Below are 55,338 nucleotides of genomic sequence, written 5' to 3' on the forward strand. Positions count from 1 at the left end.
TCTGAACCGCACCTTGCTCGACCTTCTGGCACTACACGGCGCGCCCCTCTTGGCCACCACCTTGATTCCGCCCGACGAGACGGAGCCCTTGAACGACGCCGAAGAAATTCGCGACCGCTTTGAACACGAACTGGCCGCCGTCATCGACGCGGGTGCCTGTGCGCTGGCGCCCACCACCGTGGTTGATTTAACGCCGATGTCCAGCGGAGGCGACCCTGAAGTGATTCGCCAAGGACGTGGCCCGCTCGACATTTTGGGATTTTGAGCGTTAAATGGTTGGCTGATATTCCAGAGGAACCCAGCCATGACGATCTGCCAAGGCTTACGCCTCTTTCTACTTTCACTGAGTTTTGCGGCCAGCTCAACTTGGGCGCAAACCACAACCCACCTGTGGCCCACCGTGCTCTTCATCAAAGGCCAAGACCTGTGCCAATACGAGGATGCCTACGCCAGCAGTCGTAGCGCACAAGTCAGCGAAATCACCTCTCAGCTCAAAGACCTCATGCGCATGGGCGCCTCGACGCCCGAGGGCTTAGACGCTTTGCTCGCCATTGACAGCCTGGTAGACAAAAACCGCAGCTTGGCCACGACCGGCACGCGCATGGACATCACCTTGGAAGCCAGCTTGAAGGCTTACTTGGACCGCATGTACCTGGGCTTCAGCCCCAAAGACATTCGCTTGCAATTCTTCAATCCAGCGCCACTGAACGAGGTGCTCAAAACACTGCGAGAAAACCCGCGCAATGGCGTCATCAGCAACCAGCAGTTGGCAGCGTTGTCGGGCTTTGTGTGGGGCACCTACGCTTACGGCCCGGGCTGCAAAGGCGATTTGGTGGTGACCGTGCACGTGGAGATTCATGGCGGCAACTCGGTGAGCTTTCAGGCCCAAGGCAAGCCCGAGAACGTGATGTCCTTGATCGCAGCTGAGATGGTTCGGCACTTTCAGCGCACCACCTTTCCAACGGCTGTGGTCATGGGTGAAAAAACCTTGGTCTTGATCGGCACGGCGGGCTCGCCCATCAACAAGGCGCCCACACCACAGATCGCAGAACGCTCTTGTACCTTGATCAAAGCGCGGCTACCCACCCAAGATGAGTATGAATTCTTGTCCATCATGGGCGATTGGAACAACGGCGTTTCGCTGGACCACAAGGTGTGGGCCATGTCCAGCAACCGTGTACTGGCACCCGACATGCGCAACCCAAGCCCTGTGCGGGGTCACGTCGACGTGAATTACGAAGAGGTGTATTTCTACTGCGTGCGCTAGGCCCCGTCCAGAGGGGGCTAAGGGCTTTCAATGCGACAATTGTTGGGTGAATTTTCCTGACCTGATTCAAACCATTTTGATTTATGCCTTGCCCGTGGTGTTTGCCATCACGTTGCACGAGGCGGCGCATGGTTACGTGGCGCACCGCTTAGGTGACAACACCGCGTGGATGATGGGCCGTGTCACCCTCAACCCCTTGCCGCACATCGACCCCATGGGCACCTTGGTGATGCCTGTGGTTCTGTTTTTAGCCACGGGCGGTAACTTTTTGTTTGGCTATGCCCGCCCCGTGCCCGTGCGCTTTGGCAACTTGAACCACCCCAAACGCGACATGATTTGGGTCGCGTTGGCTGGCCCTGTGTCCAATTTATTGCAAGCGCTGATGTGGGGTGTAGTGATTTACGCCTTGGCAGGCGCAGGGGTGCAAGAGCGCTTCTTTTTAGAAGTCGCCAAAGCGGGCATCAAAGTCAATGCCGTCATGTTCGCCTTCAACCTGTTTCCTTTGCCCCCGCTCGATGGCGGGCGCATCTTGGTCGGCCTGCTGCCTTGGAAACAGGCCGTGTGGCTGTCCAAAGTAGAGCCTTGGGGCTTTTACATCGTCATGGCCTTGGTGGTGATGGGCTTCATCAACACCTTTTGGATGGCGCCCCTGATGGCGGTGACCTTTGAACTGTTGCGCTTGCTGCTCAGCCCCCTTGAATTTTTACTGAAGTCCTGACATATGAAAGAACGCGTTCTCTCCGGCATGCGCCCTACTGGCGCGCTGCACTTGGGCCATTACCACGGCGCTCTGAAAAACTGGGTACGCCTGCAGTCCGAGATGGATTGCTACTACTTTGTCGCTGACTGGCACGCCCTGACCACGCATTATGAAAGCCGCGAGGTGATCGAGAAAAACGTGTACGAGATGGTCATCGACTGGCTAGCCGTGGGCCTAGACCCCAACCAATGCACCATCTTTTTACAAAGCCGCTTGCCCGAGCATGCCGAGTTGTTCACCCTCTTGGCCATGGGCACACCGCTGGGCTGGTTGGAGCGCGTGCCCACCTACAAAGACCAGCAAGAAAAGCTCAAGGACAAAGACTTGTCCACTTACGGCTTTTTGGGCTACCCCCTGCTGCAAGCCGCCGACATTCTGATGTACAAGGCCAAGTACGTGCCGGTAGGTGAAGACCAGTCCAGCCACGTAGAGTTGACCCGCGAAGCCGCGCGCCGTTTCAACCACCTCTACGGCCGTGAAACCAACGCCGAAGCCAAAGTGCAGACCAGCTTGGCCAAACTGCCCAAAGACAGCGTCAAACGCTTCGAAAAAGCACGCAAAACTTACCAAGAAACGGGTGACGCCAAGGCCGCAGAAGGCGCTTTGGGCTATTTGGCAAGCGCCGTCGAACTCGACAGCCAAGACCGCGAGCGCTTAGAAGGCTATTTCAAAGGCACCGGCAAAGTCATCTTGCCCGAGCCACAAGCCTTGTTGACCGAAGCCAGTAAGTTACCAGGCTTGGACGGCGCCAAGATGAGCAAAAGCTACAACAACGCGATTGCCATCCGCGAAGACCGCGCCACGCTGGAGCACAAAGTCAAGCGCATGCCCACCGACCCCGCTCGCGTCAAACGCACCGACGTGGGCAACCCTGACAAATGCCCCGTGTGGCAATTTCACATGGTTTATTCGGACGAGAACCAGCGCCAATGGGTGACCCAAGGCTGCAAAACAGCGGGTATTGGTTGCTTAGAATGTAAGCAACCCATCATTGACGCCATGCTGCGCGAGCAACAGCCCATGCTGGAACGTGCCGAACCCTTCATCGCTAATCCTAAAATCGTTCGTGATATCGTCGACGCAGGTACAGAAAAAGCACGCATCACTGCGCGCGAGACCATGCGCGATGTACGCGACGCCATGGGGCTAAACTACTAAGATATTTGTTGGAGTAATAAAAAATGAGTTTGTACATCATCGATGACCATCCTTTGGTACGCCAAGCGATCGCCATGTTGCTGCGTCGCATGCGCCCTGCGGCCAAGGTCGTTGAACTAGAAAAATTCAGTGAACTGCAGGCAGCCATCATTAAGAATGGTGACCCAGAGTTGTTTGTGCTCGATTTGTTATTGCCTGGCGTCAAAGGCACAAGCGCCGTGCGCGAAGTCAAAACCATGTATGGCGAAGTTCCGCTGGTCGTGATCTCCTCCATGCCCGCTGGCGAAGCCGAAGAAACGTGCATCGAAGCCGGTGCCGATCTGTACCTCGAAAAATCAACACCTGCCCCCGAAATTTCGTCGGCTATTCAAGGTTTGTTTGCGGCTGAAGGCGGCGACGAAGAAACCGTGGTGGTGGGTGAAACCAAGTTGTCCAAGCGTCAAAAGCAACTCATCGTCATGCTTGACCGTGGGTTGAGCAACCGCGACATTGCCGCCGAACTCGACATCAGCGAGCACACGGTCAAGGTTCACCTGTGGCGGCTGTTCCGTCGTTTGGATGTGAAAAGCCGCACCCAAACCTTGCACTTTGCGCGTCAACACGGTCTGCTGTAAGGCCCTGTTCGTCAGGACTGAGGGAACTTACCTCAGGTCAAAAAAATCCCCGCTACGGCTTTCGCCTAGCGGGGATTTTTTATGGGCAGCGCGATCTAAACCTGGGGCTCAGATTCGATCCTGATCAGACCCGGGCCGCATGGCAGCGTGTGCCATCAAGGCTGTACGTCTTTGACGATCAAACTCAGGTTGCTGCTGCCGAGCTTGACGGGGCTCACACTGCCTGTCAGATCGCCCGGTTGCGGCACAGCTTGGCCGCTCTTGGACACACGCACCCGCACGGTCACCTCACCCATGCTGGAAAGCTTGGCGCTGGGGTTCATCGCCGTGCTGTCGTCCAACACAAAATCAAATGGCAATGCTGCGGCCGTGGTGCGCACAATCGCCACAGGCATGCGGGAGCCGCTGACCGCGGTGGCATACACAAACACGGTGTCTTGAGGCCCCACCTTGCCCACCCACTCAGGACCCAAACTCACGCGACCACGAATTTGAGCTTCAGGGGCAGCCTTCACAGCGGGACTGGAAACGCTTGGCGTGCTGGGCGAGAGTCCTAACTTAGAGCGAGCCTCCGAGATCGCACGTTCCAGTTCAGGTGCATCGGGCGAATCGGCGTTCACCCCCTCGCGGGCGCGCTCCCAAAAACTCAAAGCGTCCCCGTAGTTGGATTCGCTGTACGACGCACTGCCAGCCAAAAACAAACCATTGAGATGACGCGGGTCGGCCTTGAGCACGCGCCGAATGATGGCCCATGGCTCGCCGGCAAAGTCACCCCCGTTTTGCTGCGCCAGCGCTTCAGCCAGATCAATGGCCAAGTTGTCGTCTTGACTCAAGGCCAGCGCTTTGCGCAACGATTGGCTGGTGAGCGCGTATTGCCCCAGCGCGCGCTGAACGCGCGCCAGCATGACCCAGCCATCCACGTTGTTGGGTTCGTCTTCCAAACGACGCGACAAAGAAGCAGCCATGGTGGCGAGTTTTTCGGGTGTCACCTGTTCCTCATTGCCGAGGCCCTGCTTCAAGGCCAACGGGTCTAAGGCTTCTGGTTGGCCGATGAGGCTGTACATCGCCAACGACAGCACCGGCACCAAAACAATGATCGAAGTCAACAAGACCCAAGGTTGACGCGGCGCTGCCACGACCAACTTGCGATGCGGCTGCTCAAGCTCAGCGGGACCCAAGTCGTCGAGCAAACGTTGGCTCAACTCGTCGCGGGCGATTTGCAGTTCTTGGTCATTCAAATTGCCTAAGGCGTGCTCGCGCTCTAAATCGACCAACTGGTCACGGTACACAGCGGCGTTGGCGAGTGCGGGGTTGTCGCGGGCAGCATCACGCGCTTGGGCGGCTAGCGCACCGGCTTGTGCGCCACGCCACAGCGCCACACACAGCACCCCCAGCACGATGGCAATCAGGCCAACGGCCAAGACAATAAAGGTCAAAGCAGGGTTCACATCAAGCCTTCAAAATTTTCTGCGCACGGGCGCGATCTGCCTCACTCAAGGGCGCAGGCTGCACCTGCTGGCGACGCTGGCGTAAATAAACACCCATCAGCACAGCGGCCACCAACAGCAATACAAACGGGCCAAACCACAGCACCCAAGTCAAGGGTTTGACTTCGGGCCGATACAACACAAAGTCGCCGTAGCGGGCCACCAAAAAGTCTTTCACTTCTTGGTCGGTATTGCCTTGGCGAATCAAGTCGCGCACTTCGCGGCGCAAATCTTGGGCGAGTTCCGCATTCGATGCTGCCAAGGACTCGTTTTGGCACACCAAACAACGCAGTTCTTGGGAAATATCGACCAAGCGGGCTTCCAATTTGGGGTCATCGGCCATCGGTGCGGCTTCACGGACTTGACCCGTCGCTGGCACAGCCATTGGCATTTGAGGCGAAGCCACCTGAGCCGACACTGTGAAAGCACACATCGCAAGAACAGCCAAAACCCACCCACGCCTCAAAGAATAAACGTAGCTCATGATTTGTTCAGCACCTCGATCAAGGGCAAGATTTTGTCAGCCAACAGTTGCGGCGTGACCACGCCCACGCGCTTGTAGCGAATCACGCCTTGTTTGTCGATGATGTAAGTCTCAGGCACGCCGTAAACACCGTAGTTGATGCCCACACGACCGTCCAAATCCATCACAGAGGTGACGTAGGGGTTGCCATGACGCTTGAGCCAAACCACGCTGCGTTCACGCGCCAGTTGCAGCTTCACATCGTCAGAGGCTTTGGCGGCCGCGTCTTGGGGCTGGATTTCTTTGTAGCTCAGGCCCACAATGGGCAGGCTGTTTTTCTGCGCAAAAGCGACCAGCACTGGGTGCTCTTCACGACACGCCACACACCAAGTGGCCCACACGTTGAACATCCACACCTGACCCAGCATGTCTTTGGGCGAGAACGTGGCGTCCCCCGACAACGTGGGCAAGCTGAATTCAGGTGCGGGTTTGTTGACCAATGGGGAGGGGATTTCGCGGGGGTCTAATTTCAAACCGACCGCCAAAAACACCACCAAACCCAAGAACAATCCCAAAGGAATCAGAAATTTTTTCATAACAATACGATGTGAAATCTGCGACTTATTTGCGGTACCGACGGTCCACCGCCGCCAACACGCCGCCCAACACCATCAGCAACACCCCTGCCCATAGCCAGGGCACAAACGGCTTGAAGTACACGCGCACACTCCACTCGGTGCGGGCCTCGTTCAAAGGTTCACCCAAGGACACATACAAGTCGCGCATGAAGCCTGAATCAATGGCTGCCTCAGTCATGGGCATGGCCGACGAAAAGTAGCGGCGCTTTTCAGGTTGCAACACTTCCAACAACTGACCATCGCGCAACACTTCCACGTCAGCACGGGTGGCTTTGTAGTTCGGGCCCATGACGTCATCGAGCGACTTCAAACGGAAGGTGTAAGGCGCGATGGTGACCACGTCGTCCACATGCATGCGCACATCGCGTTCGACTTCGTAAGACTTCACGCCGGTCACGCCCACCACCAGCACAGCCATGCCAAAGTGCGCAATTTGCTGACCCCAGAACGACGCGCCAATGCGCCCTGGCTTGCGCAGTCGTTCAAGTACTTGTTGCATGGTGCCCAAGGCCACCCACGCGCCGAGGGACAAGCCCAAAGCGGATCCCCAAGACCATGTGCCCAGCAAGAAGGGTAAGCCAATGCCCAGCGACAAGGCACCCAAGGCGGTCCAGCGCAATTTGTGGGCGATCTCAGCCACCTTGGCATCACGCCAACGCGCCACCGAGCCCGGAATCATCAAAAAGATGGCCGGCACCAGCAGCGGTGCAAACACCGCGTTGAAATAAGGGGGTCCCACGGACAATTTACCCAGATTCAAGGCATCAATGATGAGCGGGTAAATCGTGCCCAACAACACGGCCCCTGTGGCCACCACCATCAACACGCTGTTGGCCAACAAAAACGACTCACGCGACACCAACTCCAAGCGGCCACCCAAGGTGACGCGCGGTGCACGCCAAGCAAACAGCGTGAGCGACGTGCCCACCACCACGGCTAAAAACAGCAACACAAACACACCCCGTTTGGGGTCGGTCGCAAAAGCATGCACTGAGGTCAACACACCCGAGCGAACCAAGAACGTGCCCAGCAAGGACAGCGAAAACGCCGCAATCGCCAATAACACCGTCCACGCTTTGAAGCTGCCGCGCTTTTCAGTGGCCATCAAAGAATGGATCAAGGCTGTGGACACGAGCCAAGGCATGAGCGAGGCGTTTTCAACCGGGTCCCAAAACCACCAACCGCCCCAGCCAAGTTCGTAATAGGCCCACCATGAGCCCAAACCAATGCCAAAGGTCAAAAAGGCCCAAGCAATCACCGTCCAAGGACGTGACCAGCGGGCCCAAGCGGCGTCCAAACGTCCGCTCAACAAAGCGGCTACCGCGAAGGCAAACGCCACCGACATGCCCACATAGCCCATGTAGAGCATGGGCGGGTGGATCACCAAACCAGGGTCTTGCAGCAAGGGGTTCAAGTCGCGCCCATCGGGTGCCGCAGGCAGCAAACGCTCAAAGGGGTTAGAGGTGGCCAAGATGAACAGCAAAAAGCCCACTGAAATCAGGCCCAACACGCCCAACACACGGGCCACCATGTCCAGTGGCAAGCTGCGCGAGAACAAGGCCACCGCCACCGACCACAGCGCGAGCATGAAGACCCACAGCAAGAGCGAGCCTTCATGACCGCCCCACACAGCCGCAAACTGATAGGGTTTGGGCAGCAGCGAATTGGAATGCTGAGAGACGTAAAGTACTGAAAAATCGTTGCTCAAAAATGACGTCGCCAGAGCGCCAAACGCAAAGGCCACCAGCGCAAATTGCAAGGCCGCCGCAGGGCGGGCCAAGGATTGCAAGGTGATTTGGGTTTGTGGGTTGGCGACCAAGGTGCCAGTGAGCGGCAAAATGCCCTGCCCCAAGGCCATCACCGTGGCCAACATCAATGCGAAATTACCTAGCTCTGGAATCATGGTGGGCTCACGGGTTGGTTTTGAGCGACTGGGCGGCTTTGGCAGCAGCCGCTTGGTCGAGGGCGTGCTTGGCCTCTGGAGGCATGTAATTTTCATCGTGCTTGGCCAGCACTTCGCTGGCCACAAATACACCGTCATCGCCCAGTTTGCCTTGTGACACCACGCCACGGCCTTCTTTGAACAAATCGGGTAACAGGCCCACAAACGTGACTGGCATTTCTTTTTCGGTGTCGGTGATGACAAAACGGACCGTGTTGCCCTCACGCACCAAGCTGCCTTCCTTCACCATGCCGCCCGCACGGAAAGTGCGGCCCTTGGGCGCCTCACCGTTGCTGACTTGTGTCGGGGTGAAGAAAAAAACCAAATTGCTTTGGAAGGCATTCAGCACAAAAAACGCTGCAGCGCAGAGCACCACAATGCCGCCCGCAATCCACGCCAAGCGTTTGGTTCTGGGTTTCATCACATCAACTCCTCAACAGGCAACTGGGCCACCGCTTGCTCATCACGCAATTGCGCCAACACGGCACGGCGCGCCGCGCCTGCTTGCCAAACTTCAAACGCCATCAGCAAGGCGGTCACGCCCACGCTGCCCCACACATAAACGGCATAGCCGCCCATGGCCCAAAACTGCGACCAACTTTCCCACCTCATGCTGCGGCTCCGGTTGTTGGCTTGACTTCGGACAAGGCCTGCACCCAAGCCGTGTGGCCCTCACGCTGCAAGATCAGCGTGCGCACGCGGTACAGCACCAAGGCCACGGTGTAAGCCCAAAACGCCAAGGCCATCAGCAGCATGCCCCACAACATGGTTTGGGCCATGCTGGGCGCTTGCGTGAGCGACACCGACGCACCTTGGTGCAAGGTGTTCCACCACTTCACCGAGAAGTAAATGATGGGCACGTTGATGGCACCCACAATGGCGATCAATGCGCCAGCACGGTCGCTACGACGGGTGTCATCAATGGCGGAGGTCAAGGCGATGTAGCCCAAATACAAGAAGAAAAGGATCAACTCCGAGGTGAGTCGGGCATCCCACACCCACCAAGCGCCCCACATGGGCTTGCCCCACAAGGCCCCTGTCCAGAGCGATAAAAAGGCGAACAAAGCGCCCGTGGGTGCCAAAGCGCGGGTCATCATGCCAGCCAAACGGGTGTTGAAGGTGAGCCCCAAGATGCTCCAAAACGCCATGGCCAAGTAAACGACCATCGACATCCAAGAAACAGGCACATGCACAAAGATGATGCGGTAGCCCTCGCCTTGCTGAAAGTCGGTAGGGGCCACAGCAAAGCCCAGCCACAAGCCCGCCAACCCCAACAACGACCCCAAGGCCGCGCACCAAGGCCAAAGCTTGGCAGCCAGGCCGTAAAAGTTTTGCGGTGCTGCGTAATAAAACCAGTTGATGCTGGTGCGGGAGGTCGTCATGTCAAAAATTATTCCAGCGCAATGCGCAAAGCTGCCGAGCACGCCCAAGGACTGAAAAACACGGCGGGTAACAACATGGCCATCAAAATCGAAAAATGCGCTTGTGAACCCAAGCCACTGGTTTGCGCCTCAACAGCCCCAGCCCCAAAGACCAACACGGGCACAAACAGAGGCAAAACCAGCAACGACAACAACACGCCACCACCGCGCACGCCCAAGGTCAAAGCGGCACCGATGCCACCCACCAACGACAAAATAGGCGTACCGATCAACAGCGCCACCGTCAAGGTGAACAAGGCGTCTGACGACAAATCAAATTGCAAGCCCAACACGGGTGCCAATAATACCAACGGCACCCCTGCCACCAGCCAATGGGCCAGCATTTTTGCCCCAACCAGTAAGGGCATTGAAGCAGGGGACAGAGCCATTTGCTCCAAGGTGCCGTCTCGGTAATCGGCTTCAAACAAGCGCTGCAGCGCCAGCATGCTTGACAACAAAGCGCCCACCCACAACACACCCGGCGCAACCAAGCGCAAGGTATTCAATTCAGGGCCAATGCCCAGTGGGAACAAAGCGGCCACCACCACAAAGAAAAACACGGCCGTCAACACCTCGCTCTTGCGGCGCAGGGCCAACAACAAGTCGCGGCGCAACACAGCTAAAAAGGCTTGGCGGTTCATGGCTGCACTTTCTGGGGAACGGATGGCGCCATCGGCTGCAATCGGTAATGCTGCACATCCAAAACGGAGCCATCCAAGCGCTGTAAAGTGACGGCCTGGTGGCTGGTGAAAAGGACCATGCCACCCTGTGCCACATGGTCGGCCAACACACGGCGCAAACCATCCACAGCCTTCGCATCGAGCGCCACAAAGGGCTCGTCCAACACCCACAACGGCGCTTGGCTGGCCAACAAACGGGCCAAAGCCGTCCGACGTTTTTGACCTTGCGACATCACACGCAACTGCAGGTGCTCACGCCCTCTCAAGCCCATGCGGGCCAAAGCCGTCAAGGCTTGTGCATGCGTCAAGGTGCGTCCCGCCACGGTGGCATCGGCCTGCAAATTTTCAAGCGCGCTGAGTTCTTCTTTGAGCGACAGGTTATGGCCCAAATAAAACAAGGCCGAACGAAAGGCGCTCGGGTCGGTTTGCACCAATTGACCCTGCCAAAACACCTCGCCCGAATCAGCTGGCGACAAACCACACACGATGCGCAACAGGCTGGTTTTACCCACGCCGTTGTCGCCTTCTAGATGTAAGGCTTGACCGGGTTTCACGGAGAAGCTGACGTTCTCAAACAACGGTTGATTGCCACGGCTACACGCCAAATTTTTCACCTCAAACATGGGGTTGTTGCGTGCGTCCATCAGATAAAGGTACCCGCGCAGGTCAACACCTGTCCACCTGTGCTCATCTTGAAGCGCGCAATACCGGCGCTGCGGGTGGTGTTGACGCCACCCAAATCAAGTCGGCGTACGCCGCGCTCGCGCAGGGCTTCGATGCCACGCCACAAAATCAAGTTGTGGGCATGCAAATCACGACCCGCGTCGCTGTTCCAGCCCACTTGGTAGGTGGCAGCTTCACCGTGGATCAAAAACATCATGCCGGCCACGCGATCACGGCCCACATCGGCACGCAGCGTCAAAATGGTTTGTGATGGCTGCTTACGCGATGGGACATACAAATCAAAAAATTGCAGGGGCAACCCGTGTAAACCGCGCTGCTCACGCTGCTGCATCTCAGCCTCTAGCAACCACCTGTATTGGCCCGCATTGGTGCCCACCCGATGCACCGTCAACTCAGACGCTTCAGCCCCACCCAAACGGTGACGCCAACGCTTGTCGAGTTGAGCCCGTAAATCGGCCATCGAGGGCGTGATGTCCAGCATGACCGTGCTGTGCCCCGTCATGACACGGCGCAGCCGAGACAAGCCCAGTTCGGGGCCTTGCGGCTCCTCAGGCGTGACGGCAACAAAGCGCAAATTTTTGAGGGGAATGCTGCGCTTCAAGGCTTTGTAAACAGACGCCTTGTCAGAGCCGGACAGGGGCTGTAACCACACGGGGCCCAAGGAACACAAGGCCACACAGGCCAGTTCACCTAAAAAACGTCGAAGGATGAATTGGGCCAAAGCCACGGGAGCGCCGTCTTGTTCCACGTAGGCACGCAGCACGCCCACGCCCATGGCTTTCATGCAAGCGCCATAGGCCCAGTCTTGCTGCAACGCGGCGGCAGCACGGGCGTGGTGTGCGTCCCACGTTGCAACGTCTAGCGTGTCCCAAGTGACCTTCATCATGCCCCTAAAATCCTCTGATCTTTGTGAACCACATTCCCATGCTCAACAAACTCCGACTGCGTCGAAAAAACGAAACCGTCATGGGCTACCGTTTGAAAGAACCGAGATTCACCGCCATGGCCGTCATTTGGTTGCTGGTCTATGGCGTTCTGCCGGTCGTGGCTGTTGGCAGTTTGCTGGACTTGTTGGTGCAGCAAATCACAGGTCAATGCATGGGTTTTTGGTGTTGGTTCTGATTTAAAAACAGTCCAATGATCGCACACACACCCTCTCAAGGCGTGAACGTGCAAGGCCCATCCACATGCACACGCGTGATTTTTCCGTAATAGCTCACATCATGAAAAGCGTGAAGCATGATGGGCTCGCGCTGCAAGCGGATTTCTGACTCCAAGCCCGTTTTACGGTGCTTTTTATAAGCGCCCATTTCTTTGGCGGTGGTGAGGTTTTTGCCATCGAACTCTTCGGTGGTCAAACTGGTGACTTGCACTTGGTACAGCTTAGGGCCATTGATTTTTAAAAACACGTTTTTGCCCAAGGACTGAATCTCGACCACCACTTTTGCTGCGTCTAATTTGCGGTCGTCTAAGGAAGGAATGGTGCCCTCCACGTCGCAAGGCATTTTGAACGTTTGCGCCCACGCAGAGCCGCTCAGCCCAGGGACCAAACAGACGTATGCCAAAACGCAAACCTTGGCGAGCCAACGGATCACACCAACAACTGGGTTCATAAACACCTCAACTTCAGTACACGTATTCTAGGAAGGACGACGCCGAAGCCTTCCGACCGCGCGCGTCACATGAAGGGCGGATGTGCTCTAAATTTTGGGCCACTTCACATGACCCGCACGCTGTGCGCGGTAAATACCTGAATGGCCAGAGCACCCATAACTGGTCGTGCAAGCGAGCGCCGCAAACACCCCCACTTCAACCCCAAACAACTCCATCGCCATCAGCGTCGACGCCAAAGGCGCGTTGGCCGCACCTGCAAACACGGCCACAAAACCCACCGCGGCCAACAACGCAAAAGGCGCTTGCAGCAGCGGAGCCAAGGCATTGCCCAAGGTGGCCCCGATATAGAACAAAGGCGTCACCTCACCGCCTTTGAAGCCCGTTCCTAATGACGCGATGGTGAAGGCCATCTTGCCCAAAAAGTCTGTCGCAGGCAGGGGCTGCGTGAAGGCATCCAGCATCACCGGAATGCCCAAACCGATGTACCGGTCTGCGCCAAAGGTCAGCACAGCACAGGCCACCACCGCACCGCCCAGCATGGGGCGCAATGGCGCGTAGGCCACCCGCTGTTTCATCCACGAACTGAGTGCATGGGTACTGGCAGCAAACGTGCGGCCTGCTAAACCAAAAACCACCCCTGCCAACACCATGGCCAGCAGCAGCCATGGCGTGATGTGGGGCACGGACCCCAACACGTAGGCGGTGTGCTGCACGCCCCACCACAAGCCCACTTGATCAGCCACCACGGCAGCGATGACACACGGCAACAAAGCTTCATAGCGGATTCGCCCCGTGGCTAATACTTCTAAGGCAAACACCGCGCCCGCTAAGGGCGTGCCAAACACCGAGGCAAAGCCTGCGCTGATGCCCGCCATCAACAACAAGCGGCGGTCTTCGTGTTTGAGTTTGAACAGGGGGGTGAGCTGGTCAGCCAAAGCGCCGCCCATTTGCACGGCCGTCCCTTCTCGCCCCACGGAGGCGCCAAACAGGTGCGAAATCACCGTGCCAGCCAACACCAAAGGTGCCATCCGCAGAGGCACTATTTTTTTCGGATCGTGAATCTCGTCAATCAGCAGGTTGTTACCCGCCTCCACCTGACGGCCCAGCTTGAGGTAGATCCAACCCACCGCAAAACCCGCGAATGGCAAGCCCCACAGCAGCCAGCGGTTGGCCTCGCGGGTGCTTGTCGCCCAGTCGAGCGCAAACAAAAACAGGGCAGACGCCGAGCCTGCCAACACCGCCACCACGATCACCAACAACGTCCACTTCAACCCGTTGGCCAACAGGGCTGCATTGACAAAAAGTGAACGTAAATTCATCAGCCGTTTTAGCTCAAAGATCGAGCCTGAGAACCGCCGTTTTACTGCGCGAACAACACGGCGTGAACTGGTCATTCGCATCTTGCTCTTCGCCACTCAAATACATGTCGCGATGATCTGGTACCCCGCCCAGCACACGCGTCAAACACGTGCCGCAGATGCCTTGGCCACACGACATGGGCACATCGTGCCCAGCGGCCTCCAAGACTTGCAAGGCCGTTTGATCAGCAGCCACTTCCAGGCGTTGGCCTGACTTCACCAGCTCCAAGGTGAACACCCCGTCGCTGCCCACGGGCGTGTCGATGCCCCCATTCATGTTGTCGCTCATGCTGTTGTTCCTGTGTTTTCTTTGGCTAAAAGGCGCTCAATCACGCGGCGCGATTGCACGCCGCCTGCATCGATGTTGAGCATCAGCAAATTGCGCTCGGGGTACTTGCTCAAGTTGCGTTGCTGAGATTCCAACATCTCCAAATCTTCAGAAAAAATCTTGCCTTGACCTTCGCGAATCTGCGCAGTCAAGGCAGCGTTTTCAGGCTGAAATTGACGGGCCATGCCCCAAAAATAAAGAATCGACGTTTCGGTTTCGGGGGTGATGAAGTCCACCACCACGCTCGACACTTTGTCGTCTTGAGGCGCGTCGTAACCGCCCTTGCCCGCATGCGCCACTCCCACTTCAATCATCACATGGCTGGGTGGCGTGAAGTGGCAAATCTGCCAGCGGTCCACAGGCACATCATCGGCCAAGTTGTTGCCGCGCAAAGCCATCTTCCAAAACGGCGGTGCTTCAATGTTTTCCATGAAGCGGCTGGTGATGACGTGGTCGCCCTCCACCTTGGTGGTGCACGGCACTTCGTCGATTTCTTTCTGGCCGATGCTGGTCGAGTGCACATAGGTTTCGTGCGTCAGGTCCATCAAGTTGTCCACCATCAACTGGTAGTTGCATTGGATGTGATACAGCCCGCCACCATAGGCCCACGCTGGGTTGTCGAAGAACTCAAACACAGGCATGGCAGCTTCGTCAGCCAACGCCACGTCGCCCGGCCACACCCAAATGAAACCGTAGCGCTCCACCACCGCAAAGCTGCGGATGGCCGGAAAGCCGCGCACACGCTGACCCGGCATGGCCACCGTTTTGCCATCACAACCCATTTCTAAGCCGTGGTAGCCACACACCAAGTTGCCATTGCACACCTTACCCAGCGACAAAGGTGCGCCACGGTGAGGGCAAAAATCTTCCAGCGCCGACACCTTACCGCCATCGCCTCGGTAGAACACCATGGACTCGCCGCAAATTTTGCGACCCAAGGGCTTGTCTTGCACATCGGCTGAGGTGGCAGCCACATACCAAGTGTTTTTCAAAAACATACGTGCTTCTTTCTCGCTGTTCAATCGACGCGGGCCACGCCCAAAAGCTGGTCCAGCCGTTCGGGTTGGTCCAACAAATCTTGTGCGCTGCCGCTGTGCACCACCGTGCCGTGGTCGAGCACCACGGCTTGGTGGCTGATTTTCAAAATCGCTTGCGGGTGCTGCTCAACGATGATGGCGCTCAAGCCCTCTTCGCGGGTGATGCGTGCAATCGCACGCAGCAGCTCTTCCACAATGATGGGCGCCAAACCTTCCAAAGGCTCGTCCAACAACAACAAACGCGGGTTGAGCACCAAGGCACGGCCCACCGCCAACATTTGCTGCTCACCGCCCGAGAGTTGGGTACCCAAGTTGTCTTGGCGCTCGGCAAGGCGGGGGAACATCTCGTACACACGCTCGGGCGTCCAAGCACGGTGGTTAACGTCGCGCGCACCACGCGCCACGGCCGTGAGATTTTCATGCACGGTGAGCGACTTGAAAATGTTGCGCTCTTGTGGCACCCAGCCAATGCCCGCTGCAGCGCGGTCGTGCGGGGCCATGCGATGCAGTGCAACACCACCCAATTGAATCGTGCCGCCGTGCTGCGTGGTCACGCCCACCAAGGTGTCCATCAGCGTGGTTTTACCGGTGCCGTTGCGGCCGAGCAAAGCCAAGGTTTCGCCCTCGTTCACGCTGAGTGAAATGTCGTGCAACACCACAGCTTCGCCATAGCCTGCGCTCAAGCCGTCGATGCGCAAAAGTTCGGTGGCCTTAGTCATGGCTGGTCCCCAAGTACACGGCTTTGACTTGCGGGTCATGCGCAATCTCTTGCGGCGTGCCCTCGGTCAACACCGCGCCGTTGACCAGCACCGTGATGCAGTCGGCAAAGTTAAACACCAAGTCCATGTCGTGCTCAATCAACACAATGGACACATCGCTGGGCAACGCCGCCACGGTTTGCAGCAACTCGTCGCGTTCGCCGGCGGGCACACCCGCCGCAGGCTCGTCGAGCAACAACACGCGTGGCTCGCAGGCCAAAGCAACCGCCATTTCTAACAAGCGACGCTTGCCGTAGGCCATGTGCTCGGTGCGCTGATGCATCACATCGGTGAGGTGAAACTGCTCTAGCAATTGTTCAGCCCGCTCGGTGATGGCCGCGCTGTGGCCCAACGGTTGCCACCAACGGGCACCCTCACCGCGGTGCTGCGTGACCACCATGGCCAGCGTCTCCAAAGGCGTGAGCGAGTTGAAAAGCTGGTTGATTTGAAACGTACGCACCATGCCGCGTGCCACACGCTGATGCGGAGGCAAACTGGAAATGTCTTCGCCCTGCAACACAATGCGGCCTTCGGTCGCGGGCAGCACGCCGGTCATCAAGTTGATGAGCGTGGTTTTGCCTGCGCCGTTGGGACCAATCAAGGCGTGGCGTGCGCCGCGTGCGATGTTGAGGTTGACGTGGTCGGTGGCGGTGATGCCGCCGAAACGCTTGACCAGCCCTTGCGTTTGCAAGGCGTAACCATGGAGGTTGGCGCTGTCACTGTCAATGGGTTTGATCGATGGCACCGCACTCATGGCTTCCCCTCTTTGCGTGGCGCAGAAAACCAAGTCCAGGGGCGAATCAACCGTTCACGCCCGACCAACACCAACACCACCAAAAACAACCCCATCCAAAACGTCCAGTACTGCGGGGTGATGCTGGCAATCACGTCGTACATCAGCTTGAAGGCCACAGCCCCAGCGATGCCGCCATACAACCAACCCACACCACCAATGGCCAACATCAACATGAGATCGGCAGAACGCTCCAGCGCAAACACATCCAGCGACGCAAAGCCTGTGGTCTGTGCCATCAAAGCGCCCGCCGCACCGGCAATGCCAGCGGCCACGGTGTAGACCACCGCCAATCGCGTGGTGACCGGAATGCCAATGGCCATGGCGCGCAAACGGTTGTCACGAACAGCTTTGAGCGTGGCGCCCAAAGGGGCGTGCACCAAGCGTCGCGCCAGCACAAACAGCAGCAGCAGCACCGACAAGGAATACCAAGCCGAAGCTTGCCCCATCAGGTCAAACTCAAACCGGCCCAGCAGCGGCCCCATCATGACGCCTTGCAAACCATCGGCCCCGCCCGTCAAATCGCTGAACTTATTCGCTAACTCCAGCAAGATCAGCGCGGTGCCCAAGGTCACCATCAAGCGCGTCAAATCGCTGCCACGCATGATGGTTAGGGAACACAACGCGCCCAGCAACGTAGCAGCCGCCATGCCCACCATCAAGCCCAACACGGGGTCGGGGTGGATGTGCTTGGCAAACAAGGCCGCCGAGTAAGCACCAAAGCCCAAAAACGCCGCATGCCCCAACGACACAATGCCGGTGTAGCCCAGCACCAAGTCCAGCGACACCGCAAACAAAGCCACGATGGCAATCTCGTTGATGATGAGCGAATGCTGCGCCAGCACCCAGGGCGAGGCAAACGCCAGCGCCCAAAACACCAGCTCCAAAGGCTGCCAACGCGCCGCGCGCAACAAAGACGTGCGGGCGTTCATGACTTGCCTCCTTGGCGCACGAAGAGGCCTTGTGGACGCCAAATCAAAATCGCAATCATCAACGCGTACACAATGAACGCGCCCAATTTAGGGATGTAGTACTTGCCCGCCACATCGGCAATGCCCAGCAGCAACGCGGCCAGCAAAGGCCCCGTGATGGAGGTGGTGCCGCCCACGGCCACCACAATCAAAAAGTACACCATGAATTTCAAAGGAAAGGTGGGGTCCAAGCCCAGCACCTCAGCGCCCAAGGCACCGCCCAAACCGGCCAAGCCAGAGCCCACGGCAAACGTGGTCGCAAACACCACGTTCACGTTGATGCCCAAGCCCGAGGCGGCGCGCGCATCGTCCACACTGGCGCGCAAGCGGCTGCCAAAACGCGTGGCCGACAACACATATTGCAACGCCACCGTCAACGCCGCGCAGACGGCAATGATGAACAAACGGTAGTGGCCCATGCCCAACACAAACGGCGTGTCGGCAAACAACTCGGTGCGGCCACGCAGCCAATCGGGCAGCTGCATGATTTGCTGCTGCGAGCCCATCAGATAGTCGGCCGAAGCCACGGCCATAAAGGCCAAGCCAATCGAGAACAGCACTTGGTCCAAGTGCGGTTTTTTATACAGAGGCCGGTACAGCGTGCGCTCCAGCACCACGCCTACCGCCGCCGAGGCCAAAAAGGCCAAAGGCAAACACACCAAAAACGGCACGCCGTGACGCTGCATCAGCGCCACGGTGACGTAGCCGCCCAGCATGGCAAACGCGCCATGCGCGAGGTTGATGAAGTTCATCAACCCCATGGTCACGCACAAGCCCACTGCCAGAATAAACAGCAGCATGCCGTACGCAACCCCGTCGAACAACAGCGTGAGCATTACTTGTTTTTACCTGGGTCTTTGACGTCAGTGATGGTGCTGAACTCTTGGTTGAAGAGTTGACCGCCCACCTTCTCGACCTTGCGGATGTAGATGTTGTGCACCACATCACGCGTTTGCGCGTCGATGAACATGGGACCGCGAGGGCTCTCAAACAACTGGCCTTTCATGGCGTTGAGCAAGGCCTCGCCGCTGCCACCCTTGGTGGTCTTGGCCGCTTCGTAAATCACGCGCATGCCGTCATAGCCGCCCACGGCCATGAAGTTGGGGCGCAAGCCCGCATTGGCTTTTTCAAACGCAGCAACAAACTTCTTGTTCAACGGTGAGTTGTGCGACGCCGAGTAATGGTGCGAGGTGACCACGCCATTGGCCACATCGCCCATGCTGTTCAAGATGTCGTCGTCGGTGATGTCGCCCGTTCCAATCAGCTTGATGCCAGCTTTGTCCATGCCGCGCTCAGCGAACTGCTTCATCAACGCTGCGCCTGCGCCCGAGGGCACAAAAACAAACAAAGCGTCTGGCTTTAAATCACGCACTTTTTGCAAGAACGGAGCGAAGTCGGGGTTGCGCATGGGCACGCGCAAGGTGTCTGTCACTTCGCCGCCATTGAAGAGCATGCGGTCTTTGAAAAACTTTTCAGCGTCAATGCCAGGGCCGTAGTCGGACACCAGGGTCACCACTTTTTTGATGCCGTTGTTAGGGGCCCAATCGGCCATGGCCACTGCGGCCTGCGGCAGCGTGAAGCTGGTACGCACGACGAAGGGCGAGGCTTGCGTGATGCTGGAGGTGGCAGCGGCCATCACCACCATCGGCGTTTTAGATTGCGTGGCGAGCGGCGCTGTGGCCAAGGCCAAAGGTGTCAAGCCGAAACCAGCCAACACGTTGACCTTCTCATTCACCACCAATTCTTGGGCAATACGCTTGGTCACGTCGGGCGCGCTGGTGTCGTCTTTGACGATCAGCTCCACTTTTTTGCCACCTACGGTGTCGCCGTTTTGCGCCATGTAGAGGCGGGCAGCGGCTTCAATTTGTTTGCCGGTCGAGGCAAACGGGCCGGTCATGGGCAAGATCAAACCGATCTTGAATTTCTCTTGGGCCAAGGCGGTGCCCGCATGAGCGGCCAACAAACCAAGCGCCACAGCGCTGAGGAAAAAACGTTTTTGCATCAGGGTCTCCTTTGAATGAATCGAAAAAAATCAATTGGGGCGAATCAAGCGCATGCCCACAGGGTTGGTGGGGGTCTCGGGGCTGCGCACCGCATCACGCAAGTTACGCTGCGCCAAACGCGAGTGTTCGCGCATGATGGCTTCAGCACGCGCACCTTCGCGTCGCTCCACCGCATCCAGCACTTGGCGATGCTGGTCCTGCGCGACCACCAACATGTCACGGGCTTGCGGCGAGTTAGCTTGCGCCACCACAAACCCAGACGGCGAAGCGAAAGGCAAACTGCCCACACGCTCTAACTCACGTTGCAGCATGGCTGAACCCGACAGCTGGCCCAACAAGCCGTGAAAATGCGCATTCAAACGCACATAACTAGAAAACGCCTCGTCATTGAGCGTCAGCGCTTGCAACAACTGGTCAATGCCTGCCAAACACTGCTTGGCCTGCTCTAGAACCGCAGCAACCACGCCGCGCTCTGCGGCCACGCGGGCGGCCAAACCTTCGAGCGTGCCGCGCAACTCAATGGCATCAGCCACGTCGGATTCAGAAAACGTGCGCACCGCAAAACCACCGCTGGGCCAAGGCTGCAACAAGCCCTCTTGTTCTAAGCGAATCAACGCCGCACGAATGGGCGTGCGAGACACCCCCAAACGCTCCACCACGGCCAGCTCAGTCAGGCGCGCGCCGGCTTGCAACTCACCCGAAAAAATCATTTCTCGCAGTTTAAGTTGCACTTTTACAGTTTGCGAACTGCCCTCTTCCGGGACATCGGTTTTGATATCGGACATTGATGGGGCCATGCTCATGGGCAAAATTGTATACATTGATCCTTAATGAAACACAATCAAAGGCTAATTTCAGGATTTTTATCAATTTCTTGTATCCAATGTCATCGTCTGAATGCGATCAACTTGGGCACCTTGGAAGGCGCGTTCGTCAAAGACAATGTCTCTGACTGTCGCAGATGCTGGCGCGCGTAGGACGCTGAATCTGCCAAGACCTATTGAAAGTACCCACCCATGAGCCAAGAAGCCCTTAACGTCCTCGGAACGCCCCTGGTTCCTTGCTCCTACGACCCACTCACGGGCTACTACAGAGACGGTTGCTGCAACACCGACGAACACGACCAAGGCAGCCATGTGGTGTGCGCCAAGGTGACGCCAGAATTTTTGGCTTTTTCACTGTCCCGTGGCAATGACCTCATCACCCCAAGACCTGACTACCGATTTGCCGGCTTGAAGCCTGGCGACCGTTGGTGCTTATGCGCCCTGCGGTGGCGGGAAGCGTTTGAGGCAGGCGTGGCGCCGCGCGTGGTGCTCGACAGCACTCACGTCAAGGCGCTTGAATTTGTCACGCTGGAACAGCTGCAGTCTTGCGCATGAAAAAGCGGGTGTCATTGGCGGTGTTAGGCCTGGTCTTGGCCGGCGTGGCGGCATCTCACCTGTCTTGGGAAGAAAAAGACAACGGTTATTTGTTGGTGATCGATGGCCGCGAAGTAGACGTTTTGGGCCAACTGCGCAATGACTGGAACCGTGCCTTGAGAAACTGTACACGCGTGAGTTTTCTGAGCGCACAAGACCCACGCTACTTACAAGCAAAAGCGACCATTCAGGCCTACAGCCCACCCCAATCTAGCTCCGCCCAACTGGCAGGGGTCTGGGCGGCAGGGGACTGGACCTTGGCGGAAGTCGAGTTTGCGCAATTGTTGCCCGCCGTGGTGCTGATGCACACGGTCAACGGCGCCACGGCCATCGTGCCTAGCGCGGTCTGGAGCGGCTACACGCAGCCTTGGAAAGCGGCACCGCACATTCGCCGTTACCTAAGTCAGCAAGGCGGCGCAGCACCGCCTGACTTGTTCGAATGCTTTGAACCCCAATCTGCGTCTTTTCACTGACATGACTTCGCCACTCTCTATCGACCAATGGCAATTGTTTCTTCAAATTGCGGAATGCGGCAGTTTGACAGACACAGCGGCCGCACGCGATGTCGCCCAATCGGCGATCAGCCGCCAGTTGGGGGCGATCGAACGGGCCTGTGATGGCAAGCTCTTCGAGCGAACAGCTCGCGGCGTACGCCTGAACGAAGTGGGTCAACGCCTTTACCCTCGTGTCAAGGCTTGGGTGCAGGCAGGACAACGCCTGACGGAGGATGCAACCGTGATGCATCAGGAACCGGCAGGACTTGTTCGCACTGGCATCATCGACTCTCTGGCCGACGCTTTGTGTGGCCCTATCTATGAAGAGCTAGAGCGCACCTTTCCGAAGGTCAGGCTGCACTTGGTCACGGGTATGAGCGGGCGTGTGTCCGCATGCCTTGAACGTGGCGAGCTAGACATTGCTCTTTTTTCCGAGAACACACGGGGCCGCAGTGGCAAGGGGGACGGCATCGCGACAATGCCCCATGTTCTGATCGGCGCACCCGGTGACCGACTCACGTCGCAAGCGTCGATCCCATTCGACCTGTTGCACGACATTCCCTTGGTGGTGCCTGGACGACCCTATGCGTTTCACCATGTCCTCGAGCATTGGGCCAGCCGTCGGGGCATTCATCTGAACATCAAGCTCGAATGCGACAGCCTCCACCTCCAGAAAAAACTCGTTGCCGCAGGCGGTATTTACGCCATCGTCGGCATGAGTGCCGTCAGCGCTGAAGTGGCACAGCACGCGCTGCAGGCTACCCGCATCGTTCAACCGAGCTTGGACCGCAACATCGTGCTGCGGCTTTCGCCACACGCGGCACCCACAGAGGCCTGCCAGGTCGTTCACGCCGTCATACGCCGGCATGTCGAGCAAGCCTTTCCCTCACTGGCCCAAGGTTTGCCCTTAAGCGCTCGGCCTTGACGCAAATCGATGGATCGGCCGTGGAAAGGCATATCTCCAAAAGCATGGATCTCCTGCTTGTGGAGGCCCTAGCTCAGTGAAAAACCCAACCTAAGATGGCCGAAGTGCCAAACAAAGTGCTAAGAAATGTGCGTCCTTTTTCGGCACATCCATCACGGAGACACCCCCATGAAATTCGTCACTGGCCCATCGCTGTGTGTGAGCGAGGGCTTCACCGAAGTCGCTTTCAAGCGTCGCACGCTACTCGGCGCGGCATCTTTAGGCGTGACTGCCGCGTTGTTGCCCGTAGCAGTTCGCTCGGAGTCTGCCTATCCGAGCAAAGCCGTCACGCTGATTGTTCCGAATCCACCCGGTGGCAACACAGACATCTTGGCCCGTATTTTTTCAGTGCCATTGGCCAAGGCCCTCGGTCAGCCTGTGGTCGTTGAAAACCGCGCTGGTGCAGGAGGCGTGATTGGGATGACAGCTGCTGCCCGCGCCCCCGCTGATGGCCATACGCTCGGGCTTGGCAATTTGAGCGATCTGGTCGTCAGCCGATACGCGCAGCCCAACGTTCCCTACGATCCCGCCAAAGACTTTGTTTCAGTGGCAACCTTGGCCAAGGTCTCCATCGTCGTGACGTGCCTGCCTTCTTTTCCTGCAAAATCGTTCCAAGAATTTTTGGCAATGGCCAAGGCCAACCCCGGCAAATACAAGTGCGGCACGGCGGGCAACGGCACCATGGGTCACCTCTGCCTCGAAGCGTTGCAGGCGGCGGCGGGTCTGGACATCGTCCACGTCCCTTACCGCGGGGGTGCGCCGGCGCTCAATGACTTGCTCGGTGGGCATATCGACTTGTTGATTGACGGCAGCGCCCTGTCACAGGTCAAGGCGGGCAAGCTCAAAGCGCTGGCCGTGACCGCTGAACGCATTCCTGTGCTGCCGAATGTGCCGACGATCGGTGAATCAGGCGTACCCGGGTTCTCGTTTGGCAACTACTGGGGCTTGCTGATGCCGGCCGGCTCGCCTGCCGCTGCCGTCAATCGGGTCAACGCAGAAATCAAACGGCTGTTGGAACAACCTGAAATTCGCCAACAGCTCGAAAGCGCTGGCTTCGCGCCACTTGCATCGACGCCAGTGGAGTATGGCCAAGCCCTGCAAAAGTCGTACGACCAAATGGGTCAAATCGTCAAAAAGGCCAAGATTACCTTCGACTGATCTGGGACACCCCGCGGTGCCTATTCGAGTTGCCTATTGAATCCAAGACCCATGACCAGCAAACCCAACGTACTCCTGATCCTGGCCGATGACATGGGGTTCTCCGACATCGGTTGTTACGGCAGCGAAATTGACACCCCACACATCGACCGGCTGGCGGCCGCGGGTGTGCGCTTCTCTCAGTTCTACAACACCGCCCGTTGCAGCCCTTCCAGGGCGTCGATGCTGACGGGTCTGCACCCGCACCAAACGGGCATCGGCATCCTCACGAAGGACGATCGACCGCACGGCTACCCAGGCTCTCTCAATGACCGCTGTGTCACCGTTGCCGAAATTTTGTCTGCAGCCGGGTATGCGACGTCGCTGGTTGGAAAGTGGCATCTGGCCTCGAACATTCGGCAGCCCAACGATGCGTGGCCCACGCGACGCGGGTTCGATCACTTTTATGGAACGCTCGCAGGTTCGTGCTCGTACTTTCAGCCCGCATCCCTCACCCGCGGGGAGCGCAATGTAGAAGCCGAAGCCACCGAAAAGTCTGATTACTACTACACGGACGCGATCTCGCAGGAAGCCTGCACCTTTGTGCGTGAACAGTCACACGCCCAAAAGCCGTTCTTCATGTACGTCGCCTACACCGCGCCACATTGGCCGCTCCAAGCGAACGAAGAGGACATCGCCAAATACCGTGGTCGTTACGATGAAGGCTGGGATGTGCTGCGTGAACGACGGATGCAGCGATTGCGTGAATCAGGCTTGCTGGCGGACGCCGTGCAGGATTGCGAGCGCGATCCCGAGGAACCCGCCTGGGAACAGGCAGAACACAAAGCTTGGGAAGCGCGACGCATGGAGGTCTATGCAGCCCAAGTGCACCGAATGGATCAGGGCATTGGCGAACTGCTGGCCACGCTTAAACAAACAGGACAACTTGAAAACACGCTGATCTTTTTCTTGTCTGACAACGGGGCCTGCGCCGAAGTTCTTCCGCTGGACGGTAGCGCTGAAGCGTTCAAGAAGCGCAGGCCAGACCTCGATCGCCTGAAGCCACGCCATGGGGGCGATTTGCAGGTCGGCAACGAGCCTTCCATCGTTCCGGGATCGGAAGACACCTATGCCAGCTACGGCCGCGCTTGGGCTAATTTGTCCAACACGCCATTTCGGCTCTACAAGCGCTGGACACATGAGGGCGGCATCGCCACACCCTTGATCGTGCATTGGCCTGCAGGCGGACTGAATAACGGCGCCATCGTTCGAGCACCCTTTCAACTGACCGACATATTGCCAACCATCTTGGAGGCCACGCAGGTTTTGTTGCCTGAGCACGGCAACAACCGAGACATTCCAAAAGGCGAAGGCTGCAGTTTCCTACCTGTTCTGCGTGGCGGCCAGCCGACCGACCACACCTTGTATTGGGAGCACACCGGCAACGCTGCTATCCGGCGCGGTCGCTGGAAATTGGTGCGCGAATACCCCAAACCTTGGGAGCTTTATGACATGGACACCGATCGGGCAGAAAAGACAGACTTAGCCCTGTCGAACCGGGAGGTCGTTCGTGAACTGGTCGCGCAATGGGAGGCATGGGCCGACCGTGTCGGGGTGGTGCCTTGGGATCACGTACTTGCAGGGTACCGCGCAGAGGGCAAGAGCGAGGCAGACGCAGCTGGGTGATCCCGCAATGGGACGGTCAACTTCACCACCACCGTTTGACGTTCGGTCACGACCAAAGTCAAAGTGCCTTCATGCACTTTGGCAATTTCCAAAGAAATACTTAAGCCTAAGCCGACACCATCAATCTTTCGTGTGTGGGATATGTCACCACGGTAAAAGCGGTCAAAAGCATGGGCAGATAAATCAGAGGGTATTTCTACAACTGGGTTTTCAATGGACAACTGAAAATGGCTTGCTGTGCGAATCAACTTGCAATCGACCCACCCTGACCGTTGGTTGAACTTGACCGCATTCGAAAAAAGATTGGTCATCAACTGAGTCATGAGCGTCTTGTCGCAACGCCAGTGGATGCCAGGCTCAATGGAACTAGAGATTTTCAATCCCGATCTGAAATTGAGCGAATCACCCAACAAGTACGTTAAAAACTCACTTAAATCGACATCGGTCAATTCCTTCGCCAATGAGTTTGAATCGGCGCGTGAAAGAAGTAAAAGTTTTTCAGTAATTTCAATCAGGCGCTCGACCTCATCCGACACATTGCGCATACGGACTTGTACTTCTGACCCAGCTGGTAATTCACCAATCATTTGTTCAACATTGCCCCTCAGAATGGCAAGCGGTGTGCGCAATTCATGAGATGCATCTGAAGAAAATCGGCGAGCTCTTAAAAAACTATCGCTTAAACGAATCCGTAGATCTTCATAAACTTGAATTAATCCCGCAAATTCTTTAAATGGAACATTCAACGCCACAGAATTATCAAGGTTTTGGGCTGTTAGCTGAGAAATATTATCTTGGATTGAAATAATGGGACGCATCATCACACTAACCAAATACCAGGTTAGCAGCATCAGCATAAACAATATGGATGGCACAACAAACATTGTAAAACGATCACGGATTTTCCACAAACGCTCCATCATTACATTAATTTTTTCACGTTCAAGCCAAATTTCTTTGTTCTTTTGATGGTCTTGAAATTTCACGCCAAGCCAATACTTTCCATCAACCAATCCACTAGAAAGAATTAAATCATTGTTAGTTATGGCATTTTCATTCAACCAAAATGACTGGTTCTTTAAAAATTTGTAGCACAATGAAGATTTAGCAGCATCAGTAGAAATCTGATTGTCATCACAAAGAATATAAAAATCAGATATTGAATTTAAAATTCCACCTAATTCCATACTTTTAAAACAACTTATAAAACTATCTTGCGGATAAAACTCATTTGCGCAAGATTTCAACGCAACTCCCATCTTTTGATGTATATCTTTCTCTAACTCATTGGTTAACAAAGATTGCGCGATCATCCGATTGGTAAAAATAATTACTACCGTGATTAAAAATACATTTAAAAATATACGTATTTTAAAAGAGTTTTTCATAAATCACTCCTGAACACGCAATCTGTAACCGACGCCACGCACCGACTCAATAGGGGATGGAATGCCAACGGTCGAACTCTCCAGCTTTTGCTTAATTCGACGGACATAAACATCCACCACATTCGTTTCTGGATCGAAGTTAATTTCCCAAACGTTCTTAAGAATTTGCTGCCTAGAGAATATATGACCTGGCGATCGCATTAAAAATGCCAACAAGTTAAATTCGCGCTGACTCAGCACTGCTGTGACGTCAAACCACTTAGCTTTGTGAGTGACCACATCTAAGCTGAGATGACCAACCGCTATGAGCTTCACAGTGTCAGGCATCTTGCGATTCATCACAGCCTTGATGCGCGCAATTAACTCTTCAACAAAAAATGGTTTTGGCAAATAATCATCTGCACCCATTTCAAAGCCCCTCAAACGATCCGTCAGATCAACTTTGGCACTCAGGATGATGATGGGCGTTGTGTTTCCCTCAGATTTCGCGCGCTTCAAAACATCAAACCCATTGAGCTTAGGCAACATCAAGTCTAATATCACCAAATCATATTCATTGGTCATGATGGCAACCAGGCCAAGCTCTCCATCCTCTACAAGGCTCACCTCATAACCTGCAGAAACCAAGCCCTTGACAACGAATTCAGCAATTTTGCTTTCATCTTCAATCAGTAAAATTTTCAAAATTTTTATCCCTTACTGCGTTAGATCAAGCATGGTGTTAGTTGCTATCTTTGTTCGAAATTGAATGACGATAAAGTAGGTCAGGTGTGGCTGTTGAACAAAGGAATCCGTTTTCTTGGTCTTTGGTGTGAAAGCAATGCAAACTCCCACAAACACCATACATCCCTACAATGAGTGTGCAGATGGCAACTAATTGAAGGGCTATTTTAATATTGACTTTCATTCATCTCGCCGCTTTTAAATGCTGCACCATTATCCGCAACGATGATTTTGTCTAGCTCGTAACTAAAGAAAAATAAAAAATTATCAAAAAGTCTGAGTGGCACCCCATCTTTGAAATCTATCTTGTGGTGCGTCAATGCAAAATTATCGCCCTCATCTGAAATCAACTTCCATTTCAATGGGGAAAAACTTTCCATATATTCATTGAAGTTGAATTTAATTTGGCTATTTGCCCAATCAATAAATTTCATAGCTAATGCATTTTCATCCTTCAAAAAATCAAGGCGACCGATGAGATTCATCACTTTATCTTTTTTATTTACCATGATCATAATTGGATGGGGAAGTCCTTCAACGACATGGATCAAATCACCCTCCTCAAGGAGGACTCGATACCGCTTCCTTTTCAAGTAAACCTCGAGAAATTCAGATGTGAAATCTTTACTTCCAATCAATGAGGGGGCCATCTCATCTTTTAGGCTTCTTATCTCCTCTGTGAGATACAACAAGTCATGCATGATCTTGTCGCCCACTTGGGCCTTGTAACCGTGTTTTTTCAAACACTGCAAGAAGCAACTACAAACCTCATCAAATTGATGCACACTAATTTTGGCGGAATCAATAGCTGTGCGAACTGGGTTTAATCTGTAATCTGATGCTTGCTTTGGGAAAATATATTGTGAATATTTGCATATTCCGTCAATAAACACTTCTTTTCTGGTGAACTTTAGATAGTGACTCGCATACTCATTGCTGCATACTTTGTCATGCATTTCACCCAAAATTAATTTGAATTTCGGATTGTTCAGAAAATCGTGTGTGGGAAGTTGCATTTAATTTGACAACCACTTGCTGACTTTGGTGGACTTTTTTTGGTCTACAGGTATATTGATCGCTTCCTCAGAGTAGCGAGCAGATGTGAGTTTATCTTGAAAATCTTTGATCGTAAATTTATGCATGATGCATAATTTCTTGATCAAATCTAAATCAGCACTGCGTTTTTCAGAAAGCTTCTTGTTTATTATTTGGCTAAGTTCAGCTTGCTGACGTAACAACTCATCCATCTCATCTATTTTTGAATTTTCCATAGCGAGTCCTTGAAGTTTTCTACAGGTTCTCACTCTATCTTTTTCAACGTTTTGAAAAATTAATTTTCTTTCATCTGTCGGTTTATGAATATTCTTTAATTTTTTCACCAATTAAAAATTGAATTTTATTTAATTATTTAAATAGATGATTAAATCTTATGCATTTTTAGAGACGAAAAAAAACCCTAAGAGATGTAATCACTTAGGGTTCTTGACTGGCGGAGCAGAACATGCTTCATCACAAACCGCCTAAGTTTCCCAAGGACAAGCCGATTAAGCACTTGGGGTTTAAGTCTGCATTCTAAATGTTGAGACATCTTCTTGTTAAAAGAGTTTTCAGAACATCTGTGTTGAAGTTATCCAGAATTTGAAGCTGATAGGTCGCTCCACTGTGCCCTTTCGACCCAAAGCGGACGTTTGCTCATCCAATAAAAGTTTATTAATTTAACCTCCAGTTTTTTGATGTGTATACCTCGAAGTTTGAGGCATATACTTCAAACTTATGTGGAGCGCTCTTTTTCTCACCCTGCCAACGCAACCGAAGGCAATTCGCCTGCGCATTTGGCGTGCGCTCAAAACTCTTGGGTGCCCTTCATTGCGTGATGGCGTTTATTTGCTGCCTGAGTCTCACGCTGAATTGTTCGATCCGCTAGTTTCTGAGGTACGCGAGAACGGTGGTCAGGCGCATGTGCTGCAACTTTCAACTCATGACGAAGCAATGCGCACCGAAGTGCTAGCCTTGTTTGACCGCACCAAATCTTATGCCGAATGGCATGTTGAAGTGGAGGCGCTGAACGCCTTACTCCCGGGACTTGACGAAACTGAAGCTAGGCGTCGCTGGCGGGGGGTCACAGAATCACTGCAAGTGTTGCGCCGTCTTGATTACTACCCTGGCGCTGCCGCCCAACAGGCACAAGCTGAACTTGATGATTTGCGCCAAACTCTTGACACTCGATTTTCAAAGGGTGAGCCGAAGGCGCAGCCAAGTCATGGCATCGCGCGCCTTGACTCTCTCAAATTCAAGGGAAAGCGCTGGGCGACACGTTCTCGCCCTTGGGTAGATCGCCTGGCTTGCGCTTGGCTAATTCGTCGCTTCATTGACCCAGAAGCATCTTTTATTTGGCTTGCCGACCCTGCGGGTGCGACACCTCCACCGCGCGGCGTTTTGGGATTTGACTTTGACGGTGCCCGATTCACACATATTGGCTCGCGCGTGAGCTTTGAGGTATTGGCGGCGAGCTTCGGATTGGATTCGGATCAGCAGCTGCAGCGAATTGCCCGTGCTGTTCATTTTCTGGACGTTGGCGGAATTCCCGTTGCAGAGGCAGCTGGACTGGAACTCGTTTTGGCAGGACTGCGGGAGGTCCACACCAACGATGATGCTCTGGCTCAAGCAGCTGCCCTGGTCTTTGATGCGCTCTATGCCGCCCCAGGAATATCTGAATGAACCTCGATCCCGTCACATCAAAAATTCCCACCGAACCCGATATGCCACCCGCGCCGGTGAGCTTTGGCGAGGCCTTTCGTTTTTGGCTCAAGCTTGGCTTTGTCAGCTTCGGTGGCCCAGCCGGGCAGATTGCCATCATGCACACTGAGCTGGTGGAGCGCAGGCGCTGGATCAGCGAGCAGCGTTTTTTGCACGCACTGAACTACTGCATGCTTCTCCCAGGCCCGGAGGCGCAGCAACTTGCCACCTATATCGGCTGGCTCATGCACCGTACATGGGGCGGTATCGTCGCTGGCGCACTGTTTGTGTTGCCCTCGCTTTTCATCCTGATCACACTGAGCTGGATTTACCTGCGCTTTGGCGACGTTCCGCTGGTAGCCGGTATCTTCTATGGACTCAAGCCCGCAGTGACTGCGCTGGTACTGCACGCCGCCCATCGCATTGGAACAAGGGCGTTGAAAAATCGTTGGATGTGGGCCATAGCCGCAGCTTCGTTCATCGCGATTTTTGCATTTGACACACCGTTTCCAGCCATCGTTCTCGCAGCTGCTTTGGTCGGTTGGTTGGGCTCGCGACGCTGGCCCGATGTTTTTACTCTCGGCGGCGGACATGGCTCAAACAAAACCAGTTATGGCCCCGCACTGATCGACGACCATACGCCTACACCTTTGCACGCAAAGTTTTCTCGGGCCAGACTTTTGAAAGTTCTCCTTGTAGGTCTCGGGCTGTGGTTGCTGGCGATGGTGACACTGATCGCGGTCAACGGCCTGGAGGGCACTTTGACGCAAATGGGCTGGTTTTTCACCAAAGCAGCACTACTGACTTTCGGCGGAGCCTATGCCGTCTTGCCCTACGTCTATCAAGGGGCAGTCGACACCCACCAGTGGCTTAGCGGTCCGCAAATGATCGATGGCCTGGCCCTGGGCGAAACAACGCCGGGCCCGCTGATCATGGTGGTTGCCTTTGTCGGCTTTCTGGGTGGCTGGTTGAAAGAGGTATCAGGCCCGGACGCCCTGTTTCTGGGTGGGGCGTTGGCCGCTACCGTGGTGACTTTTTTTACCTTCCTGCCCTCATTCATCTTCATTTTGGCCGGTGGTCCGGTGGTCGAGGCCACCCACGGTAAGCTGGGATTCACCGCACCCCTGTCAGCGATCACGGCGGCGGTGGTGGGCGTGATCTTGAATCTGGCCATGTTTTTTGCCCACCATGTCCTCTGGCCCCAAGGATTCGAGGGAAGGTTCGATCTGATGTCGGCTTTAATTGCCGCTGGTGCTGCAGTGGCGCTCTTTCGCTTCAAGGTTGGCGTCATGACGCTGCTGACAGGTAGTGCTCTGGTTGGCTTGGCGGTGTCCTGGCTGTTCCCCCTGCTGGGCTGAGGGATACAGGTCATCGATATTTTGTGATGGAGAGTTAAAGATGTTCATGATGTCGCGCCGGGTTTTGACTCGGCTGTTGGTGAGTTTTTTTGCAGTCCAGACGATGTGGGCATCGGCTGTGGAGGTTCGCTTTGAGCCCGTGGCGGACGGCGTTTACGCTTACGTGGGCGATATCGGCGGTCGAACGGTGGCCAACCAGGGCCTGAATGCTAACCTTGGGCTGGTCCTTACATCAGGCGGTGCCGTACTGATTGACAGTGGTTCGACGTTTCAAACCGCTCGTGCCATCCACGAAGCAGTGCGCCGAGTGACACAGCAGCCCGTACGCTGGGTCATCAACACGGGCGGACAGGATCATCGATGGCTGGGCAATGGCTACTTCAAGGCACAAGGGGCTGAGTTGATTGCCCACGCTGCAGCTGTGCCGGACATGCGCTCGCGCGGCGGCGATCAGTTCGCTGCACTTCGCACCTTACTGGGACCTGCTGCAGATGGAACGGAGCTGAGCTTTCCCAGCAGACTGCTGCAGGGGCCTGAAGCGCGATTGGAGCTCGGCGGTACCGTTTTCGAGTTTCGCCATCGCGGGGGTGGCCACACTCCTGGCGACTTGATGGTGTGGCTGCCCCACGTCCAAGTGGCTTTCTCGGGTGACATTGTTTATGTGGACCGTTTGCTGTCAGTTTTGCCTGTGAGCAGCACGCGGGCATGGGTAGAGGCCCTCAACGCTTTGGCTCAATGGAATCCAAAACGCATTGTTCCAGGGCATGGGCGCATCACTGACAGCAAAACAGCCAAGGCACAAAGCCACGATTATTTGCAAGCCATGCGTTCACACATGCAACGCGCTGTGGAGCAAGGTGTAGACATTAGCGAAGCGGTCAAGTCATTCAACGTCAAGCCTTTCATGAACCTGGCAAACGCAGCTGAGTTGCACCCGGGAAACGCCAGCCGCACCTACCTTGAGGTCGAGCGTGAGTAATGTGGTCGCTGTTGTGGAGCATTCGTCGAAATTGCACTTTACGAGTTAGGGATCTCGTGGGGATGGAAATTTACGAATGGTCTTTTGATCCAGACAGTGTTTTTTGAAACACATGCTGGCAGTTGATCGCCCGAACGTCGTTGCAGTTTTGTTCAGCTTGGCATTGCATGCTGCAGTCTTGGCGTTGGTCAGCGGTTATCAGTTCGGCTTCCGTAGTGCCGACAAAGAATCTTCCCCAAGTCGAATCGTCTTCATGCAGGTGTTGCCACCACCGCAAGATGACCTACCCATGGGGAGCCAGGAACTTTCGCCAGCGATCGATTCACCAAACCCAACAGCACTCGGCATTGCCCCAATCACTGAGTCGACAGACAGGTCACCGCCAGCCAAAGAGCCAGCCACCATGGAAGCGCCTTCAGCGCCAACAGCAGAAGAATGGGCTTTTGCGGGAAGTTACACAAACAAAAACAGCAAAGGCTATCGGTACAACTGGGGCCAACAGGTGCGCAGCATGATGGGTACTGTTGTCGAAGGGCCTGATCAAGGTTACGTTCGTTTCAGGATTGAAATTGCACCCGACGGGACACTGGCCAAGTTGGAAACCATTTGGACGACGTCCGCAGTGGCCGAGCAACTGGCGCGCAAGGCGGTTGAAAACATGCCGTCACTGCCGCCGACCCCAACAGGAAAGCCGCTTATTTTTGAGAAAACAATCTCGTTCACGCCGTTTGCTTCTGACGGTCCACCGAGTTACAAAGATGACTGCTTGCCGGATCCGCCTGTTTTTCGAAACCCGTTTGCGTGGGATGGCAAATCACCACAAACGGTGGCAACTCCACCAAAGGCTGAAAAGCTCGATCCACAAGCCATGGAGGATTGCCTCAGACAGTTGCCAAGAGACTCTATTGAAGCCGAAATGGCACGTGATAGACGTGAGATGGAACGATGGGGTTGGAATAAGTAAATCTGAACTTGTTAGCAATTCAAAACATCGTCAGAAGCTAATGCTTACCCGTGGGATGCACCAATCCACCCCGCTGAGAAAAAAGCACAGCCAACCGGTATGAACCTATATGAAACCACTACATATAGGCATCAAGGAGCAAGTCCATGGCTACTAACAACACCTCATCTTCGAACCCACTGGCTGAAAAAATGGGCGACGTGCTGGACGCCCTGTCCAGTGGCATCGCCAAAACCGCAGCCAACGAACCCAAGTTCGAGCCCCAACTCCTGGTTCCAGAGGTCCCGGCCGAACCTGCCCGCCAACTCCTGAGCGAAACAATGCTTGCCGATCGTTGGGTGTGTTCAGTCGCACGCCTTCAGCGCTGGCGTACCGTCGGCGAGGGCCCGCAGTACTTGAAGATCGTAGGGAAAGTTTTGTACCGGCTCAAAGACATTGAGGCCTATGAAGAAGCCTGTCTGATCCGGAAGGTGTTCTAGCGGCGCACCCAAGGAGGCCCCGAACGGGTTGTAAATTGTTCGAACGACTTGGAATCAGTTCGAAATAGTCTTGGCGGAGAGGGAGGGATTCGAACCCTCGGTAGGATCGCTCCTACGCCTGATTTCGAGTCAGGTACATTCGACCACTCTGCCACCTCTCCTGATGCGGTTCGTTTTGTCGAAGCGAGTATTCTATCAGGCGCGCAAGACCTCAAGCCCGCCCATGTAAGGGCGCAGCGCGGCAGGAACGCGAATGCTGCCATCGGCTTGTTGGTGGTTCTCCAGAACCGCCACCAAGGTACGGCCCACAGCCAAACCCGAACCGTTCAAGGTGTGCACCAACTCGTTTTTACCTTGCGCGTTTTTGAAGCGCGCTTGCAAGCGGCGGGCTTGGAAGGTTTCGCAGTTTGAGACCGAGCTGATTTCACGGTAGGTGTTTTGCGCAGGCAACCACACCTCCAAATCATGGGTTTTGGTGGCACCAAAGCCCATGTCGCCGGTGCACAGCGCCATCACGCGGTAAGGCAGTTCTAACTTTTTCAACACGGCTTCGGCGTGGCCGGTCATGTCGTCCAAGGCTTGGTAGCTGTGGTCGGGGTGCACGATTTGGACCATCTCCACTTTGTCGAACTGGTGCTGGCGAATCAAGCCACGCGTGTCGCGCCCTGCACTACCGGCTTCAGAGCGAAAGCATGGGGTGTGCGCTGTGAGTTTGATGGGCAATTCAGCCTCGGCAACGATGACGTCGCGCACGAAGTTGGTCAGCGGCACTTCGCTGGTGGGAATCAAATACAGCTCGGTGCTTTCCCCGCTGGCCACGCCGTCTTGGCCGCCTTTTTTGGCGGCAAACAAGTCTTCTTCAAACTTGGGCAACTGGCCTGTGCCTCTGAGGCTGTCGGCGTTGACGATGTAGGGCGTGTAGCACTCGGTATAGCCGTGCTCTTGGGTTTGCACGTCCAACATGAACTGCGCGAGTGCGCGGTGCATGCGGGCAATGGGGCCCTTCATCACGGTGAAGCGCGAGCCGGTCAGCTTGACGCCCATTTCAAAGTCGAGGCCAAGAGGCTCGCCCAAGTCCACATGGTCTTTCGGTGTGAAGCTCAACGCAGCAGGTTCGGTGCCCACAGGGCTCCAACGGCGCAACTCGACGTTGCCGTGTTCGTCAGCGCCCACAGGCACGCTGTCGTGCGGCAAGTTCGGCACGGCCAGCAACAGGGCTTGCAATTCGGCCTGCAAGGCGTCAAGGCGCACAGCAGAGCTTTCGAGCTCGGTTTTGAGGTCAGCCACTTGCGCCATGACAGCGTCCGCGTTTTCGCCTTTGGCCTTGAGCATGCCGATTTGCTTAGACAGCGTATTGCGGCTGGACTGCAACTCTTCGGTGCGGGTTTGGAGGGTTTTGCGCTCAGCCTCTAAGGCCTGATACGCCTCCACATTCAAAAAGGCTTGCGGGGTTTTGCGGGTTTCGAGTTTGGCAATGACGCTGGGCAAGTCACGGCGCAACTGGGTGATGTCTAACATTTACTTCAATCCTTTGGGAAGCGGGAATTTGATGGTTTCTTCAACCCCATCCAAGGTTCGCACCGACACGGCACCCAAGGCACGAAGTCGGGTGATGACTTGCTGCACCAAGATGTCGGGGGCCGACGCACCGGCGGTCAAACCCACACGGGTCTTGCCTTCAAACCACGCGGTTTGAAGCTCTTCGGCGCTGTCGATCATGTAACTTTGGGCGCCGTAGCGCTGGGCCACATCGCGCAAACGGTTGCTGTTGGAGCTAGAAGGGCTGCCCACGACGATGACCAAATCCACCTCGGCGCTCAGCACCTTCACAGCGTCTTGGCGGTTTTGGGTGGCGTAGCAGATGTCTTGCATCTTGGGTCGACGGATGCTGGGAAACCGTGCCACCACCGCCTCGGTGATGTGCGCAGCATCGTCCACGCTCAAGGTGGTTTGGGTGACCACGGCCAAGCGCTCGGTTTGCTTAGGGTTGACGTGCGCCACATCGGCCACATCTTCAACCAAGTAAATACCGTCGAGCAACTGGCCCATGGTGCCCTCTACTTCGGGATGCCCCTTGTGGCCAATCATGATGAACTCAAAGCCCTCTTTGTGCAGTTTGGCCACTTCAACGTGAACCTTGCTCACCAGCGGGCAGGTGGCATCAAACACGGTGAAGCCACGACGTTCTGCCTCCGCCTCGACCGACTTGGGCACGCCATGCGCGCTGAAGACCAAGGTGGCACCGGGCGGCACATCGGCCAAGTCTTCGATGAAGATGGCGCCGCGGCTTTTCAGGTTGTCCACCACGTAGGTGTTGTGCACGATCTCGTGGCGCACATACACGGGCGAGCCATATTTGGCCAGTGCGCGCTCCACAATTTCAATGGCACGGTCCACACCCGCACAAAAGCCGCGTGGTTCGGCAAGGATGATTTCTTGAAGAATGCTGGTCATAAAACTGCTTCTTTAAAGGGCGGTTACAAAATGCCGATGACGTGCACTTCAAACGTCACGGGTTGATTGGCCAAGGGGTGGTTGAAGTCAAACAGCACCGCGTCGTCGCTGACTTGCTGCACGGCACCGGCAAAAGAACCTTGGTCATTCGGGGCAGGAAACTGAACCACATCGCCCACAGCGTATTGCTCGTCAGGGTCGCCAAATTCTTTCAGCAAGCTCTTGCTGACCCACTGCTGCATGTCGGGGTTGCGCTCGCCAAACGCGGCGCCCGCAGGCAGCTCAAACGTGATGCGCGTGCCCTCAGCCAAGCCCAACAACTGCTGCTCCAACGCGGGTGACAACTCGCCCGAACCGAGCGACAAGGTGGCTGGTTTATCGTTGAAAGTGTTGATGACATCGCCTTGCGGTCCCGAAAGCCGGTAGTGCAGCGTTAAAAATGAAGCCGGGCCGATGGTAGGGTGGTCGTTGGATGCTGACATGAGACTCTCTATGAACTGAGGTCTATTGTAGAAAGCTCCAGCCTTGTCACCTGCACCCCCTTCCACGAGAGCTACGCCATGACCGAACCTGTGTCGATTCAGCAACTTCCCCTCGACATGCGCCCGCGCGAGAAGCTGCTCAAACACGGCGCCTCCGCCTTGACCGACACCGAACTGCTGGCCTTGTTTTTGCGCACCGGCATCAAAGGCAAAAGTGTGTTCGTGATGTCGCAAGAACTACTGGACCGCTTCAAGGGCTTTGCCGGCCTGATTCACGCCAGCGCAGCCGAGCTGAAAACCTTCAAAGGCATGGGCGGCGACGCCAAACGCTCGCAATTGGTGGCGGTGCTTGAGATGGCGCGGCGTGCGTTGACCCAACAATTAACTGAAACCACCGTGATGAATTCACCCAATGCGGTGAAACAATACTTACAACTTGAATTAGCGCAACTCAAACACGAGGTCTTTGCCGTTTTGTTCCTTGACGCCCACAACCGCCTGTTGTCCTACCAGCCCATGTTTCGCGGCTCGTTGTCGCAAACCATGGTCTACCCGAGAGAAGTCGCCAAAACGGCGCTCTTGCTCGGGGCCGACGGCGTGGTGTTGGCGCACAACCACCCCGGCGGCACCGTCAAACCCTCACAAGCCGACATGAAGCTCACCCGCACCTTGCAAGAATCTTTGGCCTTGATCGATGTGACCGTGCGTGACCACATCATCGTGGCGCAAGGCAAATACCTGTCGATGGCTGAAGAAGGGTTGCTGTGAAAGTCAAATCGCTGCAAGACCTGGCCGCCATACGCAAGCAGGTGAACGACGCCGCACTGGCCGCTGCAGCCGCCGAAAAAGCCCGTATCGAAGCCACTCAAAAAGCTGAGGCTGAACGACATATGTTTGTGCGCGCGGTGGGTGCCGTCAAACCCATTCCTGTCAAAGCGCGCGTACTCAACCTCAGCAAACGCCCCGAGCCCCGCCCCTTGCAACAAGACTTGGACGACCAAGCAGCGTTGCAGGAGAGCATGAGCGACGAATTCGACGTGAGCACCTTGCTAGACGTAGATGACCAACTCAGCTTCCGACGCCCCGGCATTGGCACCGACATCACCCGCAAGCTGCGCAAAGGCGAATGGAGCCTACAAGGCCAGCTGGACCTGCACGGCCTGCGCAGCGACGAAGCACGCGAAGCACTGGGTCAATTTGTGCGCGATGCCAAACGCATGGGCTGGCGGTGTGTGCGCGTGGTGCACGGCAAAGGCTTGGGCTCGCCCGGCAAAGAGCCGGTCTTAAAGAGCAAAGTGCAACGCTGGTTGGTGCAAAAAAACGAGGTGCTGGCCTTTGTGCAGGCCAAACCATCTGACGGCGGCGCGGGGGCCTTGGTGGTGTTGCTGGGGCCTAGCAACGTTTGAAGCGGCAAAAGCTGCTGCTGGGTGCGAGGCGGCGAAGTTTAAGCACCGCCCTTGTTTCGCATCCAATCCGCCGTTTGGAAAAAACTGGTTTTCAGACGGCTGCGTAATTCTTCAGGCACACCCGTCTCGCCCATGGCTTGGTCCATGCAAGCCAGCCATTGGTCGCGCTCTTTGATGCCAATCGAAAACGGCATGTGCCGCATGCGTAAGCGCGGGTGGCCGTGCTTTTCGATGTAGTAGTCGGGCCCGCCCAACCAACCACACAAGAACATGAACAAGCGCTCACGGGCGTTGGCTAGTTCAGGGCCATGGGCAGCGCGCAACTCGGTGTAGCCGGGTTCTAAGTCCATCAAGTCGTAAAAGCGGTCGACCAAGTCGCGTACATGGGCCTCACCCCCCATCCATTCAAACGGGGTGCCAGCGGGTGTTTGTTCTTCAGTTTGCATAGGTCAATTTTCAATCAAAGGACTGGCTAAAGCGCATGCCGCCTCAATGGCTGGCTTGGCGCAAGGTCTGCACCACGGGTCGGCGCAGCACATCACGCAGCCCCCACCAGCCCGCCGCCAGCGCCAAAGCTGCCCCTGTGGCCGCACCGATCAGCGGCACCCAAGGGCTGGGGTTCCAAGTGAACTCAAACGCAAACTTGGCCAAGCCCCATCCCATGGCCATTGCCACGCCACTGGCCAAAAAGCCCGCCAACGCACCCACCCCGGCCAGCTCCGCACGCTGCACCGTCGCCAGCAATTGGTTGGACGCGCCCAACGCACGCAGCACAGCATATTCACGCGCACGCTCTTCACGCGTGGCGGTGACAGCCGCGAACAACACGACCAAACCAGCGGCTAAAGTAAATAAGAACAAAAACTCCACCGCACTGACCACTTGACCCAACACGCTTTGGACTTGGTTCAAGGTGGCGCCCATGTCCACGTTGGTGACGTTGGGGAAACGGGCAACCAGTTGGTTGTCAAACGTGGGGGTCGACTTGTCCGCGGTCACCGCACGCGGCGGCGCACGAAAAGCGGCGATGTACGTGGTGGGCACATCAAAGCCGCTGTCCGTGACCAAGCGGCTGACGGGATACATGACAAAGAAGTTGGCGCGCATAGACGTCCAGTCCACACGCCGCACCGAGGTGATGCGCGCTTCGTGCAACACACCGGCCATGTCAAAACGCAAGGTGTCGCCCAGCTTGACTTTCAAGGTTTTGGCGATCCCTTCTTCGATGCTCAATCCATCGCTTTCTTCGGCTTTCCAAGCACCCGCCACAACCGTGTTGTGGTCGGGTTTGTCGACGCTGAACGACACGTTGAACTCACGGTCGACCAAGCGCTGGGCGCGCTCTTCGGTGTAGCTGTTGGGTGTGACGGTGTTGCCATTGACCGCGACCAAACGGGCGCGAATCATCGGGTACCAATCGGGTTGGCGCACGCCTGCTTCGTTCAGGGTTTGCAAAAACGAGGTTGCCTGATCAGGCTGAATGTTGATGACAAAACGGTCGGGCGCATTCACTGGCGTCGCATTGCGCCAACTGCTGATCAGGTCGGTGCGCAACAGCACCAACAGCGCCAAGGCCAACAAGCCCACCGCGAGCGCACTGACCTGCACCATCGCATACACCGGACGTGCGCTGATTTGTCGCGTGGCCAACATCAGCCAAGGCGGTGCGCTGCCCTCCACCACGGTGCGACGCAGCACGTACACCGCCAACCAGGCCATGCCTGCAAACAGCAACACAGCCCCCGCAAAGCCGCCCACCACCATGAGGCCGAGTTTCAAATCACGGCTCACCGCGATCAGCAACACCGCAAAGCCTGTGAGCCCCAAGGCCCACACACTGAGTGTGGTGGCTTTGAGTTCACCCACATCGCGGCGCATCACGCGCAGTGCGGGCACGCTGGCCAGTTGCAAAACGGGTGGCAAACCAAAGGCGAGCAGCAAGGTCAAGCCCGTGCCCAAGCCGTAGATCACCGGCCACACGCTGGGCGCGGGCAAGGCGGTTTCGACCAAGCCTGCGAGCAAGGCCACGAACACCAAATGCACGGCATAACCCAAAGCCAAACCCAACACACTGGCAAAGGTGCCCACCCACACAAACTCGGCGGTGTAGGACAGGGCAATGTGACGCTGGCTCAAGCCCAACACGCGCAACATGGCGCAGTCGTCCAAATGGCGAGCCGCAAATGCGCGTGCCGCCAAGGCCACCGCCACGGCGCTGAGCAAGGCCGCCAGTAATGCGACCAGGTTCAAGAACTTGCCCGCACGATCCAAGGTTTGGCGCATTTCGGGGCGACCTGCTTCGAGCGACTCCACACGCACACCGCGCACGTCGGGCTTTTTGCTCTCGGCTTCCGCCCAAGCTAAAAAGGTTTTGGCAGCAGCGTCGGGTCCCACCACGGCGAAGCGCCACGTCACACGACTGGCGGGTTGTATCAGCCCTGTGGCGTCGAGGTCGGCCGTGTTAATCATCACGCGGGGCGCAAAGTTCATGAAGCCTGCGCCACGGTCGGGCTCGGTCACTAGCACGTGGCTGATGCGCAAACGTACGTTACCCAAGACCAGCGCATCGCCCACGTCCAGACCCAAGGCTTCTAAGCCGCCCGCGTCTACCCAAGCTTGGCCATGGTCGGGCACTTGCTTGGTTTTACGGGCCGCCAGAGCCCCCTCAGGCGTCAAAGAGGCTTGGGCTTGCGTCAGACCATCTGCCACACGCAGCTCGCCGCGCAGGGGATAGCCGGCCTCCACCGCTTTGAGCGCTACTAATTTACTGATGCTTTCACCACCCAAGGCGGGTACACCACGCGCCATGGTGGGAAAGCTCAGGGTGTTCACGCCTTGCAAGCCGTCTGTATTGGCACGCTGCATGATGTGCGCGGGTGTGGCTTGGTCACTCACCACCACCACATCGCCGCCCAATAGTTGGCGCGCATCACGTTGCAAGCCGCCGTTCAAACGGTCGGCCAAAAAGCTGACAGAACTCAGTGCTGCCACACCCAAAGCCACAGCCACTACCAGCAAGCGCAGCTCACCGGCACGCGCATCGCGCCATAGCGTGCGCCAGGCTTGGGTCCACCAAGTCACACCCGTGCTCATGCGACCACCTTGCGCACGCCGCCCTGCGCTAACTCGGGCTGCAGTTGCAAGCGCTCCAAGGCGGTGTAGCCCAAAAAGTGTTTGTTGGTGGCACGGCCAATGGTGCACAGCTTCAGACGGGTTGCCACGTCGTAGCCCATTTGCGTGATGCCGCTGCGCGACACCACCACTGCCACGCCCATTTGGGCGGACTTCATCACCATCTCGCTGGTCAAGCGGCCGGTGGTGTAAAAAATCGAATCGGCATCGGCAGCCACGCTGTGCATCCACATCCAACCTGCGATGGTGTCGATGGCGTTGTGACGGCCCACGTCTTCTACAAAAATTTGCATCTGCTCACCGCTGAACAGGGCGCAACCATGCACCGAACCGGCGGACTTGTAGGTGCTCTCTTGCACCCGAATCGCGTTGAGCAAGCCGTACAAACGTGCTTGACTGATGCGCGCATCGGGCAAGACCAAGGTGTCAATTTCGCCCATCAAGTCACCAAACACGCTGCCTTGCCCACAGCCTGTAGTAACCACGCGCTTTTCGGTGCGCGCCGCAATGTCGGCAATGCCGTGATGCGTTTTGACAGCTGCTACGCCTGCGCCGTCTTCACCTGCATCCCAATCGACCGTGATGGATTCGACCTCCCTCACATCACCCACCAAACGCTGGTTGCGCAAATAGCCCAACACCAGCAGCTCAGGGTGTGCGCCCAAGGTCATGAGCGTGACGATTTCGCGTTTGTCGACATACACCGTCAGCGCACGCTCGGCGGGGATGGACACTTGCTCGTGCACGCCATGTTCATTCACCACCTCAATGTGGCGGGTGAGTTCGGCTTGGGCTTGGGTGAGACGAGGCAGCACGAGGGTGGAGGAATCTAAAGACATAGGCTGACTAGGCTACAACAAAAAGGGCCGACACCTCTCGGTGCGGCCCAATCCACAGCGAGGCTGTGAGGATTACGATTTTTTGGCTGGTGCAGCAGGAGCAGATGCTGCAGCCGCTGGTGCGACGACCTCAGGCGGTGTGTAGACAAACTTGCCTGGGTCTGTACAAGGGGGCGTAGCCGCAGGCTTACCCGCTTGGGCTTTGTTGGTCTTTTGCACATGCGCGGCCACTTTATCTTGTGACTTGCACAGCAAATAGGCGTCTGTTTTACCCGTGTGCGCTGTCTTGGCAGCTGCCTCGGCAGCTTTGGCCTTGGCTTCGTCGCTAGGGGCAGGCAATTTGGCAAACGCGGTGGCGCTGGCCACGGCCAACGTCAAGACTAAGAGAGTTTTGTTCATATCAGTTCCTGTATCGAGGCGGTGTTCAAGCGCGGACTGCAGGGCCCGTGACGGGCTCCGAGCGGTGCGCGGGAATCTTGCCGGCTTGGATGTCGTCGTACCAGAGTTCGTGGTGCTCTTTGGCCCACGTCTCATCGACGTAGCCTGTGCGCATGGCTTTGTAAGCGCCTTCCATGCCGATGGAACCCATGTAGATGTGCGCCATGAACATGGCCATCATCAGCAAGGTCGCCACGGCGTGCACCATGTGTGCGATTTGCATGGTGCCGCGTTCGTAAATCAAGCCGGGCACGATCTTGTCGAGCACAAAGCCCGACGCCACCACCACCAAGCCCAAGCCAAACACGCCGCCCCAGAAGACCACTTTTTCACCCGCATTAAAACGGTGCGAAGGTACTTCTTTGCCACCGAGCATGCCGCCCGCTTTGATGATCCACACCCAGTCTTCTTTGCTGGGCCAGTTGTCTTTAAGGAAGGTGAAAAACACCACCGTCAACGACACCGCAAACAAAGGACCGGCGAAGTTGTGCGCGTTCTTCAGCAAGTAGGTGATCCAACCAAACAGCGTGTCACCGATGATGGGTTGCAAGAAAAACTTACCAAACGCCATGGTGGCGCCAGAGATGGCCAAGATCACAAAGGCAATGGCGTTGGTCCAGTGTGCCGAACGTTCGAACGGTGTGAACCGCTCGATTTCTTTGCCCGTGGGTGCACCATGCAACTTCATCATGCCCTTGCGCCAGTAGAAAATGGCGATGGCACCAAACACGATCACCAACAAGGAACCACCGTAAGGAATGATCCAGTTGTTGCGCACTTGTCGCCACGCTTCGCCAGCCGTTGTCAGGCGCGAGCCTGGGTACTGCACAAAGGGTTGAATCAGCACGCCCGCTTCAGGCGCTTCTGATTTAGGCAGACTGCTGTAACCCTCGGCCCCAGCACCCACCGCACGCCACATGGGCGCGTTGTTACCAGGCTGCACCTTGCCGCGCTCTGCATTGTTTTGCTGCGCGTAGCCGGGCGCATCACTGGCGTCTGGTTTGACGTCTTGGATGTTGACGCTCTGAATGGACGAATCCACCGCAGGCGTTTTGTCTTGTGCGGCAGCCGACAGTGCGAACACCGTCAGAACTGTGCACAACACCGATTGAAAAGAGCGGTACATGGTGTGCCCCTTTATTTCGGTGCGCGACTGTGGTCGTCTTGGCCGTATTGGCCGCGAGCGCGCAGGTGCTGCTCCCAGCTGGTTTTGTCGCCTGCAGTCCAACCTGGCTCTACAAAGTGGTTTTTAGCACCGCTGTAAGCCGTGGCATCGTTTTTGGTGCCAAGCATTTGGGCTTTCTCACCGCACGCGGTGAGCGCGGCCACGCTCAAGATGATGAGGGACATGTGTTTCATGATTTTTTCACCCCTTCAACTTTCGCAGGCGCTTGGCCGGCTTGCTTCGAGCCATAAGCAGTGCCCCAACCCCACACTTCAGCGCCCTTGTTGCGCTTGAGCACGCGGTGGCGGAAGATATCGGCCACCATGTCGCCGTCGCCGGCGAGCAAGGCTTTGGTCGAGCACATTTCGGCGCACGCTGGCAGCTTGCCTTCGGCCAAACGGTTGCGACCGTATTTCTCAAACTCAGCTTCGCTGCCATTGGCTTCTGGACCACCGGCGCAGAAGGTGCACTTGTCCATCTTGCCGCGCACACCAAAGGTGCCTTGGCTTGGGAATTGAGGTGCGCCGAACGGGCAAGCGTAAGAGCAGTAACCGCAGCCAATACAAATGTCTTTGTCGTGCAAGACCACACCTTCGTCGGTCTTGTAGAAGCAGTTCACGGGGCAAACGGCCATACAAGGCGCGTCAGAACAATGCATACACGCGACCGAGATGGATTTCTCGCCGGGTACGCCGTCGTTCAGAGTGACCACACGGCGGCGGTTCACGCCCCAAGGTACTTCGTGTTCATTTTTACAAGCGGTGACGCAACCGTTGCACTCGATGCAACGCTCTGCGTCACAAATAAATTTCATGCGTGCCATTTAATTCTCCTTAGGCGCGTTCGATGTCGCAAACGGTGGTTTTGGTTTCTTGCATCATGGTGACGCTGTCGTAACCGTATGTGGTGGCCGTGTTAACCGCTTCACCACGCACCACAGGCGCTGCGCCCTTGGGGTAGTACTTGAGCATGTCTTCACCTTGCCAACGACCCGAGAAGTGGAAGGGCATCCAAACAGTGCCGCTGTCCACGCGCTCTGTCACCAAAGCTTGCACGTTCAAACGTGCGCCGGTGGGGCTCTTCAACCACACGCGCTCGCCGTTACGAATGCCCCGGTCAGCAGCCGTTTTGGGGTTGATTTCCACGTAGGCTTCTTGTTGCAACTCGGCCAACCATGGGTTGGATCGGGTCTCCTCTCCGCCACCTTCGTACTCGACCAAACGGCCAGAGGTGAGGATGAGTGGGAATTTCTCGTGCACCTTGTCGGCGATGTTTTTGTCTTGGATCGTCTTGTACAAGGTGGGCAGACGCCAGAACGCTTTTTTATCAGCGTGCGTGGGGTACTTTTCCATCAAGTCAGGACGTGTGCCATACAAAGGCTCGCGGTGTTGTGGGATTGGATCTGGGAAGTTCCACACCACAGCACGCGCTTTGGCGTTGCCAAACGGGTGGCAGCCATGGTTTTGCATGAACACGCGGATCATGCCGCCCGAGTTGTCGGTCTTCCAGTTCTTGCCTTCGGCCAATGCTTTTTCAGCATCGGTGAGTTCGTCCCACCAACCGAGTTTCTTGAGCAACACATGGTCGAGTTCAGGGTAGCCCGTGGTGATGTCGGCGCCTTTGGAGTGCGAACCATCTTCGGACAACAGGTTTTTGCCTTCACGCTCCACACCGAAGTTGGCGCGGAAGTTACCACCGCCGTCCATGACGTGCTTGGAGGTGTCGTACAGGTTGGGCGAGCCAGGGTGCTTGAGTTCGGGCGTGCCGTAGCACGGCCAAGGCAGACCGAAGTAATCACCGCCAAAGTCGTAGCCGGTTTCTTTGTCTTTACCGCCTTTGGACTTGAGGGTCTTCACATCGAACAAATGCATGTTCTTCATGTGGGCCTTCAAACGCTCAGGACTCTGACCGGTGTAACCAATGGTCCAGACCGACTTGTTGATTTCGCGCAAGATGTCTTCGGGCATGGGTTCGTCCATGCCTTTGACTTGTTGCAGTTTGTAGCCTTTGACCAGCTCAGGGCCAAAACCCAGCTTTTGGGCAAACTGATACATGATCATGTGATCAGTACGGCTCTCCCACAGGGGTTCAATGACCTTCTCACGCCATTGAATCGAGCGGTTCGATGCGGTGCATGAGCCCGTGGTTTCAAACTGTGTGGCTGCGGGCAACAGGTACACCGCGCGGTTGGGGTTGAGGTCTTCGGCCTTGCCTGGCATGGCTGCCATGGCGGCGGTTGCCGATGGATAGGGATCGACCACCACCAACAAGTCGAGCTTGTCCATGGCGCGCTTCATCTCCAAACCGCGGGTTTGTGAGTTAGGAGCGTGGCCCCAATAGAACACAGCCTTCAAGTTGCTGTCTTGGTCGATGAGCTCGTTTTTCTCCATCACGCCGTCGATCCAGCGTGACAAGGTGATGCCGGGCTTGCTCATCATCGCGGGCGATGCAAAGCGGCCTTTGAGCCAATCAAATTCCACACCCCATGCTTTGGCGAAGTGTTTCCAAGCGCCTTCAACCAAGCCGTAGTAGCCAGGCAACGAATCGGGGTTAGGACCCACGTCGGTCGCGCCTTGCACGTTGTCGTGGCCACGGAAAATGTTGGTGCCGCCACCGGACTTGCCGATGTTGCCCAAAGCGAGTTGCAAGATGCACGAGGCACGCACGATGGCGTTACCAATGGTGTGCTGGGTTTGACCCATACACCACACCACGGTGCCGGGGTTGTTTTCGTGCAGCATGGTGGCGACCTTGGTCACCTGCTCAGGCGACACACCGCAGACTTCTTCGACTTTGTCGAGCGTCCACTTGGCCATGACTTCTTCTTTGACCTTGTCCATGCCGAACACGCGGTCGTTGATGTACTTTTTGTCTTCCCAGCCGTTCTTGAAGATGACGTGCAAGAGGCCGAACAAGAAAGCAATGTCAGAGCCCGAGCGAATGCGCACGTACTCATCCGACTTGGCAGCGGTGCGCGTGTAACGTGGATCGACCACAATCACTTTGCAGCCGTTTTCTTTGGCGTGCAGCATGTGCAACATGGATACCGGATGGGCTTCTGCCGCGTTCGAACCGATGTACATCGCGACCTTGCTGTTTTGCATGTCGTTGTACGAGTTGGTCATGGCGCCATAGCCCCAGGTGTTCGCCACACCGGCCACGGTGGTGGAGTGGCAAATACGGGCTTGGTGGTCACAGTTGTTGCTACCGAAGTAGCTCACAAACTTGCGCAGCAAATAGGCTTGTTCGTTGTTGTGCTTAGAAGAGCCGATCCAGTACACGCTGTCTGGACCCGATGTTTTGCGCAGCTCCAACAACTTGGCACTGATTTCGTCCAAGGCTGTGTCCCAGCTGATGCGTTCGTACTTGCCGTTGACCAGCTTCATGGGGTAACGCAAACGGAATTCGCCGTGGCCGTGCTCACGCAAAGCCGCACCTTTGGCGCAATGCGCACCCAGGTTGATGGGGGAATCAAACACCGCTTCTTGACGAACCCAGACGCCGTTTTCGACCACGGCATCGACCGCACAACCCACCGAGCAGTGGGTACACACAGTGCGCTTGACTTCAATTTTGCTGGGCGTTTCGCCAGCCATCAAACCTGAGGCCTGGGCTTTCTTGACCAAGCTCAGCTGCGTCGCAGCCAAGCCCACACCAATGCCCAAACCGGAGCGACGCAGAAAACCGCGGCGGTCCAAAGTTGGCAAGGCTTGCGACAAACCGCGCTGCAGGCGGTTGACCAACGTAGAACCAACAGCCGATGAGCTGGCAGTACTGGAAGATTTACGGGTTAACAACATAGATGCTCCTGATCAGACCCGTGCGGTCTGGTAATAGCGTTTGACGTGCTCGCTCAAGCTGTAACCGCCACCGTTTTCAGGGGCGGGGGGCAGTGTTTTGGAAACTGCTTCGGGTGCATTCATACCCGGCAATGCAGACACTGCGGCAACAGCAGCACCAGCGGCTGCTGCACCCATGAAAAAGCCACGGCGCGATGGCGCGACTTGGTCTTTAGATTGTTCTTTTTGCATCTCTTGCTCCTCTTGAGTCCGTGCGTATGCACAACATTGCATACTGTATCGAATAATGACGTTTGTCTTATACGTAGTAACGTCAAGACACCATAAAAGTGTGTGGATTAGCTCAGTTCATCATGTCGAAGCCTTGCGACTCGACACTGACAAAAGCACGGGCCAACTCAGCCAAGGCACCAAAAAACCGAGCACGCGGGTTGGCTTGCACGGCATCGCAAAACGCGGGCAGCCAAGTTTGCACATGGTTGCCAAAGAATTTGGCTTGTTGCGTGAGGTTAGACACGGCCACATCGTCACCGGCCACCAAGAAACGCATGACTTCAAACACGTAAGACACATGATCTTCGGTTTCAGACATGGTGGCGGCGTCGCGCGTGAGGCCCAAGACTGCCAAATCGGTACGCAATTGCGCCAGCGGCTTCTCGTTCAAAAAGCCACTCAAAAAGTGTGAGGCGTAGAGGTAGACCTCTGGCTTACCCACCCCGCCGAACAAGGCATCGTGTTCGCGCTGAATGCTCAGATCGTCCATGTCGCGGGTCACGCCGACCAGTTGACGCCAGGGTTCTTCCAAGAAGCCACCCGCTGCGGGCGCTTCAGTTGGGGCCACGCGCAACTGCGCCAGCATTTCGGGGCGCGCAGGCGCGTAAAACAACTCGGCCATCAGGCCGTAGAGCTCGGCACGCGCCGTTTCTTCGTCGAGGGCGGAAGACAGGTGAGGTTCAGTCATACAAGTAATTTAGAGGATTTTTTGCTCGTCGCCGGCAGAATAAATATCGATCACGCGGCAGTCACCGCACATTTTCAAACGTTCCAGCGCCGCGCCTTGGAACATGGCGTGACCTGCCAATTTGCCGATCATGTTCTCCACGCCTTTGAGCGTGCCAAAGGGTTTGCGGCAACGGATGCAGCCATACGGCTGGGTTTCGTTGAGCACGCGCACTTCTTTGCGCAGCGGGGTCAGCAGCAAACGCGGCACCAAGTTCAGCGCTTTTTCAGGACAGGTGCTGACGCACAAGCCGCACTGCACACAATTCTTTTCAAAGAAGCGCAATTGCGGTGCTTGCTGGTTGTCTTGCAAAGCGTTGGCAGGGCAGGCGCTGACGCAGCTCATGCACAAGGTGCAGCTGTCTTTGTTGACCTCGACCGTCCCCAAGAAAGCGCCATCGGCGGGCAAGGCCAGTGCTTCAGGGGCGTTGCCGGCTTTCAGGGCGGGCGCATGTTCCAACAAATGGTCGAGCAAGAAATTCAGCGTGCTGCGCTTCTCGGCCGCGACCGCGAAGGTGGCCAAAGGCACCACCGCGCTCACGCGCGATTTGCCTGTGGTGAGGCGTTGCAGCTCGGCATCGAGCTCTAAACCTTGTGTGGCGCGCACCAGTTGCACTGGGACTTGGGCAGGTTTGGCAAAGCCCAAGCCTTCGAGCAAAGCCTGTGCTTGGTCCATCTGCGCTTGCAAACCGTCGAGGTATTGCGGCGCCTCCTCGGCGGTGACCAGCACCAACACTTGGGCTGCGCCATAGGCCAACGCTGACAACCACACATCCAACCCCAAGCTGGCCGTGTGCCAGACCGCAACAGGAATGACATGCGCGGGCACGCCCTGCGCCTGCTTGAGCTGAGCCGCACGGCCCAGCGCTTGCACCACGGCTTGGCCGGCCTCTTGGCTGTGCAGCAAGATCACGGCGTCTTTGCCGCCGGCTTTTTGGTAGGTGTTGAGCAAGGTTTTGAGCTTTTGGCCCTGATCGCTGGCCCGCGGATAGGCGTAGGTCAACGCACCTGTCGGGCACACGGTGGTACAGGCACCACAGCCCACGCACAGGTTGGGATTCACCTTGATTTGCTGACGCGACTTGTCCGAGCTCACGGCTTCGGCAGAGCAAATGTCAATGCAAGCGTTGCAACCCACTTGCTCGTTGCGACTGTGCGCACACAGCTTTTGTTTGTAGGCAAAAAACTTGGGCTTTTCAAACTCACCCACCAGCTCGCGCAGGCGTATGAGGTTGGCCACGCTGGCTTCGCGAAAGTAGCCTTGCGGCAAGGCATGGCGGTTGAATGCACCGTCAGCGCGCAGGTCCAGTACCAAGTCGAACTCGGCGGTTTCTTCTTGCGCCACACGCTGAAAATCAATCGCGCCGATGGCACCGCAAGCGGTGACGCAGTCGCGGTGCGAGGTGCATTTGTTCAGGTCAATTTGGTAGTCCAAACCAATCGCTTGCTCAGGGCAAGCGGCCACGCAGGCGTTGCATCGGGTGCACACATCCAAGTCGATCGGGTTGGTGCGTTGCCACGTCAGGGTGAAAGCGCCCAACCACCCGTCCACGCGCAGCACTTTGCCACCCAACACAGGGTAGCGGCGCTCTTGCGAGCCGCCAGCGTCGCCTGCGCCTTGGGTGAGGATGGTCACGTTCAAGGTGTCGGCCAACAACGCAGCCGCTTGTTCGGCTTGAGCCATGTCACCCAAGATGAGCAAGCGCCCTGCGCTTTTGAAGGTAACGGTGGTGACGGGCTCTGGATCGGGCAAATGTGCAGCCGCCAACAACGCGGCCATTTTGGGGGCTGCATTTTTGGCGTCGCGGCTCCAGCCACCAGTCTCGCGAATGTTGACGAACTTGATGACCGAGGTTTTGGCTTGCGCTTCCACGGCCAAGTCACCAAACAGGCGTTGTTCTTGGGTACAAGCCACCACAACATCGTCGGTGCCTTGCACGGCTTTGATGAAGGCGCCCGCTTCGCGACGGCACAGGGCCGAATGCAAAGTCAGGTTTTCAGAGAGGCTTTGGCTCAGGGCCTTCGGGTCGAGGGGCTGCGTCTGGTTGCAGTCGCAAATCAGCGTGGTCATGCGTGGGGCTATCTGTGAGTGAAGGGGTGTCGGCAAGCTCGGGCTCGTCGTCGAACAGGTTTAAAACCTTGGCGCTGGTCATTTGACGCAGCATGGCTAAGGGCAACGGGTCGGGAATGCCGTAGTCGTCGATGTAAATGTCCAAGCGGTCCATCACATTGAAGTGCGGATCGGTGAACAGTTTTTTCATGGCAGCATTTTTGACCTCGGGGGCCACGTCGCGAGCCATGAAATTAGCGTAGGAAGATTGTGGCGTGAGTTGTTCAACATCAGCCATGGTGGGCGCGTCGGGCTTGGGCACTGCTTCACCTGGGTCAGCCGCGGCGAGAGGCGAAGCCGATGCAGCGCCAGCTTGTGACAAAGCCATAGGCTGAACATTGGGCACACGCGCAGATGGGGTGGCGCTGGGCTGCTGATCGACACGGGTCGAGATGGGGGGCGGTGCTGGCGGCTCATCCAACACACGGCCCTCGCGCACCTCCACTTTGCGACGCGACCAACGGCTTAAAAAGCCAGCGGGCGTTTCGTCATTGGCCATGGCCAGCGCCTCCAGGGTTGCCGCCGCCCATGCCACCACCGCGAATTTTTTCGGTGCTCACCGACGCGGGGTTGCCAAAACGGTCCTTCAAAGCGATGAAGCTGTCGGGGCGTTTGCGGCGCTTGGCCTCGACCACCCAGTGCTCGTCCATGAATTCATTCATCCAAGCCACCACCTCTTGGGGGGCGGGCACTTGGTCCACGTTTTCTTGGGCATCGAGCCAGCGGCCCGCATCGTGGTAACTCAGGCTGACCATGGTGGGCACGGCCATCACCTCGTCGCTGATGGCGGGCTCTTCTTCCATGCGCCACAGCACAAACCAGCACGGTGCGGGCGTGGTGCTGTTGAGGTAGTAGCCCTCGGCATCGTCTTTGAACAGTTCAACGGTGAAGCCGGGGTGCAGCCACAACTGCTCGTCATCGGTCTGGCGCAAGCAACGCGGTGCGGTGCCAAAGTGCGCCTCGTGCGGCGTGAGATCGTGACCCACCACATCGTGCAACACCCAACGCCACGTCTGCCATCGACTCATGGCACCAGGCACGCGCTCGCGGCGCATGACAACAGCAACTTGCAGATAGGGTCGGTGATTCATAGGGGCGCAATGGTACTTGCCCCCGCTGCCCTGCTGTTTGGCAGGGGTTAATAAGTCTCTAAATGCAAGCGCCCTTCGCGCTTCAAAGCCGGGGCCACGTTGTCCCAGCCAAGGCCGGCGTCGTTGGCGATGTCGCGCAAGGCCATGACCACGCCCTCTTCCATGCCCTTCAAACCGCACACATAAAAATAAGTGTTGGGGTCTTTGAGCAGAGCCGACACATCGGCGCTGCGTTCGCGCATGAGGTCTTGCACGTAGCGCTTGGGCTGGCCAGGCGTGCGTGAGAACGCGAAGTTGGTGTCGATGAAATCTTTGGGCAGCTTTTGCAGCGGACCAAAGTAAGGCAACTCTTCTTGGGTGCGAGCACCAAAGAACAGCATGAGCTTGCCGCCTTCAAACTTGCCACTGGCACGCAATCGGCGACGCCACTCGGTCATGGCGCGCATGGGCGCGCTGCCGGTGCCCGTGCAAATCATCACGATGTTCGACTTGGGGTGGTTGGGCATCAAGAAGCTGGCACCGAAGGGGCCAATCACCTGCACCGTGTCACCCGTTTTCATATCGCACAAAAAGTTGGACGCGACGCCTAGCACGGCTTTGCCTTGGTGGTCTTCGACCACGCGCTTAACCGTCAACGACAGGTTGTTGTAGCCGGGGCGCTCGCCGTTTCGTGGGCTGGCAATCGAGTACTGACGAGCATGGTGGGGCTTGCCTTGTGCGTCTACACCGGGCGGGATGATGCCAATCGATTGGCCTTCCAACACAGGAAACGGCAGGCTGCCAAAGTCGAGCACGATGTGGTGCGTTTCGTTGGCGGTGCCTGCCTCGTTGACCTGCACATTGCCCACCACGCTGGCGGTGACCGGCGCTTTGGGGCCGTGCAGATTGGTGTACGGATGCGCGGCAGACCAAGGCGGTAGGGTGGCGCCAAACGCGCCTGAGTTGAAGGACTCGCCCTCACCAGGTGTGACGCTGACTGAAGCGACGCTGGCTTGCGGTTCTACAGACGCATCACCCGACACACCCGCCGCTTGCAACTCCGCTTCGGTCAAGGCTGCGGGCAACTCGTCCCACGTCAATTGCTCTTCGATGCTGTACGCCGCCACTTTGGGCATGCTGCGCCAGTTGTCGATGGAGCCCGTGGGGCACGGTGGCACGCAGGCCATGCACAGATTGCATTTGTCGGCGATGACCACGTAATTGCGCGAATCGTGCGTGATCGCCCCCACCGGACAAGTGGCTTCACAGGTGTTGCATCGGATGCAGATCTCAGGATCGATCAGATGTTGCTGAATCAGTTCGGTGGTGGCGTTCATGGCACAAATTTAACTCAATTGAAACGGATGTAATCAAAGTCAGCGGGCTGACGGTTGATGCCCATGACGGGTGGCGCGATCCAGTTGGCAAACTTACCTGGCTCGACGACACGGCCCATGAGGCTGGCCACAAATGCGCGGTCTTCGTTCGAAGGCAGCCATTCGCCAACCTTGGACATCCACTCTTCGTCACTCACCACACGGCCATCAGGCGTGATCTTGGCACCAGACAAAGAACCGATGTTGCGGTGGAACGCCTTGTGCGGTGCAGTCAATGTGAAAGGAATGCCCGCCTTGGTGATCACTCGGTTCCAACGGTCGATGCCGCCTTTGGAATCGGTGATGTAGTCGTCGCGCAGCACTTCGTTCAAAGCATTGAGCATCGGCACTTCTTTCTCGACCAAAGAACCGTTTTCGACCGACAGGATCTTGTAGCTGTTGCCTTTTAAGACATGGTCATCGGTGCGCTTGCCTTCTTCGTAGCGGCCCTTCAGGCCCGAGCTGTAGAAGGTGGCGGCGTTGGACGACTGGTCGGCGCCGAACAAGTCGATGGTCACCGAGAAGTGGAAGTTGATGTAACGCTGGATGGTCGGCAAATCGATCACACCGGCGGCGCGCAGCTTGGCCACGTCGTCGGTTTTGAGCTGGTTCATCACATCCACCGTGCGCTGGATAGTGCGGCTCACGCCGGACTCGCCCACAAACATGTGGTGCGCTTCTTCAGTCAGCATGAACTTGGTGGTGCGGGCCAAGGGGTCGAATGCCGACTCAGCCAACGCGCACAACTGGAACTTGCCATCGCGGTCGGTGAAGTAAGTGAACATGAAGAAGGACAACCAGTCGGGTGTCTTCTCATTGAAGGCTTGCAAGATGCGGGGGTTGTCTTCGTTGCCGCTGTTGCGTTGCAGCAGCGCGTCGGCTTCTTCACGGCCGTCCTTGCCAAAGTATTTGTGCAACAGGTACACCATGGCCCACAGGTGACGGCCTTCTTCAACGTTGATCTGGAACAGGTTGCGCAGGTCGTACATGCTGGGCGCAGTCAGGCCCAGGTGGCGCTGCTGCTCCACAGACGCTGGCTCGGTGTCGCCTTGGGTCACGATGATGCGGCGCAGGTTGGCGCGGTGTTCGCCAGGCACGTCTTGCCAGGCTTTTTCACCGATGTTGTCGCCAAAATGAATCTTGCGGTCTTGCTCGCCGGGGTTCAAGAACACGCCCCAACGGTAGTCGCGCATCTTGACATGACCGAACTGGGCCCAGCCTTGGGGGTCCACGCTCACGGCGGTGCGCAGGTACACGTCCATGTCGGTGGAACCTTCAGGGCCCATGTCGTCCCACCAGTTGATGAAGTTGGGTTGCCACTGCTCGAGCGCGCGCTGTAAGGTGCGGTCTTCCGAGAGGTTGACGTTGTTGGGGATTTTTTCGCTGTAGTTGATGCCGGACATGAGAGTCTCCAGAAATTAAAAAGCAACGGTGGGGTCAAATTTCGGTTGCAGCGTGGACCACCGGGCACCGCACTGCACAACGCAAAAACATCAAACGCGGTTCAGGTCGAACTGTACTTTTTCGCCTTTGCCGTACACCTTCAAGGCACCTTTTTCGCCCACGGCGTTGGGGCGCTGGAAGATCCAGTTTTGCCACGCCGAGAGGCGGCCAAAAATGCGGGTCTCCATCGACTCTTTTTGGCAGAAGCGCAAGTTGGCTTCCAAGCCGGTCAAGCTGTCGGGGGACATCGCCGCGCGCTCTTCTATGGCGATGCGAATTTCGTCAGCCCAATCGATGTCGTCAGGCGCCACGGTGACCAAAC

61 protein-coding genes and 1 tRNA gene (2 of these 62 running past the window's edge) are annotated in these 55,338 nt (G+C 56.5%); 18 read left to right on the plus strand and 44 right to left on the minus strand.

All coding sequences use genetic code 11. The features are described 5' to 3' along the window. The 5 genes in view from B9Z42_RS01380 to B9Z42_RS01400 are tightly spaced (at most 46 nt apart) and all read left to right on the plus strand, a layout consistent with a single transcriptional unit that may run on beyond the window. Positions 1-265, plus strand: partial view of an L-threonylcarbamoyladenylate synthase gene (locus tag B9Z42_RS01380; protein WP_100131540.1) — the 3' end only. It extends 371 nt beyond the left edge of the window; only the last 265 of its 636 coding nucleotides appear in the window; its start codon lies beyond the left edge, outside the window; its stop codon occupies positions 263-265. 39 nt (positions 266-304) lie between these two features. Then, positions 305-1,267, plus strand: a complete 963-nt coding sequence (locus B9Z42_RS01385; protein ID WP_100131541.1) for a hypothetical protein — start codon at positions 305-307, stop codon at positions 1,265-1,267. Between the two features lie 46 nt (positions 1,268-1,313). Beyond that, positions 1,314-1,985: a site-2 protease family protein gene (locus B9Z42_RS01390; protein ID WP_100131542.1), complete on the plus strand. Its 672-nt coding sequence runs from the start codon at positions 1,314-1,316 to the stop codon at positions 1,983-1,985. A 3-nt stretch (positions 1,986-1,988) separates the two neighbouring features. Next, positions 1,989-3,185: a tryptophan--tRNA ligase gene (locus tag B9Z42_RS01395; protein WP_100131543.1), complete on the plus strand. Its 1,197-nt coding sequence runs from the start codon at positions 1,989-1,991 to the stop codon at positions 3,183-3,185. Positions 3,186-3,208: 23 nt separating this feature from the next. Next, a complete protein-coding gene (locus B9Z42_RS01400) occupies positions 3,209-3,799 on the plus strand; it encodes a LuxR C-terminal-related transcriptional regulator (RefSeq protein WP_100131544.1) in 591 nt (196 codons plus the stop codon). Between the two features lie 155 nt (positions 3,800-3,954). On the opposite strand, the gene ccmI is transcribed toward B9Z42_RS01400, so the two are convergent. From ccmI to B9Z42_RS01450, 10 genes are read right to left on the minus strand one after another with little or no spacing between them, the layout of a single operon-like run. Beyond that, complete coding sequence (gene ccmI / locus B9Z42_RS01405) at positions 3,955-5,235, minus strand: c-type cytochrome biogenesis protein CcmI (RefSeq protein WP_158235883.1); 1,281 nt, start codon at positions 5,233-5,235, stop codon at positions 3,955-3,957. Positions 5,236-5,248: 13 nt separating this feature from the next. Further along, entirely contained in the window at positions 5,249-5,719 is a 471-nt protein-coding gene (locus B9Z42_RS01410; RefSeq protein ID WP_233203477.1) for a cytochrome c-type biogenesis protein, read from the minus strand. Between the two features lie 47 nt (positions 5,720-5,766). Then, on the minus strand, positions 5,767-6,345 hold the full coding sequence (locus B9Z42_RS01415; RefSeq protein ID WP_100131546.1) for a DsbE family thiol:disulfide interchange protein: 579 nt from the start codon (positions 6,343-6,345) through the stop codon (positions 5,767-5,769). A gap of 25 nt (positions 6,346-6,370) precedes the next feature. Continuing rightward, complete coding sequence (locus B9Z42_RS01420) at positions 6,371-8,290, minus strand: heme lyase CcmF/NrfE family subunit (protein WP_100131547.1); 1,920 nt, start codon at positions 8,288-8,290, stop codon at positions 6,371-6,373. Positions 8,291-8,297: 7 nt separating this feature from the next. Beyond that, positions 8,298-8,750 (minus strand): cytochrome c maturation protein CcmE, encoded by a 453-nt coding sequence (gene ccmE, locus B9Z42_RS01425; protein ID WP_100131548.1) that lies wholly within the window; start codon positions 8,748-8,750, stop codon positions 8,298-8,300. Then, positions 8,750-8,941 carry a heme exporter protein CcmD gene (ccmD, locus tag B9Z42_RS01430; protein WP_100131549.1) on the minus strand — a complete coding sequence of 64 codons (192 nt, stop codon included), beginning with the start codon at positions 8,939-8,941 and terminating at the stop codon, positions 8,750-8,752. Before ccmD ends, ccmE begins: the two co-directional genes overlap by 1 nt. Further along, positions 8,938-9,711: a heme ABC transporter permease CcmC gene (gene ccmC, locus B9Z42_RS01435; protein ID WP_100131550.1), complete on the minus strand. Its 774-nt coding sequence runs from the start codon at positions 9,709-9,711 to the stop codon at positions 8,938-8,940. The genes ccmD and ccmC overlap by 4 nt, the downstream gene beginning before the upstream one ends. A gap of 8 nt (positions 9,712-9,719) precedes the next feature. Next, entirely contained in the window at positions 9,720-10,391 is a 672-nt protein-coding gene (gene ccmB, locus B9Z42_RS01440) for a heme exporter protein CcmB (RefSeq protein ID WP_100131551.1), read from the minus strand. Continuing rightward, the gene (gene ccmA / locus B9Z42_RS01445; protein ID WP_100131552.1) at positions 10,388-11,074 is read right to left on the minus strand and encodes a cytochrome c biogenesis heme-transporting ATPase CcmA; all 687 of its coding nucleotides are present in this window, start codon (positions 11,072-11,074) and stop codon (positions 10,388-10,390) included. The genes ccmB and ccmA overlap by 4 nt, the downstream gene beginning before the upstream one ends. Continuing rightward, positions 11,074-12,000 (minus strand): GNAT family N-acetyltransferase, encoded by a 927-nt coding sequence (locus tag B9Z42_RS01450; RefSeq protein ID WP_100131553.1) that lies wholly within the window; start codon positions 11,998-12,000, stop codon positions 11,074-11,076. Before B9Z42_RS01450 ends, ccmA begins: the two co-directional genes overlap by 1 nt. 38 nt (positions 12,001-12,038) lie before the next feature. Between B9Z42_RS01450 and B9Z42_RS01455 the strand changes: the two genes are divergently transcribed. Beyond that, on the plus strand, positions 12,039-12,236 hold the full coding sequence (locus B9Z42_RS01455) for a hypothetical protein (RefSeq protein ID WP_100131554.1): 198 nt from the start codon (positions 12,039-12,041) through the stop codon (positions 12,234-12,236). A 35-nt stretch (positions 12,237-12,271) separates the two neighbouring features. Here the strand turns inward: B9Z42_RS01455 and B9Z42_RS01460 are convergent, their stop codons facing one another. From B9Z42_RS01460 to B9Z42_RS01505, 10 genes are all read right to left on the minus strand, one after another. Next, positions 12,272-12,727 (minus strand): hypothetical protein, encoded by a 456-nt coding sequence (locus B9Z42_RS01460; RefSeq protein WP_100131555.1) that lies wholly within the window; start codon positions 12,725-12,727, stop codon positions 12,272-12,274. 87 nt (positions 12,728-12,814) lie between these two features. Then, positions 12,815-14,047, minus strand: coding sequence for a voltage-gated chloride channel family protein (locus tag B9Z42_RS01465; RefSeq protein ID WP_100131556.1), 1,233 nt, complete (start codon positions 14,045-14,047; stop codon positions 12,815-12,817). A 13-nt stretch (positions 14,048-14,060) separates the two neighbouring features. Beyond that, the gene (locus tag B9Z42_RS01470; RefSeq protein WP_100131557.1) at positions 14,061-14,375 is read right to left on the minus strand and encodes a 2Fe-2S iron-sulfur cluster binding domain-containing protein; all 315 of its coding nucleotides are present in this window, start codon (positions 14,373-14,375) and stop codon (positions 14,061-14,063) included. Then, positions 14,372-15,412, minus strand: coding sequence for an aromatic ring-hydroxylating dioxygenase subunit alpha (locus B9Z42_RS01475; protein ID WP_100131809.1), 1,041 nt, complete (start codon positions 15,410-15,412; stop codon positions 14,372-14,374). The genes B9Z42_RS01470 and B9Z42_RS01475 overlap by 4 nt, the downstream gene beginning before the upstream one ends. Positions 15,413-15,432: 20 nt before the next feature. Continuing rightward, positions 15,433-16,170, minus strand: coding sequence for an ABC transporter ATP-binding protein (locus B9Z42_RS01480; RefSeq protein ID WP_100131558.1), 738 nt, complete (start codon positions 16,168-16,170; stop codon positions 15,433-15,435). Further along, complete coding sequence (locus B9Z42_RS01485) at positions 16,163-16,963, minus strand: ABC transporter ATP-binding protein (RefSeq protein WP_100131559.1); 801 nt, start codon at positions 16,961-16,963, stop codon at positions 16,163-16,165. The genes B9Z42_RS01480 and B9Z42_RS01485 overlap by 8 nt, the downstream gene beginning before the upstream one ends. After that, positions 16,960-17,934, minus strand: coding sequence for a branched-chain amino acid ABC transporter permease (locus B9Z42_RS01490; protein ID WP_100131560.1), 975 nt, complete (start codon positions 17,932-17,934; stop codon positions 16,960-16,962). Before B9Z42_RS01490 ends, B9Z42_RS01485 begins: the two co-directional genes overlap by 4 nt. Next, positions 17,931-18,809, minus strand: coding sequence for a branched-chain amino acid ABC transporter permease (locus B9Z42_RS01495; protein ID WP_100131561.1), 879 nt, complete (start codon positions 18,807-18,809; stop codon positions 17,931-17,933). The genes B9Z42_RS01490 and B9Z42_RS01495 overlap by 4 nt, the downstream gene beginning before the upstream one ends. Continuing rightward, positions 18,809-19,975 carry an ABC transporter substrate-binding protein gene (locus B9Z42_RS01500; protein WP_100131562.1) on the minus strand — a complete coding sequence of 389 codons (1,167 nt, stop codon included), beginning with the start codon at positions 19,973-19,975 and terminating at the stop codon, positions 18,809-18,811. Before B9Z42_RS01500 ends, B9Z42_RS01495 begins: the two co-directional genes overlap by 1 nt. A gap of 30 nt (positions 19,976-20,005) precedes the next feature. Beyond that, a complete protein-coding gene (locus B9Z42_RS01505; protein ID WP_100131810.1) occupies positions 20,006-20,773 on the minus strand; it encodes a GntR family transcriptional regulator in 768 nt (255 codons plus the stop codon). 219 nt (positions 20,774-20,992) lie between these two features. Here B9Z42_RS01505 and B9Z42_RS01510 point away from each other — a divergent pair, with 219 nt between their 5' ends. The 5 genes from B9Z42_RS01510 (at position 20,993) to B9Z42_RS01530 (ending at position 25,675) form a co-directional block, all read left to right on the plus strand. Continuing rightward, positions 20,993-21,355, plus strand: a complete 363-nt coding sequence (locus B9Z42_RS01510; RefSeq protein WP_100131563.1) for a DUF2237 family protein — start codon at positions 20,993-20,995, stop codon at positions 21,353-21,355. Beyond that, positions 21,352-21,867 (plus strand): hypothetical protein, encoded by a 516-nt coding sequence (locus B9Z42_RS01515; RefSeq protein ID WP_100131564.1) that lies wholly within the window; start codon positions 21,352-21,354, stop codon positions 21,865-21,867. The genes B9Z42_RS01510 and B9Z42_RS01515 overlap by 4 nt, the downstream gene beginning before the upstream one ends. A gap of 1 nt (position 21,868) precedes the next feature. After that, on the plus strand, positions 21,869-22,813 hold the full coding sequence (locus B9Z42_RS01520) for a LysR family transcriptional regulator (protein ID WP_100131565.1): 945 nt from the start codon (positions 21,869-21,871) through the stop codon (positions 22,811-22,813). Positions 22,814-22,981: 168 nt separating this feature from the next. Further along, entirely contained in the window at positions 22,982-24,010 is a 1,029-nt protein-coding gene (locus B9Z42_RS01525; RefSeq protein ID WP_158235884.1) for a tripartite tricarboxylate transporter substrate binding protein, read from the plus strand. 51 nt (positions 24,011-24,061) lie between these two features. Then, entirely contained in the window at positions 24,062-25,675 is a 1,614-nt protein-coding gene (locus B9Z42_RS01530) for an arylsulfatase (protein WP_100131567.1), read from the plus strand. Here B9Z42_RS01530 and B9Z42_RS01535 read toward each other — a convergent pair. From B9Z42_RS01535 to B9Z42_RS01550, 4 genes are all read right to left on the minus strand, one after another. Next, the gene (locus B9Z42_RS01535) at positions 25,618-27,063 is read right to left on the minus strand and encodes a HAMP domain-containing sensor histidine kinase (RefSeq protein ID WP_100131568.1); all 1,446 of its coding nucleotides are present in this window, start codon (positions 27,061-27,063) and stop codon (positions 25,618-25,620) included. The two genes, B9Z42_RS01530 and B9Z42_RS01535, sit on opposite strands and share 58 nt — an antisense overlap. 3 nt (positions 27,064-27,066) lie before the next feature. Then, positions 27,067-27,747 (minus strand): response regulator transcription factor, encoded by a 681-nt coding sequence (locus B9Z42_RS01540; protein WP_100131569.1) that lies wholly within the window; start codon positions 27,745-27,747, stop codon positions 27,067-27,069. A gap of 206 nt (positions 27,748-27,953) precedes the next feature. Continuing rightward, the gene (locus B9Z42_RS01545; protein ID WP_100131570.1) at positions 27,954-28,802 is read right to left on the minus strand and encodes a hypothetical protein; all 849 of its coding nucleotides are present in this window, start codon (positions 28,800-28,802) and stop codon (positions 27,954-27,956) included. Further along, the gene (locus B9Z42_RS01550) at positions 28,803-29,057 is read right to left on the minus strand and encodes a hypothetical protein (RefSeq protein ID WP_233203478.1); all 255 of its coding nucleotides are present in this window, start codon (positions 29,055-29,057) and stop codon (positions 28,803-28,805) included. A 502-nt stretch (positions 29,058-29,559) separates the two neighbouring features. On the opposite strand from B9Z42_RS01550, the gene B9Z42_RS01555 reads away from it, so the two are divergent. The 5 genes from B9Z42_RS01555 to B9Z42_RS01575 all read left to right on the plus strand — a co-directional run bounded on the left by B9Z42_RS01555 (position 29,560) and on the right by B9Z42_RS01575 (position 34,302). Continuing rightward, positions 29,560-30,504 (plus strand): chromate resistance protein ChrB domain-containing protein, encoded by a 945-nt coding sequence (locus B9Z42_RS01555; protein WP_019428481.1) that lies wholly within the window; start codon positions 29,560-29,562, stop codon positions 30,502-30,504. Then, positions 30,501-31,880 (plus strand): chromate efflux transporter, encoded by a 1,380-nt coding sequence (gene chrA, locus B9Z42_RS01560; RefSeq protein ID WP_019428482.1) that lies wholly within the window; start codon positions 30,501-30,503, stop codon positions 31,878-31,880. The genes B9Z42_RS01555 and chrA overlap by 4 nt, the downstream gene beginning before the upstream one ends. Before the next feature lie 40 nt (positions 31,881-31,920). Next, complete coding sequence (locus B9Z42_RS01565) at positions 31,921-32,859, plus strand: MBL fold metallo-hydrolase (RefSeq protein ID WP_019428483.1); 939 nt, start codon at positions 31,921-31,923, stop codon at positions 32,857-32,859. Positions 32,860-32,971: 112 nt separating this feature from the next. Next, positions 32,972-33,823, plus strand: coding sequence for a hypothetical protein (locus B9Z42_RS01570; RefSeq protein WP_019428484.1), 852 nt, complete (start codon positions 32,972-32,974; stop codon positions 33,821-33,823). Positions 33,824-33,969: 146 nt separating this feature from the next. Then, a complete protein-coding gene (locus B9Z42_RS01575; protein ID WP_233203479.1) occupies positions 33,970-34,302 on the plus strand; it encodes a hypothetical protein in 333 nt (110 codons plus the stop codon). A 71-nt stretch (positions 34,303-34,373) separates the two neighbouring features. Here B9Z42_RS01575 and B9Z42_RS01580 read toward each other — a convergent pair. The 4 genes from B9Z42_RS01580 to B9Z42_RS01595 form a co-directional block, all read right to left on the minus strand. Beyond that, positions 34,374-34,463: transfer RNA gene (locus tag B9Z42_RS01580), tRNA-Ser, on the minus strand. Between the two features lie 34 nt (positions 34,464-34,497). Continuing rightward, positions 34,498-35,820, minus strand: a complete 1,323-nt coding sequence (serS, locus tag B9Z42_RS01585; protein WP_100131573.1) for a serine--tRNA ligase — start codon at positions 35,818-35,820, stop codon at positions 34,498-34,500. Beyond that, positions 35,821-36,756, minus strand: coding sequence for a 4-hydroxy-3-methylbut-2-enyl diphosphate reductase (gene ispH / locus B9Z42_RS01590; RefSeq protein WP_100131574.1), 936 nt, complete (start codon positions 36,754-36,756; stop codon positions 35,821-35,823). A gap of 23 nt (positions 36,757-36,779) precedes the next feature. After that, positions 36,780-37,238 (minus strand): peptidylprolyl isomerase, encoded by a 459-nt coding sequence (locus B9Z42_RS01595; RefSeq protein ID WP_100131575.1) that lies wholly within the window; start codon positions 37,236-37,238, stop codon positions 36,780-36,782. A 90-nt stretch (positions 37,239-37,328) separates the two neighbouring features. Between B9Z42_RS01595 and radC the strand changes: the two genes are divergently transcribed. After that, positions 37,329-38,006, plus strand: a complete 678-nt coding sequence (gene radC, locus B9Z42_RS01600; protein WP_100131814.1) for a DNA repair protein RadC — start codon at positions 37,329-37,331, stop codon at positions 38,004-38,006. Continuing rightward, positions 38,003-38,644: a Smr/MutS family protein gene (locus tag B9Z42_RS01605; protein WP_100131576.1), complete on the plus strand. Its 642-nt coding sequence runs from the start codon at positions 38,003-38,005 to the stop codon at positions 38,642-38,644. Before radC ends, B9Z42_RS01605 begins: the two co-directional genes overlap by 4 nt. A gap of 38 nt (positions 38,645-38,682) precedes the next feature. Here the strand turns inward: B9Z42_RS01605 and B9Z42_RS01610 are convergent, their stop codons facing one another. From B9Z42_RS01610 to boxC, 16 genes are all read right to left on the minus strand, one after another. Further along, positions 38,683-39,090: a group II truncated hemoglobin gene (locus B9Z42_RS01610; protein WP_100131577.1), complete on the minus strand. Its 408-nt coding sequence runs from the start codon at positions 39,088-39,090 to the stop codon at positions 38,683-38,685. 43 nt (positions 39,091-39,133) lie between these two features. After that, on the minus strand, positions 39,134-41,737 hold the full coding sequence (locus B9Z42_RS01615; protein WP_100131578.1) for an ABC transporter permease: 2,604 nt from the start codon (positions 41,735-41,737) through the stop codon (positions 39,134-39,136). After that, positions 41,734-42,615, minus strand: a complete 882-nt coding sequence (locus B9Z42_RS01620; RefSeq protein ID WP_100131579.1) for a formate dehydrogenase accessory sulfurtransferase FdhD — start codon at positions 42,613-42,615, stop codon at positions 41,734-41,736. The genes B9Z42_RS01615 and B9Z42_RS01620 overlap by 4 nt, the downstream gene beginning before the upstream one ends. A gap of 72 nt (positions 42,616-42,687) precedes the next feature. Further along, positions 42,688-43,014 (minus strand): hypothetical protein, encoded by a 327-nt coding sequence (locus B9Z42_RS01625; RefSeq protein ID WP_100131580.1) that lies wholly within the window; start codon positions 43,012-43,014, stop codon positions 42,688-42,690. 25 nt (positions 43,015-43,039) lie between these two features. Beyond that, complete coding sequence (locus B9Z42_RS01630) at positions 43,040-44,179, minus strand: formate dehydrogenase subunit gamma (RefSeq protein WP_100131581.1); 1,140 nt, start codon at positions 44,177-44,179, stop codon at positions 43,040-43,042. A gap of 11 nt (positions 44,180-44,190) precedes the next feature. Beyond that, on the minus strand, positions 44,191-44,412 hold the full coding sequence (locus B9Z42_RS01635) for a hypothetical protein (RefSeq protein ID WP_100131582.1): 222 nt from the start codon (positions 44,410-44,412) through the stop codon (positions 44,191-44,193). Beyond that, on the minus strand, positions 44,409-45,041 hold the full coding sequence (gene fdh3B / locus B9Z42_RS01640; protein WP_100131583.1) for a formate dehydrogenase FDH3 subunit beta: 633 nt from the start codon (positions 45,039-45,041) through the stop codon (positions 44,409-44,411). The genes B9Z42_RS01635 and fdh3B overlap by 4 nt, the downstream gene beginning before the upstream one ends. Before the next feature lie 10 nt (positions 45,042-45,051). Continuing rightward, a complete protein-coding gene (locus B9Z42_RS01645) occupies positions 45,052-48,018 on the minus strand; it encodes a formate dehydrogenase subunit alpha (RefSeq protein WP_100131584.1) in 2,967 nt (988 codons plus the stop codon). Positions 48,019-48,030: 12 nt separating this feature from the next. After that, entirely contained in the window at positions 48,031-48,249 is a 219-nt protein-coding gene (locus B9Z42_RS01650) for a formate dehydrogenase (RefSeq protein ID WP_100131585.1), read from the minus strand. A gap of 112 nt (positions 48,250-48,361) precedes the next feature. Further along, positions 48,362-48,979, minus strand: coding sequence for a molecular chaperone (locus B9Z42_RS01655; RefSeq protein ID WP_100131586.1), 618 nt, complete (start codon positions 48,977-48,979; stop codon positions 48,362-48,364). Between the two features lie 9 nt (positions 48,980-48,988). Continuing rightward, a complete protein-coding gene (locus B9Z42_RS01660) occupies positions 48,989-51,088 on the minus strand; it encodes a 4Fe-4S binding protein (protein WP_100131587.1) in 2,100 nt (699 codons plus the stop codon). Continuing rightward, positions 51,015-51,626, minus strand: coding sequence for a DUF3306 domain-containing protein (locus B9Z42_RS01665; protein WP_100131588.1), 612 nt, complete (start codon positions 51,624-51,626; stop codon positions 51,015-51,017). Before B9Z42_RS01665 ends, B9Z42_RS01660 begins: the two co-directional genes overlap by 74 nt. Continuing rightward, positions 51,616-52,218, minus strand: a complete 603-nt coding sequence (locus tag B9Z42_RS01670; protein WP_100131589.1) for a DUF3305 domain-containing protein — start codon at positions 52,216-52,218, stop codon at positions 51,616-51,618. Before B9Z42_RS01670 ends, B9Z42_RS01665 begins: the two co-directional genes overlap by 11 nt. Before the next feature lie 47 nt (positions 52,219-52,265). Further along, entirely contained in the window at positions 52,266-53,534 is a 1,269-nt protein-coding gene (gene boxA / locus B9Z42_RS01675; RefSeq protein ID WP_100131590.1) for a benzoyl-CoA 2,3-epoxidase subunit BoxA, read from the minus strand. 14 nt (positions 53,535-53,548) lie between these two features. Further along, a complete protein-coding gene (gene boxB / locus B9Z42_RS01680; protein WP_100131591.1) occupies positions 53,549-54,976 on the minus strand; it encodes a benzoyl-CoA 2,3-epoxidase subunit BoxB in 1,428 nt (475 codons plus the stop codon). 90 nt (positions 54,977-55,066) lie between these two features. Next, a protein-coding gene (boxC, locus tag B9Z42_RS01685; RefSeq protein ID WP_100131815.1) for a 2,3-epoxybenzoyl-CoA dihydrolase crosses the window boundary here: on the minus strand, positions 55,067-55,338 show its 3' end. 1,396 nt of this gene lie beyond the right edge of the window; the window shows 272 of its 1,668 coding nt (coding positions 1,397-1,668); its start codon lies off the right edge, out of view; its stop codon occupies positions 55,067-55,069.

Origin of the sequence: Limnohabitans sp. B9-3 (assembly GCF_002778325.1) — a bacterium.
Taxonomy (GTDB): domain Bacteria; phylum Pseudomonadota; class Gammaproteobacteria; order Burkholderiales; family Burkholderiaceae_C; genus Limnohabitans; species Limnohabitans kasalickyi.

What these genes read in the sequence shown, in the direction of transcription:
- B9Z42_RS01385 (WP_100131541.1), top strand. Translation starts at nt 305, where the DNA reads ATGACGATCTGCCAAGGCTTACGCCTCTTTCTACTTTCACTGAGTTTT.
- B9Z42_RS01395 (WP_100131543.1), top strand. Translation starts at nt 1,989, where the DNA reads ATGAAAGAACGCGTTCTCTCCGGCATGCGCCCTACTGGCGCGCTGCAC.
- B9Z42_RS01400 (WP_100131544.1), top strand. Translation starts at nt 3,209, where the DNA reads ATGAGTTTGTACATCATCGATGACCATCCTTTGGTACGCCAAGCGATC.
- B9Z42_RS01410 (WP_233203477.1), bottom strand. Translation starts at nt 5,719, where the DNA reads ATGTGTGCTTTCACAGTGTCGGCTCAGGTGGCTTCGCCTCAAATGCCA.
- B9Z42_RS01415 (WP_100131546.1), bottom strand. Translation starts at nt 6,345, where the DNA reads ATGAAAAAATTTCTGATTCCTTTGGGATTGTTCTTGGGTTTGGTGGTG.
- B9Z42_RS01420 (WP_100131547.1), bottom strand. Translation starts at nt 8,290, where the DNA reads ATGATTCCAGAGCTAGGTAATTTCGCATTGATGTTGGCCACGGTGATG.
- ccmE (WP_100131548.1), bottom strand. Translation starts at nt 8,750, where the DNA reads ATGAAACCCAGAACCAAACGCTTGGCGTGGATTGCGGGCGGCATTGTG.
- ccmD (WP_100131549.1), bottom strand. Translation starts at nt 8,941, where the DNA reads ATGAGGTGGGAAAGTTGGTCGCAGTTTTGGGCCATGGGCGGCTATGCC.
- ccmC (WP_100131550.1), bottom strand. Translation starts at nt 9,711, where the DNA reads ATGACGACCTCCCGCACCAGCATCAACTGGTTTTATTACGCAGCACCG.
- ccmB (WP_100131551.1), bottom strand. Translation starts at nt 10,391, where the DNA reads ATGAACCGCCAAGCCTTTTTAGCTGTGTTGCGCCGCGACTTGTTGTTG.
- ccmA (WP_100131552.1), bottom strand. Translation starts at nt 11,074, where the DNA reads ATGGACGCACGCAACAACCCCATGTTTGAGGTGAAAAATTTGGCGTGT.
- B9Z42_RS01450 (WP_100131553.1), bottom strand. Translation starts at nt 12,000, where the DNA reads ATGATGAAGGTCACTTGGGACACGCTAGACGTTGCAACGTGGGACGCA.
- B9Z42_RS01455 (WP_100131554.1), top strand. Translation starts at nt 12,039, where the DNA reads ATGCTCAACAAACTCCGACTGCGTCGAAAAAACGAAACCGTCATGGGC.
- B9Z42_RS01460 (WP_100131555.1), bottom strand. Translation starts at nt 12,727, where the DNA reads ATGAACCCAGTTGTTGGTGTGATCCGTTGGCTCGCCAAGGTTTGCGTT.
- B9Z42_RS01465 (WP_100131556.1), bottom strand. Translation starts at nt 14,047, where the DNA reads ATGAATTTACGTTCACTTTTTGTCAATGCAGCCCTGTTGGCCAACGGG.
- B9Z42_RS01470 (WP_100131557.1), bottom strand. Translation starts at nt 14,375, where the DNA reads ATGAGCGACAACATGAATGGGGGCATCGACACGCCCGTGGGCAGCGAC.
- B9Z42_RS01475 (WP_100131809.1), bottom strand. Translation starts at nt 15,412, where the DNA reads ATGTTTTTGAAAAACACTTGGTATGTGGCTGCCACCTCAGCCGATGTG.
- B9Z42_RS01480 (WP_100131558.1), bottom strand. Translation starts at nt 16,170, where the DNA reads ATGACTAAGGCCACCGAACTTTTGCGCATCGACGGCTTGAGCGCAGGC.
- B9Z42_RS01485 (WP_100131559.1), bottom strand. Translation starts at nt 16,963, where the DNA reads ATGAGTGCGGTGCCATCGATCAAACCCATTGACAGTGACAGCGCCAAC.
- B9Z42_RS01490 (WP_100131560.1), bottom strand. Translation starts at nt 17,934, where the DNA reads ATGAACGCCCGCACGTCTTTGTTGCGCGCGGCGCGTTGGCAGCCTTTG.
- B9Z42_RS01495 (WP_100131561.1), bottom strand. Translation starts at nt 18,809, where the DNA reads ATGCTCACGCTGTTGTTCGACGGGGTTGCGTACGGCATGCTGCTGTTT.
- B9Z42_RS01500 (WP_100131562.1), bottom strand. Translation starts at nt 19,975, where the DNA reads ATGCAAAAACGTTTTTTCCTCAGCGCTGTGGCGCTTGGTTTGTTGGCC.
- B9Z42_RS01505 (WP_100131810.1), bottom strand. Translation starts at nt 20,773, where the DNA reads ATGGCCCCATCAATGTCCGATATCAAAACCGATGTCCCGGAAGAGGGC.
- B9Z42_RS01510 (WP_100131563.1), top strand. Translation starts at nt 20,993, where the DNA reads ATGAGCCAAGAAGCCCTTAACGTCCTCGGAACGCCCCTGGTTCCTTGC.
- B9Z42_RS01515 (WP_100131564.1), top strand. Translation starts at nt 21,352, where the DNA reads ATGAAAAAGCGGGTGTCATTGGCGGTGTTAGGCCTGGTCTTGGCCGGC.
- B9Z42_RS01520 (WP_100131565.1), top strand. Translation starts at nt 21,869, where the DNA reads ATGACTTCGCCACTCTCTATCGACCAATGGCAATTGTTTCTTCAAATT.
- B9Z42_RS01525 (WP_158235884.1), top strand. Translation starts at nt 22,982, where the DNA reads ATGAAATTCGTCACTGGCCCATCGCTGTGTGTGAGCGAGGGCTTCACC.
- B9Z42_RS01530 (WP_100131567.1), top strand. Translation starts at nt 24,062, where the DNA reads ATGACCAGCAAACCCAACGTACTCCTGATCCTGGCCGATGACATGGGG.
- B9Z42_RS01535 (WP_100131568.1), bottom strand. Translation starts at nt 27,063, where the DNA reads ATGAAAAACTCTTTTAAAATACGTATATTTTTAAATGTATTTTTAATC.
- B9Z42_RS01545 (WP_100131570.1), bottom strand. Translation starts at nt 28,802, where the DNA reads ATGCAACTTCCCACACACGATTTTCTGAACAATCCGAAATTCAAATTA.
- B9Z42_RS01550 (WP_233203478.1), bottom strand. Translation starts at nt 29,057, where the DNA reads ATGGAAAATTCAAAAATAGATGAGATGGATGAGTTGTTACGTCAGCAA.
- B9Z42_RS01555 (WP_019428481.1), top strand. Translation starts at nt 29,560, where the DNA reads ATGTGGAGCGCTCTTTTTCTCACCCTGCCAACGCAACCGAAGGCAATT.
- chrA (WP_019428482.1), top strand. Translation starts at nt 30,501, where the DNA reads ATGAACCTCGATCCCGTCACATCAAAAATTCCCACCGAACCCGATATG.
- B9Z42_RS01565 (WP_019428483.1), top strand. Translation starts at nt 31,921, where the DNA reads ATGTTCATGATGTCGCGCCGGGTTTTGACTCGGCTGTTGGTGAGTTTT.
- B9Z42_RS01570 (WP_019428484.1), top strand. Translation starts at nt 32,972, where the DNA reads ATGCTGGCAGTTGATCGCCCGAACGTCGTTGCAGTTTTGTTCAGCTTG.
- B9Z42_RS01575 (WP_233203479.1), top strand. Translation starts at nt 33,970, where the DNA reads ATGGCTACTAACAACACCTCATCTTCGAACCCACTGGCTGAAAAAATG.
- serS (WP_100131573.1), bottom strand. Translation starts at nt 35,820, where the DNA reads ATGTTAGACATCACCCAGTTGCGCCGTGACTTGCCCAGCGTCATTGCC.
- ispH (WP_100131574.1), bottom strand. Translation starts at nt 36,756, where the DNA reads ATGACCAGCATTCTTCAAGAAATCATCCTTGCCGAACCACGCGGCTTT.
- B9Z42_RS01595 (WP_100131575.1), bottom strand. Translation starts at nt 37,238, where the DNA reads ATGTCAGCATCCAACGACCACCCTACCATCGGCCCGGCTTCATTTTTA.
- B9Z42_RS01610 (WP_100131577.1), bottom strand. Translation starts at nt 39,090, where the DNA reads ATGCAAACTGAAGAACAAACACCCGCTGGCACCCCGTTTGAATGGATG.
- B9Z42_RS01615 (WP_100131578.1), bottom strand. Translation starts at nt 41,737, where the DNA reads ATGAGCACGGGTGTGACTTGGTGGACCCAAGCCTGGCGCACGCTATGG.
- B9Z42_RS01620 (WP_100131579.1), bottom strand. Translation starts at nt 42,615, where the DNA reads ATGTCTTTAGATTCCTCCACCCTCGTGCTGCCTCGTCTCACCCAAGCC.
- B9Z42_RS01625 (WP_100131580.1), bottom strand. Translation starts at nt 43,014, where the DNA reads ATGAACAAAACTCTCTTAGTCTTGACGTTGGCCGTGGCCAGCGCCACC.
- B9Z42_RS01630 (WP_100131581.1), bottom strand. Translation starts at nt 44,179, where the DNA reads ATGTACCGCTCTTTTCAATCGGTGTTGTGCACAGTTCTGACGGTGTTC.
- B9Z42_RS01635 (WP_100131582.1), bottom strand. Translation starts at nt 44,412, where the DNA reads ATGAAACACATGTCCCTCATCATCTTGAGCGTGGCCGCGCTCACCGCG.
- fdh3B (WP_100131583.1), bottom strand. Translation starts at nt 45,041, where the DNA reads ATGGCACGCATGAAATTTATTTGTGACGCAGAGCGTTGCATCGAGTGC.
- B9Z42_RS01645 (WP_100131584.1), bottom strand. Translation starts at nt 48,018, where the DNA reads ATGTTGTTAACCCGTAAATCTTCCAGTACTGCCAGCTCATCGGCTGTT.
- B9Z42_RS01650 (WP_100131585.1), bottom strand. Translation starts at nt 48,249, where the DNA reads ATGCAAAAAGAACAATCTAAAGACCAAGTCGCGCCATCGCGCCGTGGC.
- B9Z42_RS01655 (WP_100131586.1), bottom strand. Translation starts at nt 48,979, where the DNA reads ATGACTGAACCTCACCTGTCTTCCGCCCTCGACGAAGAAACGGCGCGT.
- B9Z42_RS01660 (WP_100131587.1), bottom strand. Translation starts at nt 51,088, where the DNA reads ATGACCACGCTGATTTGCGACTGCAACCAGACGCAGCCCCTCGACCCG.
- B9Z42_RS01665 (WP_100131588.1), bottom strand. Translation starts at nt 51,626, where the DNA reads ATGGCCAATGACGAAACGCCCGCTGGCTTTTTAAGCCGTTGGTCGCGT.
- B9Z42_RS01670 (WP_100131589.1), bottom strand. Translation starts at nt 52,218, where the DNA reads ATGAATCACCGACCCTATCTGCAAGTTGCTGTTGTCATGCGCCGCGAG.
- boxA (WP_100131590.1), bottom strand. Translation starts at nt 53,534, where the DNA reads ATGAACGCCACCACCGAACTGATTCAGCAACATCTGATCGATCCTGAG.
- boxB (WP_100131591.1), bottom strand. Translation starts at nt 54,976, where the DNA reads ATGTCCGGCATCAACTACAGCGAAAAAATCCCCAACAACGTCAACCTC.